Origin of the sequence: Methanobrevibacter wolinii SH, assembly GCF_000621965.1 — an archaeon.
In the GTDB taxonomy this organism is placed as follows: domain Archaea; phylum Methanobacteriota; class Methanobacteria; order Methanobacteriales; family Methanobacteriaceae; genus Methanarmilla; species Methanarmilla wolinii.
The window spans coordinates 57,672-115,342 of sequence record NZ_JHWX01000012.1 but is presented as its reverse complement, the minus strand read 5'-3'; the positions used below and the strand labels follow the sequence as shown (position 1 = coordinate 115,342).

Sequence of the window (57,671 nt, the reverse complement as noted above, 5' to 3'; positions counted from 1 at the left end):
ATTATTTGTGCATTTATATACATTTATTCTAAAATTACTAATCTTGGTATTAAACCGCATTATTCTTTTAATATTGATTTTTCTAAAAAAATTCTAAAAGCAGCATTACCTTTTGGTTTAATGAGTATCTTTTATTCAATATACTTTACAATTGATGTGACTATGTTACAATATTTATCTACAAATGCTGCTGTAGGATTATATAATGCTGCTTATAAGGTAATTTCTATTCTTACAACATTTTATGCAGTATATCCACAGGTTATATTTCCAGTTATGAGTAAATTATTTAAAGATTCTAATGAATTATTAAAATTTTCATATGAAAAATCAATTAAATATTTACTTTTAATTATATTACCAATATGTGCAGGTATAATAGTATATGCAGAACCTTTAATGGCTTTTATTTATGGTAAAGGTTATATAGGTACTGGTGAAATTGTTACAGTATTAATATTCTCAATACCATTTTTATTTGTAAATGGTGCTTCAACTGTAGCTTTAAACTCATCAAATAATGAGATTTTAGTTACTAAAACATATGCTTATGCTGCAGTAATTAATATTATCTTAAATTTAATATTAATACCAAAATATTCTTACTTTGGTGCAGCTTTTGCAACAGTAATTAGTGAAATTATTATTACATTTATAATGTTTAGAGCAACTTCAAAATCAGATTATGCTTTAGGTTGGGTTCTTGTTAAGGACTTAATTAAGTTACTTATTGCAACAGTTTTAATGTTTGTTATACTAGATTATCTTAAACTTAATATTATATTTGGAGTTATTATTGGTGCTATTGTATACTTTGGAGTTTTATTTGTTACAAGAGTTTTAGATTCTGATGATAAAAAAATAATTAGAATTATTTTAAATAAAGAATAATTTTTATTTTTTACCCATTTTTTTAAAGATTAATTCCTTAGTTTTTAGTTATTTTTCATTGTTTAAGTTATATTTTTTCTTGTTTATCCGTTTTTTTTTTAGTTTATTTTAATATTTTATTTTTATATTTTCAAAAATTATTTATTAATTTATTTACAAATTTATCTTTAGATTAAATTTAGATTTATCTACAAATTTATTTTTAGTTTATATCTTTGATTTTAAATTTATTTTTTGTTTAAGGAGTTTGAATATGGATACATTAGAATTTTATGGTGGAGTAAATGAAATTGGCGGAAATAAGATTAAATTAAATCTTAATAATACTTCATTACTCTTAGATTTTGGTATGAGTTTTAAACAGTATGGTAAATATTTTGGAGATTTTATTAATCCAAGAAAAGCAAATGGTATTGGAGACTTTTTTGAGCTTGATTTAATTCCTAAAATTAAAGGTATTTATCGTGAAGATTACTTAAAACATATGGGGCTTCCTTTTGAAGATGAACCTGCAGTTAAAGGTTTGTTATTGTCTCATGCTCATGCAGATCATGCAAATTATATTACACATCTAAGAAATGATATTCCATTGTATATGAGTCTTAATTCTAAAATTATTCTTGAAGTTATTGATGAAACAGGTGCAAGTAATAGTTTTACTGATGTTTGTTCATATAAAAAACAATTTGAATATTATCTAAATAAAAAAGGTAGTTATTCTCAACTAAAAAGTCCAAATAATTTATCAAAAAGAGAAATCAATGTATTAAAACCATATGAAAATACAGTTATTGGAGATTTAAATATTCGACTTGCTCCAGTAGATCATTCTCTACCTGGTGCTAGTGCATTTCTTATTGAAAGTGATGATAAAAAAGTAGTATATACTGGAGATTTACGTTTTCATGGTAGAAATAGAGAATCTACTAAACGTTTTGTAAAAGAAGCTAAAAAATTTTCACCAGATATTTTAATATGTGAAGGTACACGTATTAATAGTGAATATTATAATAGTGAAAATTCTCATAAAAAAGTTCTTAATGTGGAAGAAGATATTGAAAAAAAAGCATATGATGATATTAATGAGTTTAATGGTCTTGTTATTGTAAATTTTCCTTTAAGAGATTTAGATAGGTTAATAACATTTCATAATATTGCAAAATCTACTAATAGAACTCTACTTATTAATATGAAACAAGCATATATGTTAAAACGTATTGAAGAAGAAAATCCTGAGAAAACTATTTATCCAAGTCTTAATGATAATAATTTAGGTATTTATATTCCACGTAAAGGTTCAGGTCTATTCCCAAATACATCATATATTTCTTATGAAGGAGAATGGAAGTATCCAAGTAAAGATGAATATTTAAAAGATTATTCTAAATGGGAAAGGGAATTTCTTGAGGATGATAAATATAATATTTGTACTTATGAGGATATTCAAGAAAATGAAAATCAATATATTATAAGACTTGATAATTTTTCATTTTTAGAATTAATTGATATTAAACCTAAAAGTGCAGTATACTTACATTCTACAACAGAACCATTTAATGAAGAAATGGAAATGGATTTTGAAATTACTCAAAATTGGTTGAATCATTTTAATATTCCTATTTTAAAACATTATCATTTATCTGGACATGCTGCTGGTCCTGAACTTATAGATATGGTTTGTGAGATTAATCCAGATGTTTTATATCCAATTCATACAGAACATGCTGAATTATATGATGTTTTAAATCATTTTGGAATTGAAGTTGTTCATCCTAAGAATTTAATTAATTCTTTTTAATCATTTTTAGTTATTGTTAAAATTCTCTAATTTTAATATAAAATTTAATTTTATTTTAATTATAAATGATTTTTAAAGACTTAAATCTTTAAATAAAATTATTTTTTACTTAATAATTAAAAATTTATTTATTATAATAAAATAATTTTTAAGTTTTTTTTAATACTTTAAATTATATTGATGTTTTATTAAATCTTAATTAAATTTATATAAATTATTAGTAATATATTACTAATATAAATCATAAAGTGATTTTACTATGTCTAATAAGAAAATTGAAGTTTATGTAATTGCTCATAGTCCTAAAGAAATTAAAAGTATTAAAGGAAATGATATTTATAAACCATTATTTGTTGGTAGAAATGGTAAAGATAATTTAGGATTTTTAAGTGATGATACTGGGGATAATATATCAAGTAAAAATTCCGCTTACTGTGAACTTACTGGGCTTTATTGGATGTGGAAAAATTCTTCTGCAGATATTATTGGTTTAGTACATTATAGACGTTACTTTGCTAAGAGAAAATATGGTGGACGTTTAGAAAAAGAAGATTTAGATGAAATTTTTAAAGACTATGATATAATTTTACCTAAAAGAACAAAATCTCTTTTTGATAATGTATATCAAGATTATGCACATTGGAACTATGCTAAAGATCTTGATTTATCTAGAAAAATAATTAAAGAAACAACTCCGGAATATTTAGATAGTTTTGATAAAGTAATGAAGGGTAATTCATTATATTATTATAACATGTTTATTGCTCCAAAAGATCTTATTTCAGGTTATTGTAAATGGATATTTCCTATTTTATTTGAAATAGAAAAAAGAGTAAACCTTGAAGGATATGATTCTTATCAACAAAGAATTTATGGTTTTTTAACTGAAAGATTATTTGATGTATGGATGGATAAACAAAATTTTAGAGTTAAAGAGTGTGAATTAAAGGTTATTGGAAGAAGATTAAACATTCATATGTGGATTGCTAAACGTTGGATAACTAGAAAAATATATAAGAATATTTATGTTGGACTTCTTCATAAAAGTAAAAAAAGATAGGTGTATATATTGTCAAAATCTGTTCAAATATATGTAATAAGTCATAAAGAAGTTGAAGGTATTTCTTCTGATAATTTATATACTCCTTTATTTGTTGGTTCTCAAGGTAAGGAAGATTTTTTTGATAATAATGGAAGAAAATATCAAAGAGATGATACTGGAGATAATATATCTATAAGAAATCCTGATTATGCAGAACTTACTGGGCTTTATTGGATGTGGAAAAATTCTTCTGCAGATATTATTGGTTTAGTACATTATAGACGTTACTTTAAAAATAATAATCATAAAATAAATGAAAATGAAATTATTAGCTATTTACATGATTATGATATTATAGTTCCTAAAAAAATAGAACTTCTTAAAAAATCATATAAAGAAACATATAAAGATTCTTATCTAATTCAGGTTTTAGATATCACTCGTGATGTAATAAGTAAGAAATATCCTGATTATTTAGATACTTATGATGAAATTTTATTAGAAGATTCTTTTTTTAATTTTAATATGTTTATAATGAATAAAGACTTATTAAATGATTATTGTACATGGTTATTTACAATCTTAAAAGAAGTAGAAAATAATATTGATTTAACTATTATAAAACGTGTTTTAGGTCTTGTTTCTGAATTAATATTTAATGTTTGGATTAGAAAAAATAATTTAAAAACAAAAGAACTAGATATTAAATATATTGGAGTAAAATTAAATTTCAGAATGTTTTTAGCAAAAAATCATTTTTTACGTAATTTATATCGTAGATTTTACTTTAATCATGTAAAAAATGTAGAAGATAGTAAATTAGAAAATTTTATTCAGAATTTATTTTTTAAGTAAGTGTTTAATTATGTATAAAATATCAGTTATTGTTCCACTTTATAATAATGAAAAATATTTAAATCGATGTATTGGTTCTGTTATTAATCAAACCATTGGGTTTGAAAATATTGAACTTCTTTTACTTGATGATTGTTCTACAGATAATACTAAAAATATTATAAAAGAATATGAGCATAAATATGATAATATTAAATGTTTTTATCTAGAAAAAAATAAAGGTGCTGGTTTAGTTAGGAATATTGGATTAAATAATGCTACTGGTAAATATATAATGTTTTTAGATAGTGATGATTATTATAAATCTAATTTTTGTGAAGTAATGTTTAATGCAATCAATGGAACAGAATTTAATATAGTGGGATCTAAATTTAATTTAAATCTTTTTAATAAACCTGATGATTTTACAAGTATTGTGGTTAATCCTTTAAATGATAAAAGTATTTTATTAGATATTTGGATGTGGAATAAAATTTATAGAAAATCTTTTATTGATAAATATGATATTAAATGTTCTAATAAAATGTTTGAGGATGTTTATTTTATTTTAGAATCTTGGTTTAATAATAAAGGGAATATTGGATTTTTACCAAAATATTGTGGATATTATCATATTATACGTGAAAATTCTAATGAAAAATCTTTATCATATGATTTTGATGAGTCTAATTTGATTAAAGTTATTAATGGTTTAAAATTTAATGTTGATTATATTAAAAAGTCTAATCATAACTTCATATTATCTGATGTTGTATCTAACAGCCTTATTTATATTTTTATTTTAGCTATACAATATAAATTTAATCCTAAGATAATATCAGATTATATTTTGGATATTAAAGATTATGTAGGTGTAAATCTAAGCTTTGATGAAAAATGGGCAGAAATATTTTACAATGTATGTATTAATAAGAATTATTTCTTAATTAAGTTATTTTATAATATTTTTGCTTTATATTTTAATTCAAGTTTTTTAAAGAGATTACATAGAAATAATCTTTGATTTTATATTTTTATAATTTTTATATTTTTATTATTTTTTTTAAGTTTTTCATATACTTTTTTCATTTCATAATCTGTAATGTCTGAGAAATTTTCTAATTTTTTATTTAATAATTTATATTTGTCTTCACCTAAATTGTGTGTTTTAAATATTTCAATATTGTAATTTGGATATTCTGAAATGATTTTAGCTATTCTATTTATATTATCTTCATTTAATGTATATTCCTTATTTAAAGGAATTCTAAATGTAATATCTTTAATTTCTGAATTGGATATAATTTTTAAATTTTTATAGTATAATTTTAGATTTCCATTTATTAATTCTTCTGCTTCTTTTGTTAATATTTTTATATCAATAAATATTTCATCAATATATTTTATAGCTATTTTAAGAAGATTTGTAGGTATTTGAAGTGCTGTTTCAAAACAAATATTAATGTGGTCTTCTTTTAGTTTTTTAAGTAATGGTTCTAATTCTTTTATTTGGAGAAGTGGTTCTCCACCTGAAAAAGTTACTCCACCATTATTTTTAGAGTAATATATTTTATCTTTTAATATTTCTTTTTCTAATTTTTCATTACTAATGTCATATCCAAATTCTTTTTTTAAACCATTTTCATTATATTCTTCAATATTATAATTAATAGTTTCAGGATTACAACACCATGGACAATTTAAATTACATCCTTTTAAAAAAATAGTAGTTCTAATTCCTGGACCATCTTGTAAGGAAAAATGTTGTATATTTGTAATTCTTATTGTCATTTTATCCCTAGACATTTAGTTTTCCTTCATTTTTAAGTGCTCTTTTAATTAGTAAATTTTTATAATTTAATGGTAAATCATTAAAGTATGCACTAAAACCCCAAACTCTCACTATTAAGTTTGGATATAAATCAGGGTTTGCTTTTGCATTTATTAATGTTTTGCTGTCAGTAACATTCATTTGCATTTGGAAAAATCCTAATTTTATACTTAAATCTAAGAAGTCTGTAAATTTTTCAAAATTATCTTTAATAAAACTAGGTGTAGCCATTAAATCAACTACATTTCCATTAAATCTATTATCATTATAATCAAGTTGTGAAGCAAATCGCATTATACTTGTATAATCATTATTTGAATCAGATGAGATATGTGTTGTAAATGGTTCATAATTTAATCTTCCATCGAAAGATGCATTTATTTCTTCACCTGCACTAATATATGATGGTGCACTTAATCCAAATTTAATTTTTCCACCTAATTTATTTGTTTTATTAAGTAATTTACTTAAATAATTAATAATTAAATTTGTTAAATTAATTACTTCTTTATTGTCTTCTCCAAAATGAGGATTAAGATTCTTTAATTCAGTGATTAATTTATTTTTATTTTCAAAATTATTTTTACGAATATTATTTAATTGAACTAAATCATATTTTTTATTTTCAAAAACTAATTTTTTAAGATTAATTAAACTATTAATAGTATTTGCAAGTGAAACAGTTGTAATACCATAATGATTGTATTTTGCTCCACCTTTTGATATATCTATTTGTTTTTTATTACAATTATCAATAAATAAAGATAAAAGCGGATCTTCATCCCAAATAATATTATCTAAAAATTCAATTATTTCTTCCACATCTTCTTTTAAATATTCCTTATATAAACTAATTAAATCATTGAAATTTTTAATATTATTTAATTCATCATTGGATAATGTATCAAATATTCTATTTAATGGTTTTAAAAATGAAATGAAATTAATATTGTTTTGTTCAAGGCCTTTTCCCAAAGCTGCAGGCTCCCAACATGCAGATACTACATAGTTATATGCATCTGCCTTATCATATCCAAAATTAACCATTTTTCTTATTACTTCTTTATCATTTGATATTAATGGACTACCTACTCCTGTATTCATTGTTTTTAAGGATTCTTTAAGTAAATCTCGAGGAGTATCTTCGTTAACTCTTAATAATATTTTAGGATCAGGTATTTGAAGTTCACATATTGCTTTAATAAATAGGTAAGTTAAATCATTATAAAAATAATATTCATTTCCATTTTCATCTAAGTCAGTTCCACCTAAAATAATGATTTGACCAGTGTCACCCATTAATGCAGAACTTTTAAACCAATAATATTTATGTATTGTTTTTATAAAACTTTTAATCATTTTATATGCATCATTTTTACTTATGATATTTTTTTCTAAATCAGAATAATATAAATTATTTAATATTTTATCAAGTCTTCCAAGACCATTTAATCCATGTCCAGTTTGCCATAATATTTGGTTAATAAATAAAATTCTTTGAAGTCCTTCTTCAAAAGTATTTGCTTTATTTGTTTTAATGTTCTCTAAATATTTAATATATTTCTTTTTATCTGTTCTATTGGATTTTTCAAGTTCAATTACTTCTCTATTAATTAAAATTTCAATACCGTTAAGTAATTCTACTTCATTATTAATATATTCTGAATTAATAATATTTGTATTCTTAAAGTATTTTTTATAATCTTTCATACTGTAATTTAGTATATAACTGTAATCAATAGTAATATTATCAATGGTAGAACCAGTTTTGCTTAAGTTTTTTAATTCATCAATAGAATATATAAATCCTTTATTGGGTATTATAATTTTAATGTTTTTCATTAAGTTTTTTATTTGTTTTCCTTTAGGTTCTTTGGGATTAGTATAATATAAATTTTTAATGTTTTTTATTAAGTAAGTTCCTGCTATTTTTGGACTTTTATACTTTCTATTTAATGTTCTAAAGAGAAATATTAAATTAATAATTTTTTTTCCAGTATATATATTATTCATTTTATGATAAACAATTTTGATAATATTTTTTACATATCTGTTCATAATTTCTCTCGTTATATTTTTTTAAATCTTATAATATTTTATTATTAATTTATAATTAATATAATATTATTAAATATTTTATTATTGATTTTTTAATATATTAAAATTTTATTGATAAAAATTCAATATAATTATATATTCTTATTTTTATAATATTAACTATGGATTTTAAAAAGGAATTATTAAAAAAAGATGATGGTTATAGTAATCTTCAAAGATATTTAGTTTATTTATCTTCATTTATACTATTTGTTTGTATGTTTTTACAGTTTTGGATTGATGTAAAACCTTCTAATTTTGATTTTGCTATAGCTTTAGGTATTTTTATTATATTTTATTTATATATTGTATCTAAGGATAATGTTAGGTTTTCTCCTAAATCAAATAGGGCTGATGCAATTTTTGCAAGTATTATGACTTTTGTCTTATTACTTGTTAGTATTTTGGTTTTTTTAAATAGTAATTTACTTAACTTAATCTTAGTTCTTATTTCTTCAATAATTAATTTCATAGTATTTATTCCACATACCTTGAAATAATTAATAAATCGTTAGGTCTAATTTATTTCAGATAAGATGTATATATTCCACAATATTTAATTATTAAATAATGGTTTTTTCTCAAAAAACATTAATTTATTAATTAAATAGTAAATATTTTTAAATAAATTTATTAAATTGCTTTAAAATCATTAAATTTAGCATAATTTTATTTATAAATAAGTAGTTTTTAGAAGATTTATTTTTAGGATTTGTTGAAGTCCTCAAAATTTTTAGAATAAGCTTTCTTAAAATTGATTTTCAAGTATTAACTAAGTTTAAATTTTTATAAAAAATAGTTTTCAACAGACTTTATTTTTAAATAAATAGCTTTTAATAATTCTAATTTTTTATATTTTTAATGATGTTATTTTATTAATATCAATTTCTTTTTAATAATTATCATATATATTTTATATCATCTTGATTTAATTATTGTCTTTGATTGATTTTTATGAATATTGTTTAATTATTTTTATCTTTTTTAAATAATTTTATACAGTTAAATAATATTTTTTTAATTCTTATTTGTCTGATTAACTTTATATATTATAAAAATATACATAATTATATTTAAATTATTTTGATTTTTGTGTTAGTGGTATAATGTCTTTTTTAAAGGTTTCAGATAAATATATTCCATCTATTCCCTTTTCAAATATTTCTAAAAGGATTCCAAAAAGAAGAATTGCATTCATTGATGAATTACGTGCTATAAGTATAATGTCTCTTGTTCTTATTAATACATCAACTTTATTAAATCATAAAGGTGTTTTTACTTATGAGGAATATGTTTTATTTTCAACTATGGCTTTTGGTGTACCTATATTTTTAATGCTTCTTGGAACATTAATGTTAGAAAGAGATTATTATGATGATATTCCAAAGTTTCTTAAAGGTAGATTTATGCGTATTGTAATTCCATTTTTAGTATGGAACACAGTTATTGCCCTTGTTTATACTTATTATCATGGAAATTTAACATTTAGTTTATCTGGATTAGGAGCATTTTCTAGAACTTTTGGTTTGCAACATTGGTATGCATGGATGTTAATTGGTATTTATTTGTCTTTACCAATTTTTAATTCTTATATTAAGGAAACCAAAGTTTATGGTGCTAAATACTTTTTAGTATTATCATTTCTTGCAGTAATTATTTATCAAGCTTTAGAAATTTTCAATACTCCTACTTACTTTAATTTAACTTTCTTTATTGGTCCAATAATATATTTGTTCTTAGGTTATTATTTAGATCATAAGGAATTTAATTTAAGTTCTAATAAGTTAATTTGGATTGGTTTATTATTATTTATTGCTACAACTACATTTATTATATATTTTGATATATTTCATAATGGATTTCAAAAAACAGTTTTCTTACATCATTATAATTTTTATACACGTTCTTATATGGATGTAAGTTTGGTTGTTATACTTCAAGCTACTGGAGTATTTTTATTCTGGAAATATATTAATTTTGATAGTACTAAAGGTTTATTTAAGAAATTTGCATTATTATTTAAAAAACCATTAATTAGTGTAGGTATTAAATCAATAAGTAGATCTTGTTATGGTATTTATTTAACTCATCAAACAATGTTACTTATAATATTCCTTCTTGTTGATGTTAATTATTTCAATGCTTATTATTGGAATTTTTTACTTGCATTTCTTACATTTGTTAGTAGTTGGGGTTTAATTACTGTTCTTAGAAAATTAGGTATTCCTGGTTACATTATTGGTTATGATTAATTTCATAACTTCTTTTTTATATTTTCTTTAAAATTTAAAATCTTCTCTTTTAATCTTTTTATTATTATTTAATATTAATCTAGAATAATTTAAATATATTAAAAAACAAAGATATTCTAAATTTTTAGTTTTTTTAAGTATTAAAAATTTATTTTAATAAAATCTTATTTTTATTTTAAAAATAGTATTTTATAATATATTTATTGGAGTTATATTTTATGAATTTTAATTTAAAAGAATTCTTAACAATATTTCTTAAAGGGATATTTATGGGTTCTGCAGATATTATTCCAGGGGTTTCTGGTGGAACAATAGCATTAATTACTGGAATTTATGAACGTTTGGTTCATGCTATTAGTAGTATTAATTTTACATTTGTAAAACCATTACTTAAAGGTAATATGTCTGAATTTAAATCAAAATTACTTTATGAAATTGATTTTGCTTTATTTATTCCTTTAATTTTGGGTATTGGGATTGCATTTTTAACTTTAGCAAAAGTTATAACTTATTTGCTTGTTAATCAAACTGCATATACATTTTCATTCTTTTTAGGTTTAATTTTAGCATCTGCTTATATATTGTACACTAAATTAGATGGTTTAAATATTAAATTGATTATTGCTACTATAATTGGAATTATTTTAGCATATGTTTTTGTTGGTTTAAATCCAATTGCTGCAAATCATAGTTTACCTGTATTATTTGTTTCTGGTTTAATTGCGATTTGTGCAATGATTCTTCCAGGAATTTCTGGTTCCTTTTTATTATTGCTTCTTGGTCAATATCAGTATATGTTAAATGCATTAAATAATTTAAATATTGTTGAAATTCTTGTATTTATTGTTGGGGCAGTTATAGGTATTTTAGGATTTTCTAAAATTTTAAATTATTTACTTGAAAATCATGAATCACTTACTATGGCATTTTTAATTGGTATTATGCTTGGATCATTAAGACTACCTGTTATTAAAGTTACAACAACTCTTAATGGATCTTGGATTTTATGTATTGTTCTTGCAATAATTGCTTTTGTTTTAATTGTTGTAATGGAGAGGAAATTCCATTATATTGAATATTAATATTATAAAATAATTATTAATCTTTAAATTTTCATTAAAGATTTTTGATTAAAAATTAATCTTTAATATACTCTTTTCATTTTTATTTTAAATTTAATGCATTTCGTATTTTTTATTTTAATTTTAAAGCATTTTTTATTTTTATCTTAAATTTAAAGCATTTTTTAATATTTTTTTTTAAAAACTTTCTTAAATCTAAATTTCAACTATAAAATTTTTTATAAAAATTAGTTTAATGTACAAAAATGCGCTATAAAGATTTATATATAACATTATACATAATATCTAATGTACTAAAAAGTTCATAATTACACATTATAGTACATTATATTTAATGCTAAAGTTTTGTTAAAAATAAATATTTTGGAAAGATAATATGGATTATAAAATTGATTTACCTAGTGATGAAGTAGCTAAAAATTGGTATAATATTAATGCTGATTTGCCTGTAGAATTACCAGAACCTAAAAATAGTGAAGGTAAGAATCAAATTAAGACTTTACCTGATATATTTGTAAAAGAATGTCTTAATCAAGAATTTTCAAAAGAAAGATTTATTAAAATACCAAAAGAAGTACGTGAATTATATCAAAGATTAGGAAGACCTACTCCATTAACTAGGGCTGTAGGACTTGAAGAAAAGCTGAATACTCCTGCAAAAATTTATTATAAAAGAGAAGATACTTCTCCAACAGGTAGTCATAAATTAAATAGTGCAATTGCACAAGCATATTTTGCTAAAAAAGAGGGAGTTGAAAAATTAACTACTGAAACTGGTGCAGGACAATGGGGAACTGCATTATCTCTTGCAGCTTCATTAATGGGTCTTGAAGCTAATGTATATATGGTAAGAGTATCTTACAATCAAAAACCATTTAGAAAAACAATAATGAGAATGTATGATGGAAATGTTTTTGCATCACCAAGTAATAGAACTGAAGTTGGAAGAAAAATTTTAGAGGAAACTCCAAATACTCCAGGTTCTCTTGGAATTGCTATTTCAGAAGCAGTTGAAGAAGCATTAAGTGATGAAAAAACAAAATATACTTTAGGTAGTGTCTTAAATCATGTAATTTTACATCAAACTGTAATTGGTCAAGAAATTGAAAAACAATTAGAAATTGCTGAAGAAGAACCAGATACAATGATTGCATGTGTTGGTGGAGGAAGTAATTTCGGTGGAAGTTTATTCCCATTTTTAAGAGAAAAAATTAAAGGAAATACTGACTGTGAATTTATAGCAGCGGAACCTTCTGCATGTCCTAGTATGAGTCAAGGAGAATATACATATGATTTTGGAGATAATATTGGTTTTACTCCACTTTTAAAAATGTATACTTTAGGACATGATTTTGTAGCACCTGCAGTACATGCTGGTGGACTTAGATATCATGGAATGAATTCACAAGTATCATTACTTACACATGAAGGATATATTACTCCAAGAACTGCTCATCAGAAAGATATATTTGCAGCAGGAAAATTCTTTGCTAATTGTGAAGGAGTAATTCCAGCACCAGAAACAAATCATGCAATTAAAATAGCAATTGATGAAGCTAAAAAATGTAAAGAAACAGGTGAAGAAAAAACTATTGTAGTTAATTTCTCAGGTCATGGTTTAATGGATTTCAAAGGTTATGAAAGCTTTTTAGATGGAACTATGGAAAATAGTTAATTTATATTAAAATTATATTTAAATCCTTTAATAGGGATATATAATTTTAATTTCTTTTTTTAATTTTTTAGTTTAATATTTAATTTTATTTATTTTAGTAATATCTTGATGATCTTCCTACTCTATATGCTAAATAATAACCTGCTAAGTTATGGTATCTATTATGTTTGTTATATGATGAGCTATAATAGTAATCATCATCATAATTTTCTTCTTTTTGACTATCTGCATAAGAAAGTTTAGCATGTGTTAATTTTGAATAAAATTTATCATCACTAATTGTCTGTTTAGCTGTGTTTTTTATCATTTCTTCAATTTCTGGTGTTAAATTCTTATTATCATAAGATATACAATAAATTTCATCTTTAATTGGGAAATAAATATATGTAGTATTATATCTTACTCCATCAATATTTTGTTTTTGATATATAATAGAAGAATTATGGCCTTTTATATTCTTATTTTTAATATAAATGGTATTTTCTGAATTTGCATCACCACCATAACTTGATTCTAAGAAGCTTGTGGAGTTTATATATCTTATTGAAAAAACAAACATATTTTTTACAGTATAATAATTTTTATTTACTAATTCTCCATTTTCATATTGTGGAGGTATTTTAAAATTAACATTTCCTACTTTTTCATTTTTCCAGTTTGAACTATTTTCTACTGCACTGATTGAATTTAATGTTAAAATACTAATTATAATTATTGTAAAAATAATTAAATACTTTCTTTTAATCATATTATTCACCCGATTATTTAGATTATAATTTTCTATAATTTTATTATATAAATAAATTTTATAAATATTTATTTAATTTTTTTATTAATCTATTTAAATACTAATGTAAAATATTTTTAGAATATTTTAGTTTTAAATTTTCTTTTATTATATTGTTTATACTTATTATTAAAATAAATTCTATTTTATATCTTCTAAAATAATTGTAGGTATCTTTAATTTATTTATAATATTCATTAATTTATATTTAAAATTAAATTTTAGTATTAAATTTTAGTATTATTTAGTTTAATTTATTTTTTAATTTTAATGTTTGAAATTAAATTTTAGTATAACTAGTTTTAATTTATTTTTTAAATTTAATATTTAAAATTAAATATTATATTATTTTAATTTTCTATTATTTTTAATTGAAAATCTTTAAAAATAAAGTTTACTATAATAATTAATATATTGAATAATTTATAGGTGGGAAAACATGAGAATTTGTTTATATGGTGCTGGAAGCCCAAATACAAAAAGTGAGTACACAGAAGTATCTTACGAATTAGGTAAAGAAATAGCAAAAAGAGGTTATGAATTAGTGTTTGGTGGTGGAGATACTGGAGTAATGGGTGCAGTATCAAAAGGTGTTATTGAAAATAATGGTAAAGTAATTGGAATTGCTCCAGAATGGATGAAAGAATTTGAAGGAATGTGTAAAAACTGTTTTAAATTTATACATACATCAACTATGGATGAAAGGAAATATTTATTTTTAAAACATTCTGATGCATTTATCGTAGCTCCTGGAGGAATTGGAACTCTTGATGAGTTTTTTGAAATTTTTACTCTTAAAAAATTAAAAAGACATAATAAGAAAATTGTTATATTTAATATTAATGGATATTATGATACAATGTTAAATATGATTAATTTTATGATTGATCAAGGTACTATACCTCGTGATAATAAGGATTTATTCCATGTGTCAACATCTATTAATGATATTTTTAATTATTTAGAAAATGATTAATTTTTTTATTTTTTTATTTATTGATTGTTCTTATTGGTTTTTTATTTTCTTTTATAGTGTTTTTGATTTTTTGTTTAATAATTTATTATTAAATATTAATTAGATTAATACTATTTTTTTATAAATATAATAAAAATAAATATAAAATAAGAAATATATAAATTAAAACATATTATTTTAAAAGTTTTTATAAACTTTCTAAAAATAGACTCTGTTGAATTATATTTATTTAAAAATTTAATTTTATTAAATCTATTTATTTTTTTATTTGAAAATAAATTATTTTAATTTTAAAAAATTTCAACAAGACTAAAATTATTTATTGTTTACTAATTATTATACTAATTATCGAATTAAGGAGAAATTAAATTGTTAGATATAAAATTATTTAGGGAAAATCCAGATTTAATTATAGACTCTGAAAAGAAAAGATTTAGAGATACTAATAATGTAGAAAAAGTTATTGAATATGATACTTTATGGAGAGAAGGAGAACAAAAATTAAATTCTTTACGTTCTGAGAAAAATAAATTATCTAAATCATTTAAACAAGCTAAAAAAGATGGAACTATTGATGAAGTTATTGCTAAATCTAAAAGTGTAGCTGCAGAAATTAAAGATTTAAATGTTAAAATTGAGGAATATAAAAAATTACGTGAAGATTATAGATATAAAGTTGGAAATATTATAGATGATGATGTACCTATATCTGATACTGAAGATGATAATGAGATTATTAGAACAGTAGGTGAAATTCCTGAATTTGATTTTAAACCTTTAAATCATGTAGATTTAATTAATAAAATTGATGGTGTAAATCTTGAAACTGCTGCAGAGATTGCAGGTGCAAGGTTTTACTACTTAAAAAAAGATATTTTACATCTTAATCTTGCATTAATTCAATTTGCATTGAGTGAATTAGAATCTAAAAATTATATTCCTTTACAAACACCTTTCTTTGTAAAAAGTGATGTTGCTGCAGAAACATCAGAACTCGGTGAATTTGAAGAAACTTTATATAAAGTAGCTGATGAGGATTTATATTTAATTGCAACAGCAGAACAAACTTTAGCTGCATTACATAGAAATGAAATTATTTCTCCTGATGATTTACCTATTAAATATTGTGGTTTATCAACTTGTTTTAGGAAGGAAGCAGGTTCTCATGGAAAAGATACTTTAGGTATTTTTAGAGTTCACCAATTTGAAAAAATAGAACAATTCGTTTATACAAGTCCTGAAAAATCTAAAGAAGCTCATAAAGAATTACTTGAAACTACTGAAGAAATTTATAAAAAATTAGGTTTACCATATCATATTGTTGCTATTGTTTCTTCAGCATTAAATGATAATGCTTCTATTAAATATGATCTTGAAGCATGGTTCCCTGGTTCTGAAACTTATAGGGAATTAGTATCTTGTACTAATTGTAAAGATTATCAAGCAAGAAAAACTAAAACACGTGTTGGTAGAGCAGGTTCTGGTGATGCTCAAATTTTACATACTTTAAATAGTACTGCTATTGCTACTGAAAGAACAATTTGTTGTATTTTAGAAAATTATCAACAAGCTGATGGAAGTGTTAAAGTTCCAGATGTTTTAGTACCTTATATGGGTGGTAAAACAGTTATTGAAGCTAAAAACTAGTTTCAATTTTTTATTATTTTTTTATACTCTTTTTATTTATTTATTTTTTAGTATTATTTGGAGTATTTTTTTTAGTTTTTGTGTGTTTTGTATTCTTTTTATTTATTTTTTAGTATTATTTGGAGTATTTTTTTCTTTTTAGTTTTTATTAAGTGTTTTTTATTATTTTTAGTAAAAAATTAAGTAATTTAAGATTTTATATTTTTTAAATATGAGTTTTATTGAAATTTTTCTAATTTTTAGAATTGTCTTTTAAATTCAATTTTATGTATTGATTATTATAAAAAAATAAGATTTTAAATTTTAGTAAAAAATAATTTTAAGTTTTATTTTAATTGTTTTAATATTTATAGAAATTTAAAAAAAGTAGAAATGTAAATATTTAATTTACATTTATATTTATAAAAACATGTATCCAGATTCGTTGTGTAGGTGAGTATCTAATCCACCAACTTCTGTTTTTTCATCAACTCTTAATCCAATTGTTTTATCAAGTAATTTAGCTAATATCCAACTAACTACAAATGCATATATTGCTGAAGCAACAATACTTATAATTTGGATTATAAGTTGATTTGGATTTCCATAGAATAATCCAGCAGCATTATTTATTGTAGGACATGCAAATAAACCAGTTGCAAATAATCCCCAAACACCAGATAATCCATGAACTCCGAATACATCTAAAGCATCATCATAACCAAATGTTGGTTTAATATAATTAATTGCATAATATGAGATAAATGCAGCTCCAATACCTATTATTAGGCTTCCTGAAATTTTAACAAATCCTGCTGCAGGAGTGATAGCAACTAATCCAGAAACAGCACCAGTAATTGCACCTAATACTGTTGGTTTTCCAACTTTAACTACGTCTAATATAATCCAAGTAATCATTGCTATTGCTGCTGCAGTATTAGAAACAAGAACAGCAGAACCTGCAAGTCCATTTGATAATAATGCAGATCCTCCATTAAATCCCATCCAACCAAACCATAAGAATCCAGCTCCAAGGACAGAATATCCTAAATTATGTGGTAGTAATGCACTATCTTTTCTTCTACCTAAAACAAGAGCTAATGCAATTGCTGAAAAACCAGAGTTAATTTCTACTGCAACTCCTCCAGCAAAATCTATTGCTCCCATATTCATTAACCATCCTCCACCCCAAATCCAGTGAGTTAGAGGTATGTAAACTAAACTTACCCATAAGATTACAAATAAAATCCAAGGATTTGTTTTCATTCTTCCAACAACAGATCCTGAAACAATAGCAGCTGTTAATCCTGCAAAGGTTAGTTCAAATGCTGCAAAAACATAGGTCGGTATTGTTCCAGTTAAACTATTAACACCTATTCCTTCCATAAATAGATTTTTTGGTATTCCAATAAATCCATTTAGAATACTTGTAGGAGTAAATGCTGTTTGGTAACCATAGACTATCCAAATTATACTTGTTATTCCAAATGCAATTAATGATAAAAACATTGTGTTTAAAACATTCTTTTGCTTAGATAATCCTCCATAAAAAAATATAATACCTGGAATTGTCATTAATAATACCATTATTGTTGAAACAAGTACCCAGGCTGTATTTCCTGTATCTAAAATCATATAATCACAAAATTCGATTGTATTTTAAAATTTAATTTAAATTAATAATTTATAAATTATTTAAATTATTTTTTTAAAATATTATTTAATTAGTTATTTTTTAATATTTAATTTTTAATATTTAGTAAAATATATTTTAATTATTTTAACATTGTATTTTATTAATTAGTGAGTTTTATACTTTTTAAATTAAAATATATTTAATTTTTACTATTTTTAAAAATTGTTTGAGTAGGAATTTCCTTTCCATATTAACTATGTTTTTATAATATATAAATTTTAGTTTAATTCATTATTATTCTATTTAGCTTTAATTCTTATGCTTAAAACATTTCTAAAATTAAGTTTAATGTCTTATTTTTTATTTTATTTAAGAATTAAACATTTTAATTATTCTGTTTAATTTTTTTATATTAAAAAAATTCAGTTTTATTATAATTTTTCATCTTTTTAATTTTCAAAATAAAGATTTTTTAATTTAAAATAAATAGATTTAATAAATTTAATTTAAAAATAATATGTATTTTCAACTATTTTTTAAATTTTATTCTTTAAAAATATTTATTTTAAAATATGATAAAAATTAGTATGAACTTTTTATTAATTAAGTTATATTTAATTCTAATTTTAAAATAATTTTAATAATAAGGAGTTTTATTTATTTTAAAAGTTTACTATAATATGCTTTAGTTTGATATAATGCTGCTACTGGATTATGACCTAATACTCTATCTTTTGTTATTAATGTTGTTGTAAGTGCTTTTGAATATTTGTTAAATAATGTATCATGTCCTACACATAATCCAATTACAACATTTAAATCTGTTTTTTCCCTATTTAATATTTCTGCTTGTAAAATAGGATTACACATTATATTTCCAGTTATTTTTGTTTTTTCTTTTTTAAGTCCTACTGTTTCTGTTTTTTTCATACTTCCAATTTTACATGAGGCACTACATACTTCAAAACCATTTTTACGAAGAATTTTACCAAATATTCTACTTTCTCTTATTAATCTTACACATGTTGCAATTCCTATTTTTTTAAATCCCATTCTTTTTGCAAATTCAACTGTTTCTTCAACCCTTGTATATTTACAATAGAAATCTGCTTCAACTTCTGCTGCTATTCTAGATACTTTTCTGTTTTCTTCATCTTGGTAAATTTTATATATTTTATTTCTTTCCTCTTCACTTAATTTTATACTTGGACAATATTCGGGGTATTTACTATTTCTAAATTGACAATTTAAACTACAACAATCTATACATGTTTTCTTATTTTCTTTCATTTTATCACAAATTTAAATTATATTACTATTGTTATATTTTTATTGTTTTTCTTATAAGTTCTTATTTTCATGATTTTTTTAATAATTTTTTTCTTGTTTTTTTAAGTTTTGTTGTTTTTTATGGTTCTTTTTAATAATATTTTTATATGTTTAAAGTATATTTTTTATTATAATTTGGTCTTTTTTTAGAATATGTCCAAATTATTCCTATTTTTATTCTTAAAATTTAAATATTAGTTTTTTATTAATTTAATTATATTATAAATTTATACCTATAATTTCTTATAGATATTTTTAAAATTATTTTATTAAACTTTTTATTTTTAATAATTATAATTTTTATAAGGTATTTTAAAATCTTTAATTTAATATATGAATTTACTTTTAGATGATATTATGATAGAAACAGATGTACTTGTAGTTGGTGCAGGTCCTGCAGGATCAACTGCTGCTAAACATGCTGCATTAAATGGAGCAAATGTAATTTTAATTGATAAAAAATCTGAAATTGGAACTCCAAAAAGATGTGCTGGTGGAGTTTATGAAAGTGGTCTTAAATGGTTAGGAATAGAGCCTGATCCAAGATGGATTGCTCAAGTTATTGTTGGTGGATCTATTTTTGCTCCTGATGGAACTACTCTTTCTGTTGATGATGAAGTTCTTCCTGAAAAAGGTTATGTTCTTGAACGTAAAGTTTTTGATAAGTTCATGGCAATGGATGCAGCAAGAGCTGGTGCTAAAATAATGATTAAAACATTAGCTACTGATCTTAGAAAAGAAGAAACTGATGATGGTAATTATTATATTTTAACTTGTGAAAGATTTGGAAAAGAATTTGAGATTAAAACAAGAATTATAATTGCTGCTGATGGTCCAGAATCACATATTGCAAGATGGGCTGGAATGACTAAAAGTATTAAATCTAAAGATTTAATGTCTGGTGCTCAATATGAAATGTGTAATGTTAAATGTGATAGAAATGATTTAATAGAACTTCATATGGGTAAATTTGCTAAAGGAGGATATGCTTGGATTTTCCCTAAAGGGGGGGATATTGCAAATGTAGGTATTGGTATTTCTTCTGCACATAAAGATAAATCTGCTATAGAATATTTAAATGATTTTATTAAATCTTATCCTCCTCTTAAGGATGCTAAAGCAGTTGAATTAAATGTTGGTGGAATACCTATTGGTGGTCTTATAGATAATATATTTGGTGATAATTTCTTAGCTTGTGGTGATGCAGCAGGACAAGTAGATTCTGTTACTGGTGGAGGACTTATATTAGGTATGCTTGGTGGTATGTGTGCAGGTAAAGTAGCAGGTGAAGCTATTTCTGAGAAAGATTATTCAGCTAATAAACTTAAAGATTATGATAAACTTTTTGATGAAAAATCTTTTGGTGCTATGCATAAATTAGATGTTGGTCGTGAATTACTTGATTCATTTACTGATGAAGATTTTAATAATCTTATTCAAGCATTATGTGAACTTGATTTTACTGATGTAGGTGTTAAAGACTTCATCAAAGTTTTATTTAAATTATCTCCAAAATTAGCATTAAAATTTACAAAATTATTTAAAATAGTTTTATAAATTCTATTTTTCTTTTTTTAAATTAGTTTTTTTATTGGTTTTTTTAGTTTTTTTTAGCTTTAGAATTAGTTTTTTTATGTATTAATTTGTTTATATTATTTTAATTTAAGAATAAGCTATTTTTTAAAATTAATTTTTTAATATAATATTTTTTTAATTAAAATAAATATATAGTTGAATCTCTAATTATAATGGTTTAAATTTAAAATTTTAAAAAAAAGTAATAGGAATTAATTTAATTCCTTATTATAATATAAGTCATGTATATAATAAGTAATATTACGAATATTATTCCTTCTTTTCTATTTATTTCATCATTACTTCTAGCAAATAAATAAGCTAAAATTGTAACACCTGTCATTACTATAATATCAGTAATCATTTTAGGATCTATTGGCATTGGTATAATAGCACTACTAATACCTAAAATAAATAAAATATTAAATATACATGAACCTACTACATTTCCAATAACAATTCCATGGTCATTTTTCATAAGTGCTGTAATTGATGTTACTAATTCTGGTAAAGATGTACCTATTGCAACAATAGTTAATCCAATTAATGCTTCACTTAATCCAAATAAACTTGCAATATAACTTGCACTGTTTACAACAAAGTTTGATCCAATAATTACTCCAAATAAACCAATTATAATATAAATTATTGATTTAGGAATACTTAATTTTGCAATAATTGTTTCATCTTTAATTGATCTTACATTATTTTTTGCTTGTCTTACAAGAATATAAACATATATAATGATTCCAATAAAAAATATTATTCCTATTATTCTATTTATTGTTCCAATGAAGTATGCTACAAGAAGAAGTATAATACTTGATATTATTATAATTGGAAAATCTCTTTTTTCTAGTACTTCATCTACTTTTAAATTACCAATTAATGCTGAAATACCAAGTACTCCAAGAATATTGAATATATTACTTCCTACAATATTTCCAAGTGAGATTGCATTACTTCCTTTAAGTGATGCAGTTATGGAAACTGCAGCTTCTGGTGCACTAGTACCAAATGCAACAATTGTTAATCCTACTATAATTGTTGGTATTTTATAATTGTATGCAACATTACTTGCTCCATCTACAAAAACATCTGCTCCTTTGATTAAAAGAACAAAACCTATAATAAGCATTATTATTTCAATTATTAATTCCATTATCATCCCTTTTATCTTTGGATATTTTTTATATATTAAATAATTAATTTTAATTTAAAAACTTATTATTTAATAATATATTATATTATTATTCTAGTATTTAATAGTAAAATATTAAACTTTTTTAGTTAATTTTAGAAAAGCTTTAAGGTAATATCTAATTATATATAAATTATATATTTGTATAAAAGCTTTAGGATAATATATAAATTATATATAAATATAAGTATATTATATAAAATATTGGGAGTATAGAAATGTTATCTGAATGGTTTAAAAATAATCCTGTTAGTAAAAATAAGATGTTAGATGTTATAAAAGAATGGGAAGAAATTGAACCTTTTGAAACAGATGATATTTGTAGTCTTGAGGCTGCAGTAGCAAAACATGGTAGAAGATATGTAGCTTATCAAAAAGGAGTTTCAGAAGATACTATAAAAGAACATAAATGGAAATTTAAACGTTTTGATGTAAATGGAAAAAGAAGAAAAGAAACACCTATTCATAAAACTGATGAACAGGAACCAATAGTAGATATTTTTGCTGATTCTTAATTTTTTAAATTTTAATTAAATTTCTTTCCACATTCACTACATTCTTTAGTTTGTATTGCTATTATTCCATTACATTTATTACAAGTACATTTTTCCATATCTTTATTCATCATTTTATTTATACCTGTATTTTTAATTCTTTTAGCACTTTCAAGTGATGAGTAATTATAACGTTTTCTATTGTTTTTATCTTGTTTTTTAATTAGTTTACATGGAAATTCACTACATCTTCCACAATATTTAAATGTTTTTTTATTAAGACATTCTCTTATTTTACATTTTAAAACACTTTTAGTTTTATTTGAACTTTTAATTAAACATCCAGGACAAGGATTTGTTTTATTTAAGTGTTTTTCACATAGTTGACAGTTCATACCACATGGTGCAAACATTATGGTTTCAATTTTTGTAGGCATTTTCATAATTACACCTTTAAAGTCTAAAAATTTAAAGTATTTATATTCTGTTGAAAACTATTTTTTATAAAAATTTAAATTTAGTTAATACTTGAAAATCAATTTTTGAGAAAGTTTATTCTAGAAATTTCAACAAAGTTATATTTTTTTAAATTTAAATTTGTTTAATCTTTAATTTTTATTTTAAAAATAATTGCAATTTAACTATTTAATGTGATAATTTCTAGTAAGAAAATTAGATTAAAATTAAATCTTAAATATGATAATTTCTAGTAAAAAAATTAAGTTTGTAAAATTAACTTTTTAATAAAAATTAAATTAATAAAATTTAATTTTTTATTTTTTTATTGGCTTTTGATTTTAGTTCTTTTAATACATTGTCAATATCTTTTTGTGTTTTAAAATTACTTGTATCAAGTCCAAAATTTTTAAATTTATTATATAAAAGTTCTACATCAAAATCCAATAGTTCATCTAATCTTTTTTCAATATTCTTTGGTTTTAATTTCTTGTTTTTTAATTCATGCTGTAATACTTTTTTATAGTAAGTATTTGCAGTGTAAGGATTTAATCCATGTTTTTCAAGTTTTTCTTTAAATGCATCATTACTTGTAAATCCACCGAGTAATTCTTTAAGAATTTCATCATTCTTTTTTTCTTCTTCAGTTTTCCTAGAAAATATTCCCATTTTAATCCCACATCGTAATTTAATTTATTTATAAATTATATCTATTTTTTTATCTCTATTTATTTCTATTTATTCTTTCTTATTTCTTTTTATTCTTTTTATTTAAGTTATTTCTACTCTCTTTTTATTTTTTTATAATTTTTTTATAAAATTTCAGTTTATTTCTACTCTCTTTTTATTTTTTATAAAATCTTTAATACCTATTAAATTTCATTTTTTTCATTAATACCTATAAGTGAGATTATAACTGCAATAAAACATAATATTGTAGATATTATACATGCTATTTGTGAGCTTTCTGTTAATAAATTAAAGTATTTTGGAATTATTGGTACATCACCCATTATTATTGCAAATATTATAGTTAACATAGCAAGACTCATAGTTTGACCTATTACTCTCATTACTGTAATAGATACTGATGCACTTGGTGTTTCTTCTGGTGGAACTGAGCTCATTATCATATTTGTATTTGGGGATGAGAATATTCCATAACCTAAACCTTGTAATATCATTGCAATAAATATTATCCATAATGGGGTAGATTTATTTAAAAATATTAATATAAACAGTGCAATAGTTACAAAACTCATTCCAATTGCAGCTAATTTTTGTGAATCTATTTTATCTGAGAATTTTCCTGAAAATGGTGATATAATTGCCATTATTACTGGTGTTATCACAAGTAATATTCCAGTTGTTTGTGAATTTAAGTTTAAAATATATTGAAAATGGTAATTAAGTATATAAGTTACTACAAATGTTGCAATGTAACTTATTAATGATGCAATGTTTGATGATGAAAATCTTTTATTTTTAAATAATTTAAGATTAAATATTGGGTCTTTTACTTTTAAATCTGTTATAACAAATATAAATAAGAATATAATACCAATTATTGTAAATAATATTCCTTTTATTTGATTTAAGATTGTAAATCCGTAAATAAAAAAGAATATCCCAATTATATATAGTATAGATCCAATTTTGTCATAAGTTTCATTTTCATACATATTCCATTCATCTTTGACTTTAGATAATGATAAAAACAATGCAATTAATGTAAATGGAATTGTAAAGTAAAAAATAGTTCTCCAACCAAAATTATATGTTAATATTCCACTAATGAATGGTGCAATTGCAAGTCCAATGTATACTCCAGATATTATGATTCCTAATGCTTTTCCTCGATTTTTTTCTTCTACAGCTAATACAACAATACTTGTTTGTGTGTTATAAATCATTGCTGTACCAATGGCTTGTATTGCTCTAAATATTAATAATGTTATGTATGAATTTGCAAAAGTAGTAATTATTGTTCCAATTAAAAATATAATTAATCCTAAATTTAATGTTTTCTTGATTCCATTTTTCCCTGAGAATTTTCCAAGAGGTACAGCAGTTATTGCAACAGTAAATAAAAATATATTTATTACCCAATTCTGCATAATATTATTTAAATTAAATTCTTCTGCTAATTGGGGAAGTGCAACTGCAGGTGCTGCTGATATGAATGCTGCAATAAAAGAAGCTATAAATGATATTATAATAATATAATCCGATTTTTTCAGTTTCATTTTTATCCACTCTTAATAATTTAATAATTTTTTGAATTTAAGCATGGTAAAATTTTAATTTATTTTTTATTAAATTAAGTTAAATTTAGTTTATATCTATGTTATTTATATGTTTAAATTTTTCATTTATTTAATTAAAATTGATTCTATTAGTATTAATACAAATTATAAATTTAATTTATTAAATTCCTTTTAAGATTTATTATTATTTCTTTAACTATTTTGAAATTTTCTTAATTTATAAAATAAACTTTCTTAAATTTAATTTCCATATATTAAAATACTCTTTATATTTATATAAAAAATAGATATTTTTTTAAGTTTTTATATTTTCTTAATTTATTAATACATTAAATTTATATATTTGAATATATTAATTAATTATATAGTTTTTATAGTCGGTGATTAATGTGAAAGATATATTTGATAAATGTAAATTCGGAGACTTTGAACTTAAAAGTCATATAATCCGTTCAGGAATGTGGGAATCTCAAAGAAATAATGAAGGTTTCCTAAACCAGGCGGTTTTTGATAGATATGAACAAATCGCAAAAAGCGGAGTTGGGTTAATTAATTCAGAATTATTCTGTTTAGATCCAAGGGATAGATTTGCAGATTATTCAACCGATATGAATTATAAAGGATTTTTTAAAGATTATCAAGAAATTACTAGTTTAGTCCATCAATATGATGTTCCTATTTTTGGACAATTGGCATTCTTCTGGTACAATGATGGTCTTAATCAAAAAGTTGAACCTAATAATATAAGTATTGAAGGTATTAGACACTTACAAACTGATGTTATTATGGCTGCTAAAAAATTTGAATTTGCTGGATTTGATGGTATTCAAATTAATATGGGTAATAATTTTTATCTTAGTAATTTTATTAATCCTTATTTTAATCAAAGAGAAGATAATTATGGTGGAGATACTTTTAACCGTATGAGGATTATTCTTGAGATTCTTAAAGTTATTAAAAGTAATTATAATATCCATATTAATTGTAAATTAAATCCAAGTGATGGAAGAAAAGGTGGAATTAGTTTTGAAGAAAGTATGGAAATGTGTAAATTACTTGAAAAATATGGTGCAGATAGTATACAATTAACTGCTCGTACTAATACATTTTCAACAAATGACGGTAAACACCCATTTCTTACATATGCAGATAAATTAAGTGGAGAACTTAATATTCCAGTTATTTTAGGTGGAAGACTTAATGATATGGATACTATAAACAATATTTTAAATACTACAAATATTGAATTTTTCTCAATGTCTAAACCATTTGTTGCTCAACCTGATTTCTTAAAAGAATGGAAAATAAATGGCACTGGAAAAACTAAATGTAAAGGTTGCAGTAATTGTTATAGTAAAAAAGTAAGTACTTGCTTTGTTTATGGAAATGGCGATTAAATTCAATAGTTAATTTAGATTATTTACTTATTATTAAGTGAATAATTTTTTTAAATATTTATCTAAAAATTTAGAGATAAATCATTGTTTAAGTATATAAAAAATTGTTTGTATAGTATAAAACTATATATATTAAAAAGGTTAATAATTAATTGTTGGTGATAATTATGTTTATGGCAACCTTATATCAAATTTTTAAATATAAAGAAATTCCAGAAGATTTTGCACCTTATGTAAAATTTAAAGCAGCAGTAGATAAAAGAGAAACTATTAATCCTAATGATGAGATTGCTATTTTAGATGTTTCTGGAACAACTAGTCATCATATTTTATTCTTAGATGCTTATGATAATATTGATCAAATTAAAGAAGAATTAAAAGGTGCTGACTTAAAAGCAAATGTAAACACTTTAAAAATATTAGAAAGTCATTTATAGATTTTTCTAATATATTTTTAGCTATTTTTTGTTTTTTTAAATTTTTTAGTTTTTTTATTATAAATTAAGTTTTCAATGCTTTTTTTGTTTATATTTTTATTAATAATATGTTTTTTAATAAATTAATTTTATATTTTTGTATATCATTTTAATTATTAAAGTAACATGATTTTTAGAACTTTAATTACTTAATAATATTTAAAATTAGTTTTTAATATTTTTTATATTATTTAAATAAGTTTTTTATAAAAAGAGTAGTTTTTTTAAAATAATTGAAATTTATAAAAGAGAAGTTAAGCTTCATCTTTTTTAAATTTGGAGCGAATTTTATTTTTTTGTGTTTTTGAAATTTTAAATAATTCAATGAATCCACCTATTGTTACTAAGACTGGAACAATTTCAAGTTTACCCATTAACATATCTAAAATCATAGTAACCTTAATACTTGGAGCCATTGTTACACTAGTAATTCCTGTACTTAATCCATTATTTGTTGCTGCAGATACTACTTCAAATAAACTATATAATCCATTGTATCCATGTAAAATTAATACAATCCAACTAATGAATATTAAGATAAAGAACATAAAAATAAATGTTCCTGCTTCTTTAACTGCTTCTATTGAGATTTCAGTACCTTCAATTTTTAATTTAATTATACTTCCTTCAGGAGCTAATATTTCTTTAATATTTTTTTGAACTCCTTTTAATACTGTAATAATACGAATTACTTTTAAACCTCCTACTGTAGAACCAGAAGAACCTCCTATTAACATTAATGCCATAATAAATATTAATGAAGTGTCTCCCCAATTTAATAAATTATTAGTTGTTATAATTGTTGCACCAGTAGAGGTTATTGCAGATATTACAGTAAATATAATATGCATAGGTACTGTTTTTGTAAGGAAGTAAATTATAATACTTATTGTTACAATAGTTACTATAAGTGTTTTAAATTGTACATCTTCAAGTATTGCTTTTCCTTTTGTTTTATATACTTTATAATGTACTTGAAAACTTATAGCACCTAATATCATTATTATGATAGTTATAATGTTTATAATATTGTTATGGTAGTATCCAACATTAGCATTTTTAATACTCATACCACCAGTACAAATTGTAGCAAAACAAAGATTTATTGAATCAAATAAAGGCATTCCTGCAAGAAGATACATTCCTATTCCAATGAGAGTATAAATTACATATATTTCAATTGTTTTCTGCATTGTATTTACTAAACTAGGTTTAATCCTTTCTTCTCTTGCTTCAGATTTATATAATTTAGCAGCAGCTGTTCCTGGCTGTATAAGAACACCTATACTTAAAATTACTATTCCTAAACCACCTAACCATCCTTCATAACTTTTTAAAAATAGTAATGATTTTGGATATATTTCAATATTACTAAATAAACATAATCCAGTACCTGTCCATGAGGACATATTTTCAAACATTCCATCTAATATAGGCATTTGTAAGGTTAATTTCATTATAATTGCACCTAAAAAACTAGCCCAAATCCATGCTAATGTAGAAACAATCATTGCATGTTTTAATCGAATATTTGAGGATTTAACTGAAATTTTAGAAAGTGCAGTCCCTATTATTATTGAAATAATACAAACTGTAAAAAACACTAAAATTTCAGGTGTTTCTTTATAAATAATTGCAATTATTATAGGAACAAGTAATGCTATTCCTACTAATTGCATCATTTTCCCAAAGTAGTGGGTTATGATTTTTAAATCCATTTTGTTAATATATCTCATTAAGTTAAATTTTGGTAATGTCAATTTAAATAATTTTTTATTTTATTATATTGTAAATTCTTTAATAAAATTCTTTATTTTTAATTTTAAAGATTTATTTTTTTATTTTAAGTATTTTATCTATTTATTTTTTTTAGTTTATTTTTTTTAAATGTTTAAAATATTATACAATATATTTTAAGATAATTTACATAAATTTTTTAAATGATTATTATCAAATATTAAATTGTTATTTTTATTTATTTTTTAATAAATTTTTTAATTTATATAAAAAAGAAAACTAATTAAATTAAAGAATTAGTATGTATTATTATAATACTTTATATTGTAAATTTTAAAAATTTAAAAGGTATGAAAAGATGATATATTCAACTGAAGTAGAGAATATGTGTCCTGTTGCTAAAGCAGCTAATCATGGACCAGCACCGATACCTGAAGAAGGTAAATGGGTGCAATCTAAAGAAATTAAAGATATTTCTGGTTTAACTCATGGTATTGGTTGGTGTGCACCTCAACAAGGTACTTGTAAATTAACCTTAAATGTTAAAAATGGAATTATTGAAGAAGCATTAATTGAAACTATTGGTTGTTCTGGAATGACTCATTCTGCAGCTATGGCAGGGGAAATATTAGTAGGTAAAACAGTTTTAGAAGCATTAAATACTGATTTAGTTTGTGATGCTATTAACACTGCTATGAGAGAATTATTCCTACAAATTGCTTATGGTAGAACACAATCTGCTTTTTCTGAAGGAGGTCTCCCTATTGGGGCAGGTCTTGAAGATTTAGGTAAAGGTCATAGGAGCCAAGTAGGTACTATTTACAGTACTAAAAGTAAAGGTCCTAGATATCTTGAACTTACAGAAGGTTATATTACTGAATTAGGTTTAGATGAAAATAATGAAATTATTGGATATAAATATATTAATATAGGACAAATGATTGACAATATTAAATCTGGTATTGATCCAAAAGAAGCTATTGAGAAAGCAAGTGGTCAGTATGGAAGATTTGATGAAGCTGTTAAAACAATAGATCCTAGAAATGAGTAAGGGAAGAGGTTATTATGAGTTTATTCGAAGGTTATGAAAGAAGGATAGATCAAATTATCCCTGTACTTAATAAATATGGTATTAAAGATTTAGAAGAAGCTAAATCTATCTGTGAAGAAAAAGGATTTAATCCATATGAAATTGTTAAAGATGTTCAACCTATATGTTTTGAAAATGCATGTTGGGCTTATACTGTTGGTGCAGCAATTGCAATTAAAAAAGGATGTACTAAAGCATCTGATGCTGCAAAAGCAATAGGTGAAGGATTGCAATCATTTTGTATTCCTGGAAGTGTTGCAGATAATAGAAAAGTAGGTCTTGGTCATGGAAATCTTGCATCAATGCTTTTAAGTGAAGAAACTAAATGTTTTGCATTCCTTGCAGGGCATGAAAGTTTTGCTGCTGCTGAAGGAGCTATTGGTATTGCAAATTCTGCAAATAAAGTTAGAAAAGAACCTTTAAGGGTTATATTAAATGGTTTAGGAAAAGATGCAGCTTTAATTATTTCAAGAATCAATGGATTTACTTATGTAAAAACTGATTTTGATTATTTCACTGATGAACTTAATATTATTGAAGAAAAAGCATATTCTAATGGTGAAAGAGCAAAAGTTAAATGTTATGGTGCAAATGATGTTAGAGAAGGTGTAGCTATCATGCATCTTGAAGATGTTGATGTTTCTATTACTGGTAACTCAACAAATCCTACTAGATTCCAACATCCTGTAGCAGGAACCTATAAAAAAGAATGTATGGAAAAAGGTAAAAAATATTTCTCAGTTGCTTCTGGAGGAGGAACTGGAAGAACACTTCACCCAGATAATATGGCAGCAGGACCTGCTTCTTATGGTATGACTGATACTATGGGAAGAATGCATTGTGATGCACAATTTGCAGGTTCTTCATCTGTACCAGCTCATGTTGAAATGATGGGATTAATTGGTATGGGTAATAATCCAATGGTAGGTGCTACTGTTGCTGTAGCAGTTGCTGTAGAAGAAGCTATGAAATAATTTCATAGTTTTTTATTTTTTATTTTTAGTTTTTTAGATAAGCTAATTTTTTATTTTGGGTTTTTGATGGTTTTTTTATAGTTTAAGTATTTTAGTTTTTTTTATTCTTTAAGGTTAATTTTTAGATAATTTAATGTTAAATAGATTTTTTTTAAATTTAATTTATTCAAATTTAATATTATCTATAGTTTTTACTAATTTATCTGCTAAATCATATGTTTTACTCATAGGTTCATATGAAAAGGTTTCATATACTACTGTTGGAATTCCACTTTCAAGAATTGGTAAAGTCATATATGGTGGACTAGTACGATACTCTGGAGCATAATAAACTATTTCTTCTATTTTTTCAAGTAATATATTCATATATTTTTCAGATTCATCATCAAAACCAGGTGCAAATACAAAGTTACTTTCTTCATATTTTCCAGGACCTACTTTACCTTTATTTCCATGAATATCTACTGCAAAATTATATTTTTTACTTGTAACGTGAGGAACAACAAATTCTCTTGCTAATTTTTGACCATCCATACGTCCTTCTGTTTCTTTATCAAGTTCTTTTTTAACATTAATATTATAAATATAATATTTATAATTAAGACTTGTATCTTCACTTAAAATAGTATCAAATAATGCTCTATGTGATTTACTTTCTAATGGATGCATACCAATTAAATAAGCTATTTTTACTTTAGAGTTTTTATTACCATATGGTCCATGTATGTGTACTGATCCTCTTTCATTTTCTCCAATTAACTTACCATTATATTCTTCTGAATTTATTTTAGCAATATCTGTAGGTTCTTCTGGATAATTTTCAAACATTTAATCACTATTTTATTTATTTTTCTTAAACTTATTTCTTTATTGAAATTTTGTAGAATAAATTTTCTTTAAAATATTAATTATTTTTTAAATTTTTATAAAAAATAGAAATATTTTATTTTTATTAAAAAATTATTCTTTTATTTAAATTAATAATATTTTTCTTTGTTTAATAATTTTTTAGTTTCCTTCCAATTTGGATAAAATTTATTCATAAGATTTTTAAACTCTTTTCCATGATTTGGGATATATAAATGTGTTAATTCATGAATAATTACATATTTTAAACATTCTGGAGATTTTTTACATAACTGTAAGTTTATCCAAATTCTTTTCTTTTGTATATTACATGTTCCCCAACGAGTTTTCATATTTTTTACTCTCCACTCATTAGGATGTTTTCCTACAATTTTTATACATTCTTCTAAAATATTAGGTATTTTTATTTTAATCTCTTTTCTATACCATTCAATCATTGTTCTTTTTCGATTCTCAAAATTAGAATTTTCTTTAACAGGTAAATAAATAGTATTATTTTTTATAAAAATATTTTTATAATCATTATTCTGATTAATAATTTGAAGAGTGTATGGTTTTCCCCATAAATAATGTGTTTCTCCAGTGATATATTTAATTTCTCTTTTTTTAGCTTTTTCTGACTCTTTTATTACAATTTTTTGTTTATTTTTTATCCATTTTGTTTTTGAATCTGCAAATTTTATAATATTTTTTTGAGAAATAGATAATGGTGCAGATATTTTAACTTCACCATTAGGTGGTAAAACACGTAAATACATATTTTTTATCTTTTTTCTTTCAATAATTATAGGTATACCATTTATTTCTATTTTGTTTTTCATTTAATCACTAGAATTTAAAAAAATTTTAAAAGAAATAAAATCTTTTAATTTTAAAATATTCCTGATTTAAGAATGTTTTCGTTTACCTTTACTTATTGTATAATTTGGTATAAATGTGGATGTTTTTTTAATATCATTTGAATTTATCTTTCTACATCTTGATTCTTGGAGTAATAATATTTTATGGTCATAATATTTAGGTAGAAAATCATCTTTAGCATCTATTAATCCTCTATATTTCACATCAATTTCTCCAGTTCCCCCAATATCAAATGTTAATATTTCTGTAGGATTAAAATCTTCAAAAAACATTTCTAATTCAATAGTTTTATACATCGGTGCTTTATAATGGATTATCATTACATTATCTGATCTTTTTTGTAGTTTAATGTCATTCTCCTCTATTTTTAATGTTTCTCCAGAAAATTCTTTTTTAATGGTTAAATATGAACCTATTTCTCTTGATGTCATAATTTCACCTTCTACTTAATAATATTTTATAAGTTTTATCTTTTTATAAATTTTTATAATTTATTTATATTAAATAGATTTAAGACTTCTTAAAAATCTTTTAAATTTAATTTATTTTTGATTTAAAAGTAATATGGTTTAAAAGCTTAAAATTTAAAATGGGTTTAATTTTACTTATAAATCTAAAATTTCTATAGGTGTTTCTATAATTTTTATTGGATATGTATTTTCATAATCTTTTATATTTCCTTGACCATATTTTACAAGAACCATATCTATCCCTGCATTTTTTGCTGCATTTATATCTGCATCTTTATCTCCAAAGTATAATACTTCTTCTTTTTTAATATTTTCTTTTTTAATAATTTCATTTAATCTATATGGGTTTGGTTTATCTGGGATATTTTTTTTATAACCTGAAATATATTTAAAATTTATGTCTTTGAATAATTTTTTTGTAAAATATTTTAGGAACTTTTCTTCTCTATTAGAACATATAGCTAAAGTAATGTTTTTATTTTGTAATTCCTTTAAAACGGTTTTTATATTATTATAAGGGAATGTATTTGGTTTTTCATATTCTTGATATATTTTATTATATATTGTATATACTTCTGTTTCTTTTCCAGCATCATTATCTTTTAGAAAATCTCTAAAATCTTGATAGTATAATGTTTTTAAATCTTTTTTATATGTAGGTTTACCACATAATTTTAAAGCTTTATTTACACAATATATTGAATCGTAGATTGAGTTAACTAAGGTTCCATCAAAGTCAAATATATATAGTTTTTTCATAAGTTTAATTTTGTTTATTTTATTTAAAATTTTTACTTTTTTTAAAGTTTATTATTTTTTTAGTTTATATTATTTTTGTGAGTTTTTTCTAGTTAATGTTTTTTTTACGTGTTTTAAGTTTTTTATTATTTAATTAGTATATTTGTAGCTTTTTGTCTTTATTATTAAAATTAGAATTTAATATTCATTAATTATATTAAATATTATTTTTAAATATAATTATTAATTATTAATTTTAAAGTGGTTTTATGAAGAAAGCTTATATTTTTGATTTTGATGGAACAATTGCAAATACATTTGCAGACTCATTAATTGCATTTAATAAAGCATTAATTGAATATAATTATCCAACATTAGCTCTTAGTAATCTTGATAATATTAATTATTTAGATTTTAGAAATTTTATAAAATCATTAAAAAATATAGTTAATGTAGAGGATATTCCAAAATTACAACTTGCTTATAAAAATAATTTTTTAAAAGGAGCAAATAGGCATACTGAATTGTATCCAGGAATTAAAGAAGTTTTAAAAACTTTAAAAAATAGGGGAATTAGCCTTTCAATATGTTCTAATCGTGATCAAGAATTACTTGAATTTCTTGTAGATTCTCTTTTATCAGATATTCAATTTTCACAGGTTATTGGTTATGTTAAAGATGAACCATCTAAACCTAATCCATATAAACTATTTAAGATAGCTGAAAGTGAAAATATTAGTATGGATGAAGTTTTATATTTTGGTGATAGAAGTGCAGATATTTTAACTGCTCAAAATGCATCTATTGATATGGTTTTAGTATCTTGGGGTCAAACAGATGATATTGCACCTCATTGTAATTATCCTGTAAGGATTATTAATAATCCATTAGAAATTTTAGATTTATAATATCTAATTTTTTTAGAACTTTTCTGTTTTTAAACTTTAATTTATTTAATAATCTATTTTTTTCGGTGATTATATGAAAAAATTATTTATATTTGATTTTGATGGAACATTAGTTAATACATTTGAAGATTCTGTTATTGCATACAATAAAGCTTTAGAAATACATAATTTACCAATATTTCAATATGAAAATATTGAAGATCTTAATTTTAATGATTTTATAAGTCAAATGGGATCTGATGAGAAAATACTTGAAACTTATGAAAAAATCTATGAAAATAGTTCTAATGTTCATACTAAACCTTATCCAGGAATATATGAATTATTAAATAAATTAACTAATTCAAATTGTGAAATTGCAATTTGTTCAAATCGTATACAATATTTACTAGATTTATTAACTAAAAAACTATTTCCAAGTATTGATTTTAAATTTATTATTGGTCATATTCTTGGTGAACCATTTAAACCAGATCCTAGTGTTTTAGGAAAAATATTAAATAATGTTTCTTATGATAAAAAGGATATAATTTATATTGGTGATAGGAAAACTGATATTATAACTGCTAAAAACTCTGGAATTGATGTTGCTATTGTAACATGGGGTCAGGGTGAAGATGAAGATTATAATGATGATTATGTTTTAAAAGTAGTTAACTCTCCTTGTGAGCTTTTAGATTTATAATTTTTTTATTTATTAAGTTTTTTTATTTATTTTATTTTGTTTTTTTATTTATTGGGTTTTTTTTATTTTGTTTTTGTTTTTTGTGTTTTTTTATTTATTGGGTTTTTTTAAGGATTTTTTTAATTTTTATATTATCTTATTTTATTAATAATAAAATTAAAATATATTTAGAATAATTTTTATATTATTATATATTATTAACTTTCAGGTTGTGTAAGTAATGGTAGAGGATATGCACATTATAGAAGCTTTAGGTAAAACTGAAGTTATTATTAAAAATGGTAAAGTGGTCTCTATTGGTGAACCTAATATTGATTATTGTCCAATATTTAAAAAAATAGAAAATGTTGATCAATTTGATAAGGAATTTATTAAAAGAAATATAGAACGTAGAATAAGAGAATTTGGTATGTGTACTCCAGAAAGACTCCTTGATTTACCAGATATGATGTCTTTTGGAATTAGTGAAATTCTTAAAACAAATTTTGAATTAGGTAAAATTGATTGTGTTGTTGGTGTATGTGAAGGTGTAGGTACTCTTATTATGACTAATCCTAATTTAATTCAAGCAGTAGGTGGAAGAGTTTCTGCTCTTATAAGTACAACTCCAATTCCTGAAGTTATTGAAGGTGTGGGATATGAAAATGTTATAAATCCTAAAACTGCTGAGCTTAATCCTATAAAAGGTTTAAAATTAGCTATTAAAAGAGGATATAAAAATATTGCAATTACAACTTTACCATCACCTGTAATTAATGAAATTAGAAATTATCCACTTCCTAATGATGTTAATGTTTATGTCTTTGTTGCGCATACAACAGGAATTAGTATGGATGATGTAGAAAAAATATTTCATGATGCAGATGTTGTAACTGCTTGTGCTTCTAAGAATATTAGAGATTATGCAAATAAATTTAAACCTTATTATTCTGGTTCAAAAGTTCCTATCTTTGCAGCAAGTGATATTGGAAGAGAATTTCTTGATAATAGATTAAAATTTATTAATAAACCTCCCTCTAATAATGAAAATTATCCTTTAAATAATGATAATATTCCTAATCCTTTAATTTAATTCTTATTTTTTTTAATTTAAGTGGCTGTTTAAAACTATTTTTTATAAAAATTTAAACTTAGTTAATACTTGAAAATTAATTTTTAAGAAATTTATTATAAAAATTTTTAAGGATTTCAACAAAACCTTGATTTATTTGAAGATAAGGTCTTTTTTATGTCAAAGACATCATAAAAATAAGATTTCAACAAAGTCTTGATTTATTTAAAGAAATCTAATGTATAATTATTATTAAGTTCTTGGTATTCTTTTTTAAGAAATGATTTTTGATTTGCTTTTGTTATTTCATATGTTTTTTTCACATGCCCAAGTAATAATGGAGAATTAGTATCATGGAATCTATAATTAAAAACGGCTTTTTTTGGTGTTTTATTAGCATAACAATATTTACATCCATTTAAACAACTATCATATTCTCCAATGTCCCGAGTTTCTATACAATGACAACCTGGCCTTGTTCCTTTATGTTTTAGATTTCTAAATTTAATATTATTTGCTTTTCCAAGTATATTTAAATCTCTACATGCTGATTGTTTTATACCATACTTTTCATAATTATAATCTGTTGCACATGTTTGGATTATGAAATCATATTTTTTAGCAATATATCCTAAATTTTTAGCTATTATATTCTTATCTTCTTGAGTTAAAGGTATTATTTCATGCATATTCTTTTCTAATTTTTTATACATATCTACAAAACTAAAAATACATCTATCAATATATGGTGATAATTTACTTCCAAGATATTCAAAACATTTTTTATGTTTTTCAATTGTATATTTTTCAGTTATTAATATAGGATCGTATCTCCAGGTTATTCTTTCTTTTCCTACTTTTTTTGATAATTTAATAAGTGTATCAATACTTTCATCTATTTTAGGTACTTTAGGTTCAATTTCTTTATCATATGCAGTTATTGTATAGAAAAAATAAGTATTGAACTTATTTGTAATTTTATCAATATCTTTTAAAAGAGGTTTATAATTTTTTGAACAGAATACAACACAATCTATTAATTTATTATCAAGTTCTAATTTAGATATTTTATTTGGATACATGGGGTGTTTAACATAAACATATCCTTCTTTAAATCTTTTTAATAGCCATTTTGAATAAAATGAAGGTATATCTGTTCTTGAACTTACATCTAATATCATTATTTTTATCCTTTAATTTTATCTGTTTTTATAATAAAAATATTAATATTCTTTTATTCTAAATATTATATTAGATTTATTAAGAAAATTTATTTTATTTTATTATTTTCTTAAATTTTAGGAATGATTTATTGTTTTCTTTAGATACTGTTGTATGTTTTAGGAATGATTTATTGTTTTCTTAAATATTATTATAGATTTATTTGAATACATTCCTTAATTTATTTAATAGCTTAAATAATATTAATTTTATAATATTATTTATTTAAAAAGTGATTCTTATGGATTATGGTAAAGTTTATAAAGATTCTATTATTAATTTAATTAATATTAATGAAAAATTAATTAATTCTGTTGATAAAAAAGCAGTTTTTGTTATATGTGATGATGATACACGTAAATCAATTGATGAAAATTTTTCATATATTAATAGTTTCTTATTAACTGAGTATGTTATTCAAACAGAATATGATAATTTTAAAGAACTTTATTCTTATGTTTCTGGTGTATTTAAGAATGAATACATTTATAAATATTTACTTCAAGTTTTTGGAGAGTTACTTGAGGAATATTTAAGAGTTGCAGAGTTTAAATTTGAATTAATGAAAAAAACAAATAATAATTCATTTACTAATTTTGATTCTGATGCATTAAATAAATTTTTTACAGAATATCAATTATTAATTGATGAATATGATTTATTTAAATTAGAATATTCAAATGTTGAACATTACTCTTTATTAGGTGATTATGCTAATCAAATTAATAATGGTTTTAAAAAGAATATTAATTAATATTTTATTCTTTTAATTTTTAAAATTTTAATCATTATTTTAATAAAAAATTTTAAATATTTAATTATTTAAACTATTTTTTATGAATTCAAAAACATTTTTTAGAACTGAACCTGGGTATAACACATTTCAAAAGGTTCTTGTTTATGTTTCATCTTTATTATTGATGATTATGTTATTGTTAGATGTTTATGTTTACAAGTCTTTAAATGATTTTAAAATTTATACTATTGTAATATTTATAGTATTGTCTTTTTTATATATTATATCAAGAAAAGTTTCTGATTTTGTAAGATCTGATGCAATATTATGTGTTTTTCTTAGTGTCGGTTTAATAATCAGTGGAATTTTATCTTTATTAGTTTATAAGATAAATATTCTTTATGTATTGATTATTTTAGTTTCTGGAATTTTAAGTTTTATCTCATTTATTCCACATGCTCTTAAGAAATAATAATTATTTTTAATTTTAATATTAATTCTTTTTCTTTTATTTTTCTTTTTACTTAATCTAATTTTTTTATTTTGGAATATTATTTTTTAATTTATTTTTAATTTTTTAAAATTCTTATTTTTAAGTTTAATATTAACTATTAATTTTTAGTTTAATTTATTTATTAAATTTATTTTTATTATTAAAACTTTTATTTTAATTATTTACTTATATTACATATTTTTAAATATTTATATTATATTTAAATATAGAATATAAAATATTATTTAGTTTTATTAATTTTTTATAATTATTTTTTATTTTAAATATTTATAAATTGTTTATTTTATAAAATTATTAATATTTTTATTTATTTTTATTATTTATAAATAATTTATTATTATGATATTATATAAATTATTATTTAATGTTTGTATTATTTTTAACTTTAATATTTATTTTATTTTTTAAAAATAATTATTTTAAATATTTTAATTTTTTAATTTTTTTTATTTTGTCATATTTTTTTAGAAATTTTTAGAAATATTTATATATTATTATGACAAATTATTATTTAGTTCTACTTGGAGGTAGAAATTGTGGTAGATGGAAAGTTAAATAAAGAAATGGGAAAAAGGATTAAAAAATTAAGACTATCTCAGAATCTTAATCAATCAACTATCGCTGATTATTTGGGGGTAAATCAGAGTACAGTTGCAAAGGTTGAATCTGGGAATAGATCTTTAAATTTAAATTCATTAATTAAATTAGCTACTCTATTTGGTTGTTCTAGAGAGTATCTTCTTGGAATGACTGATGAGTATGTCCCATTAAATTTTGCATTCCGTTCTAAAAATGTTGATGTAAAAAATTTAGAAGCTATTGCAGCTATTAATAAAATTGTCTTAAATATTGATTTTTTAAATGATTTAAAAGATAATGAGGAGAATCAAAATGAAAAGTCTAATTGAATTAAATGCACTTGCAGTAGAATTAAGAGATGAATTAAATATTAGTCCTTATTCTTCTATTGATTTATTTAACATTATACCATCTTGCTTTACTTCAGCTACTTTAATATTTTACCCAATGTCTGATTATACTAGTGGTATGTGTATTCGTAATGGTGATGAAAGTATTGTTGGTATAAATTCTTCTACATCTTTAGGTAGACAAAGATTTACACTTGGTCATGAGATGTATCATTTATTATATGATGAAAACTTTTCTGATGAGTTAAGAGTTTGTAATTTTGATGATGAAACTGATTCAGAACTTGAAGCTGAGAATTTTGCATCATTTTTAATAATGCCTTATGAAGGTCTTAAAAAACATATGAAAATTCATAATATTAAGAAATGGACTTTAGATGATGCTATTGTTTGTGAACAATATTTTCAGATTTCACATCAAGCTTTACTCTATAGATTGCTTCAACATAAATTTGTTAATCAAGAAGAGTATGATAAATTATTAAATGTTAAAATTACTCATGAAGCAAAATTAAGAGGTTTTGATAAATCAATTTATGAAAAAACTAATTGTACACGTCATGTTGTTGGTAATTATGTTCGTCTAGTTGAAAAAGCATATCATTCTCATCTTATATCTAAAGATAAAAGAAATAGTATGTTATTAGATGGTTTTCAAGATGAAATTGTTTATAAATATGAAGGGTGACCTTTATGGAAAATAGACCAGCTTATTTACTTAATGATGTATTGTTTTTATTTATTAAATTAGATATTGAGGATGTTTTAATAGATCAATTTTCTAATATGATTATTACTCCTTTAATATATGAAGAGTTATCATTAGAACCATATGTTAAAGAAAAATTAGATAATTTAATTAAAAATAAAGTAATTAGTGTTAAGGATATTAAAGTTTTTTCTAATGAATTTGAGATTTTCATGGAATTAAGTTGTAATGATTATTTAGGTGATAATTCAGCATCTTTACTTGCAAAAGCATATGTTAATAATGGAATTTTTGTATGTTGTTATATTGAAGATTTTAAAGATTACCTTAATAAATATAATATTGACAGTTTAAGTTTTGAAGAGATATTAGATAATGGAATTAAAAAAGATATAATTAATCATGAGGATATTATTGATATTTTAGATAAAATGGAACATCTTAAAGTATCTTTTAAAGAAGAATATCTCTTAGAGTTAAGAAATAAATATCATATTAATTAATTTTTAACTTCTCATTTAAAATTTAAAAAGGTTTTGTTTAAATAATTTTTGATGGTGTTTATTGGTGAATATGTATGATTTTTTATAGTTTAAATCTATAAAATTATTATTTAAAATTAGTATTTTATCTTATACAAAAATCTTTATTGTATATTTTAATTATTTGGGTGAATATGTATGATTTTTTATAATTTATCATAATTATGTGTTTAATGTTTGCATTTGAATTTTTTTTAAGTTCTTCAATTTCTCACATTATTGTTTTGTATTTTTCACTTTTTATAAATTTTTTAAATTCAAAATGTAAATTTTAGACATTTAATAAGTTAACTATTATTTTTCAATTATTATATCTTTATTATATCTGTTTTTTTAATTGTATAATAGTTAACTTTATTCTTTTAACTTATAAAATAAAATTAATTAAAAAGGGGGTTTAATTTTATTTTATTTAACTAATTGAATCTTATTTAATTTAAGAATTCAATAAGTTATCTTTTTTCTCCTTTTTTTTTATTTAAAATTAAATTTTGAGGAATTAAAATGGAAATGAATAAAGAAGATAAGTTAAAATTATTACCTTTAATTTTAGGTATTTTAGGAATAATTATTGGTATTATTGAAGGTTTAAGTTGTCCTATGATTTATGGATGGGAAAGTATTATTTCAGAAATTTTTATTGCAATTATTGGTGGTTTAGCTGGAATATTCCTTTATTGGAAAACTGAAGAAACATTTTTATCTGGTATAGAATTTATTATAACTGGAATTTTGATGTTTGCATTATTAACAAATATGGCAACTATTGGAGCAATATTATTTGTTTTAACTGGTATTATCACTTTCTTTGTAAGTGGAGATTTCTCTATTAAAAATAAAAAATTAATTTCTATTCCTATTTGTACAGTTGTTATATTATTTGTTATTTTTATTATTGTAGGATTCTCTGGAGCAATGTTTGAAAGTAATCTTGCAAATGAAGTTAGTTTATCTAATGTAAATGTTGCAGGTGGTAACTCATTTGGATATTATGAAGAGAATATAACTGCAGATCTTACTCTTAATACAAGTTTAAATTATGTTGAAGCTGATGTAAAATATTTTGATAAAGATGGTAAAGTTTTACGTAATGATATAATGTGGAATCAAAATAATGTAAATCCTGGAGTATATAAAATAAAAAGTACTTATTTTGATACAGATCAACCTGCAAGAGCAGAAATTTCTTTAAAAAATGATGCTACAGATAATGATACTTTTTATACTAAAAATATAACATTTTAACAATCTTAATTATTATTGTGAATTGATTATTTATTTGTAGTATAAAAATTAATTTTCTTACTAGTTTGATTCATTTAATTAAATTATTCTTTATTGTTTAAGTGGAAAATTAGTTTTAATTATTTTTTTCTTTTTTTTCATTTTTTAGGTTATATTGGGTTTTTTATTGTTTTTTCTTTTTTAGTTTATATTTAGTTTTTTTTAATTATTTTTTTATTATTTTAAATTTCTTTTTAAAATAATTTTAAATCTTTATTTGACTTAAATTCTTATTTACTAGGTTAATTTTTAATTATTTCTATTATCTTCTTTATTAGCTTTTTTAATTATTTTTTATTTATATTTTAATGGAACCCATTCTATTTCTACATTATTTTGATTATTTAAAACCCAATTATAAACTCTCATTTTTAAATTATTTTTTAGAATTTTATTAATTTCTCCAGATTCTTGTAATTTTATAGCTTTAGATTTTAAGTCATCTAGTTCTATATATAATTCTTTTTCATCTTTATTTTCATTAATGATTTTATTTAATATATCAATAGTAATTTCATAACTTAGTTTATAATATTTGTCTTTAGTTGTCTTTACTTTTAATTTCTTTAATCTTTCTTTAGATATTTCATTCCTTTTCTTAATTTCAATTCTACTTTTCATATTTACATTTTTATATTAAAACATTAATAGATATATGTATGAATATATGATTTTTTAGAGGAATTATTTTTTCTTTAGGATAAGTTAATATGAAAAAATTGTATATATTTGATTTTGATGGAACTTTAATTAATAGTATTGAAGATTCTATGGTGTGTTTTAATGAAGTTTTAAAATCATTTAATTTACCTCAATATGAAGTTGAGGATTATGATAATTTAGTATATAGTGATTTTAGAAATTTTTTAAACTCTTTGATAGATAATTATGATGATAATAATACTCTTTGGAATAAGTTAATAAGAAACTTTGTAGAAGTATATCATAATAATAAAAAACCAAATACTTGTGTCTATAATGGAATATATGACTTACTTAATAAACTAGTTAAAAAAGGTATTGATTTAGCTATATGCTCTAATAAAGAATCTTTTATTTTAAATGATTTAATTAATAAATACTTTTCTAGTTATAATTTTAGTATGATTTCTGGTTCTGTTGAAGGTATTCCAGATAAACCTAATCCATATAGATTAAATAAGATTGTTGAAAAATTAGATTATAATAAAGAAGATATTTTATATATTGGAGATAAAGATACAGATATTGAAGTAGCAAAAAATGCAGGTTTAGATATTGCATTTGTAACTTGGGGACAATCTACTAGTAAAGATCTTGAAAGTGATTATCCATTAAAATATGTAAGTAATCCTTATGAATTATTAGATTTTTAATATTTTTCTAATAATTTAATTTTAAATCTTTTTTGATTCTATTAAATTTGGATAATATTTAACATTAATTAATAATTTTAATATAAATATAGAAATTTTTAAAATATTTTTTTAATATTTATATATCAACATTTAATATAAATATAGAAATTTTTAAAATTATATATAACCTCTAAAATTCATTTTATTATATTTTTAATACTTTAAAATTTCTTAAATTTCTTAAATTTAATTTTGATTTAAAAGTCTTTTTGATTAATTGAATTTAAATTTTTAAATAAAATAAGTTTTTATGAGTTTTAAGAACTTAAGTTTTTAAATAATAATTTTTTTATTTTAAATTAGCTATTTAATAATAAGTTTAGGATGGTATCATGTTAAGTGATGATAATGAAAAATTAATTAATGAGCATATTAATGAAATAATTGAAAACTCTGATGATTCTGATAATGAAAGTTTTATTACAGAATTAAAACTAAGAATATGGTCTTATGTAAATAATGTTTTTAGTAATAATGTTAAATTAAGTGATGAATCAATTAATAAGTTATTATCTAATATTGTTGATGAAAAAGATTTTAATAAAAATATGGAATATAAATGGGCTTTAAATCAAATAGTTGATAGTAAATTATGTGCTAAATGTGGAACTTGTAGTGTTGTATGTCCTAATAGTATAATTGGCTTTGATGAAACACCATATCTCAAAGAAGAATGTTTAAGGAGAGGTAATGGAATGTGTCAAGAGGTATGTCCACGTATGACTACTGGCCAATATGAAATTAGATCTAGATTAAATCTTAATGAAGAATATTATTTTGGAAAATCTCCACATATTAAAGGTCAATCTGGAGGATATGTTACTAATTTTCTTAAATTTTTAATTAGAGATAAAAAAATTGATGGTGTGGTTGTTGTTGGTGATGATAACTGGAAACCAGTAAGTTTAATTATAACTGATGAAGAAGGTTTAAATGATACAACAAGAAGTAAATATTCTATATCTTCATTACAAGCTGTTCGTACTGCAGGAGAAATGGGACTTGAAAAGATTGCAGTAGTTGGACTTCCATGTCAAGTAGCAGGTTTAAGAAACATTCAGTATCATCCATATCTTGCTAAACATGATTATGAAAGAGGTAGAAATGGAAAACCTGCTAAGTTACCTAAAATTGAATATGTAATAGGATTATTCTGTACAGAAAAATTTGAACATGAAGAATTACTTAGAGTTCTTAAAGAAAAGAATATTAATATTAAAGATGTAGTTAAATTTGATGTTAAAGGACCAAATTTTGTTGTAAAAACTGATAAAAAAGAATTTAAAATTAAACTTAGTGAAATTAAACCATCATCAGGATGTATGATGTGTAAAGATTTTGATGCAGAATTAGCAGATATTAGTTTTGGTGATAAAGGATCTCCTGAAGGATATACAACAGTAATTACAAGAACTAAAAAAGGTGAAGAAATACATAAATATTTTAAACTTGAAAAAGGTGTTGAAGTTAAAGATATTGACTTTTTAAGAAAATTTAAACTAAAAAGATTTAATAAAGAAGTTCAAAGAAGAGAAGACAATAATGAATTTAACTCCTTTTATTATCTTTGGAAATATCCAGGAGTAGGTTGTGGGCAAAAAGGTTTAGCATATATTAGGTTCAGAGCAAATATTGGGGGATATTATAATCCTGATACTGTATTAAAACTTGCAGAACTTACTAAAAAATATGATGCAATATTTAAAATTACAACAAGAGAAGAATTTGAAATTGAAGGTATAAAATTTAAAGATCTTGAACCATTAATTGAAGAATTAAAAGAACTTGATATTGCTAATGGTAGTGAAGGTCCTAATGTAAGAAGTATTATTGCATGTCCTGGTAAAGAAAGATGTTTATTAGGTTTAATTAATACTGTAGATTTAGGTCAAAAATTAGAAGATATTTATAAGGAGAAACCAGCTAATTATAAATTTAAAATAGCAGTATCAGGTTGTCCTAATAAATGTGTAAGAACTGATGTTACAGAATTTGGTGTAAATGGTGTAAAATTCCCTATAACTAATGATAAATGTAATGGTTGTGGAAGATGTGCAGATGTATGTAAAGTAGATGCTATTGAAGTTAGGGGAGATACTGCAATAACAAATTATAATCTTTGTTATGGTTGTGGAAAATGTATTCATGCATGTCCAAATGACTCAAAAGATATTAAATTTAAAGGGTATTCTGTATATATTGGCGGAAAAAGTGGTAGAAAATCTGTTATTGGAAATAAAATATTTGTTAAAAATGAAGATGAACTTTTAAAAACTTTAAATGCAGTATTTTATATGTATAATAAATATGCAGAAAAACCACAAAAAGAAAGATTAGCAGATACAATGAAACGTATTGGTGAAATTAAATTCTTAAATGAAGTAGAAAATTATAAAAACTCTTTATAATTTTTATTTATTATAATTACTCTTCATTTTTTAGTATTTTTTGTTTATTTTTATTATTTTTTTAGTATTTTTTTATTTTCTGTATTTATGCTATTTTTTATTTAGTTTTTCATTTTTTTAGTATTTTTTGTGTATTTATATTTTTTTTAATTTATTTGAAGCTTATATTTTTAACTTGTTTAACTATTTATTTAATAAATATTTTTAAATATTTTTTTAAATAATATATTATTATAATTAATTTTTTTAATATATACTTGGAAATATTTAGTTTATATTTTCTTAATATATAATTAAAAATTTTCAAGATAATTAATAATTTATGTTGATATAATGACTTACCAAGATGATGCTGTAGTAATTGATAATGATGTTTTTAATTTGATTAAAGAAACATTTAATAAAGAATTAGAAACTAATAATCCAAAATATAGGAATAATTTATTTGAAAAATCTAAAGATTATTTTGTTAAAACAGAAGATGGCTCTTATTCTATTAAATCAAGAAAAATTAATGACAAAGTAGAAACATTACATACTAAATCTGGAGCTATATCTGAAAGTTTTAAAAAATTTATAGACCCATTAAAGCTTGATTATTCTAAGGATATTGCAGTTCTTGATATTTGTGCAGGTTTAGGTTATAATTCTTCTGCAGCTATTTTTGATTTTTTACAAAATACTGATAATTCTACTAATCTTAAAGTTGATATGGTTGAAATATCTCCAGAAACACTTGCTGCAGGATTAATTGTTCCTTCACCAATTGCTGAACATGATATTGTTAAAAAAGCAATTGAAAATGAACTTGTAAGTGAAGGATTTGCATCATTACATTTAGAAAATACTAAAATTCCAAATAATATTGATATTAATGTATATATTGAAGATGCAAGAGTTTCAGTTCAAAAATTAGAAGATAATACTTATGATGCAATATTTTTAGATCCATTTTCACAAACTATGGCTCCTGAACTTTTTACTTGTGATTTATTTGAAGAGTTTTTGCGTCTTATTAAAGATGATGGTATTGTTGCAACATATACATCATCTGCACCTGTAAGAGGAGGATTTTTTGAAGCAGGTTTTCATGTAGGTGAAGGACCAATATTTGGTCGTTTCCAAGGTGGTACTATAGCTAGTCCAAATCCAAATTCTCTTGAAAAATCATTAAATATTAATGATGAAAGACGTATTGCTTTATCTGATGTTGGTGTTCCATTTAGAGATAGTACTCTTAGTAAATCTAGTGATGAAATCAATAAAATAAGAACTGATGAAAGACATAATAAACGTCATGTAAATAAAATTTCATCAGCAGTAAAAACTCCTATATTTTTAGGTGAGAATATTGATGATGAACCTTTAAAAAGAAGAGTTGAAAGAAATCTTGCAAAAGTTAATATTCCTGGGATTCAATCTGATGAAGCATTTTATATAATAGAACCTCAAAAAAATTATACAGTAGAATCTAATGATAATCATAATTCAAGATTAAGAGTTTATGAGATGGATAAACGTTTACAAGAAGTTATTAATGGTAAATTTAATAATAATTAGTGATTTATATAATTTTTTATATGGTAATATTTTGAAGTTTTTAAGGGTTTTCTTAATATTGTTATTAATATTATGATGGAGAAATGACTAGTTTGAGTTAGAAGATACATGTTTTGTTATATTGGTATTATAAGGTATTTTTGAAGTTTTTAAGGGTTTTATAATATTAATATTAATTATATAATATTTTAGAAGTGAAAATATGGCTAAAGATGATATTTGTATGTTAGGAGTATTTAGTGATGAATTCATGAAAAAATACACTAAATTTTCTAGTTTTGATGAAATGAAAAAGAAATCTCCATTTGGTAATCAAGCAACTGCTGATTTATTTAATAATCCTAAATGGGATACTTTTGTTAAAAAAACTACAAAATTTAAAGATTGGCAAGAGATGTTAATAACCTCTGCAAATCAAATGTTAAAAAAAGATAAAATTTAAATTTAATTCTATCTAAATTTTATTTAAAAATTTAACTTAATTTATTACTTAAAATTTAAATTAAATAATTTTTAAATGTTTTTAATGGAGTTTAAATAATTTAACTTTATTAAATCTATTTATAAATATAATAAATTTTATATTTAAGTTTATTTTTTTAATAAAGTTTTAAATTCATATTTTTAAGGTGATTATTTGATTTTCTATTTTTCTGCAACTGGTAATTCTAAATATGTTTCAAAATGTATTGCTGAAGCTACAGATAATGATATGGTTGATATTCTTAAAGTTGATGATTATAATTTTAATTTAAAAGATAATGAGAGTATTGGATTTATATCTCCAACTTATGCTTGGGGATTACCTCCAGTTATGCTTGATTTTATAGATAAATTAAACTTTTCTAATTATCATAATAATTATGTTTATTTTATAGCTACTTATGGTACAAGTCCTGGAGCTACAGGTAACTTTATAGGTAAACATTTATCTAAACGTGGTATTAATGTGAATGCCTATTTCAGTGTTATAATGCCCGATACTTGGACTCCTACTTTTGATTTAAGTGATTTTAATAAAAATAATAAAACACTTGAAAAATCTAAAGAAGAAATTAAATCAATTATTCCAAAAATTCAAAATAGGGAAAATGGAGATTTTATGGATAATAAGAAGTCTCCTATGATTTCTAAAATCTTTTATACCTTTGCTTATAATAGGGGAATGAGAAAAACTAAAAATTTTGGAGTAAGTAATGAATGTATCTCTTGTGGAAAATGTGAAAAATTATGTCCTGTTAATGTTATTAAATTAATTGATAATAAACCTACTTGGGTTAAGAAAAAATGTCTTGTATGTCTTAGATGTTTACATAATTGTCCTAATTTTGCAATTCAATATGGAACTAATACTATAAAACATGGTCAATATATAAACCCATATGTTAAAATTAAATAGGTATATTATTAGGTAACTTATATATATTATTAATATTATTTTAAGAATTTTTAAAATGTGATAATATGGAAATTAAAGCTGTTAAAACATATGAAAATGGATTTATGACACAAGGTTTTGCATTTGGTGGTGAAGAAGGTATTGAAAAATTTGATTCTAATATTAAATATCGTTCAAGTCTTCAAAATTATTTAATAGACACTGGAAATGAAGTGATTCTTGTAGATACTGGAATGCCTAAAGAATTTCCTAAACAAGAAGTTGATGATGATACACCTATTTTTATGGGTAATAAAATAACTGATTATATTTCTGCTTTAAATGATTTAGGTTATGAAAAAGAGGATGTAAGTAAAATTCTTGTAACTCATAAACATCCAGATCATACTGGAGAATTAAGAGAATTTCCAAATGCTAAAATTTATATGTCTAGAACAGAATCTGAAGAATTAGAATTAGATTCTAATAATATTATTCCTGTAGATTTTAATGATGGAAACTATTATAATTTTAAAAAATCTCAAAAAATAGAGGATAATATATATTTAATAGAAGCTAAAGGTCATACTTTAGGTAATAGTATTGTAATTGTAGAAGATGATGATTTATTTTATATGATTCATGGTGATATTACATATACTGATGAAGCATTATATGAAAATAAATTATCTATTGTATTTGAAGATTTAAAATTAGCTAGAGAATCTTTAGATAATGTTCGTGAATTTATTAAAAATCATAATACTGTTTATTTATCTACTCATACTCCATTAGGATATGAAAATCTTGAAAATAAAAAGATTATTGATTTAGAAAATCCTCCTGAGGTTATTTATCCTAATTAGGTTTTTTAGATAAATTTTTAATAAAATTTTACTCTTATAATTTTTACTTATTTTTTTATATTTTTTTTGTTTTAATACTCTTTTTTTTAGATTGTATTTTTCATTGAATATTTTCTGTATTTTGTTTAATATTTTTTTGAAAAAATTTATATATTAAGTATCTATAAATTAATTTATTAAAAAATTATTTATTAGTGAGGTTTTGTTAATATGGAATTTTGTCCAGAATGTGGTGCAATGTTGATTCCTAATAAAGACCATAAATTGAAATGTAAATGTGGTTATGAAAAGGACCTTAGTAAAAAAGAAGTAAAAGATCAATATCAATTTGAAGGAGATATGAATCCTAAACAAGATATTCCTATTATTGATCAAAAAGATAATATGTTACCAACAACTAAAATTAAATGTTATAGATGCGGAGGTACTGTTGGTTATTGGTGGACTCTTCAAACAAGATCTGCTGATGAAGCTCCAACTTACTTTGTTAAATGTGCTAAATGTGGTAATACATGGCGTCAAAGTAATTAATTAACATTTTTTTAAACTTTTATTATCAATTATTATGGGCTTTGTTGAAATACTTAAATTTAATGATTATTTTAAAATCATCTTTTAAATAAATCATTTTTCAATAGAGTCATTATTTTTTTATTTTTACAAATTTTATTTTTAATATTGAATTTTTTATTTTTTATTGGTTTTTTATAGTGTTTGTTGGTTTGATGTTTTTTATTTTTTATTGGTTTTTTATAGTGTTTGTTGGTTTGATGTTTTTTATTTTTATCATGTTTTTTTATTGTATTTTGTAAATTTCTATTTTTTATATCTTTATTAAATTTAATTTATCTAAAAATTTTTATATTAAGATTTAAAGAAATAATATATAAGTTATTACTATTTTTATATAGATTTTAAATAATTTTATTTAATTAATTATTAATAATTAATGATTCTATTTATTTTAATTTCAGGAGAAATTTAATGTTTGAAATAAAAGCTAAAGATAATAAGGGAAGAGTTGGTGTTCTTAAAACTAAGCATGGTAATGTTAAAACTCCTGCTCTTATGCCTGTTATTCATCCAGGTAAACAGACTATTGATGTTAAAAAATATGGAGCAGATATTGTTATTACTAATTCTTACATAATTTTTAAAGATGAGGAATTAAAAAAAATTGCTCTTGAAGAAGGGGTTCATAAACTTATAAACTTTGATGGACCTATTATGACTGATTCTGGTTCATTCCAATTATCTGTTTATGGTGATATTGATATTGGAAATAAAGAAGTTATTGATTTTCAAGAAAAAATTGGAACTGATATTGGTACCTCTTTAGATATTCCTACTGGACCTTTTGTTAAAAGAGAAGAAGCAGAAAGAGATTTAAAAATTACTATTGAACGTGCTAAAGAAGCAGTTAAATATAAAAACGAAAATAATATTTCAATGCTTTTAAATTCAGTAGTTCAAGGTTCAACATTTCTTGATTTAAGAGAAAAATGTGCTGATGAACTTACTAAACTTGATGCAGATTTATATCCTATTGGTGCTGTTGTACCTTTAATGGAAATGTATAAATATTCTGATTTAGTTGATGTTGTAATGCATAGTGTAAATCATTTACCTGATAATGTCCCAAGACATTTAATGGGTGCAGGACATCCTATGATTTTTGCTCTTTGTGCTGCTATGGGTTGTGATTTATTTGATTCTGCTGCATATATATTATATGCTGAAGATGATAGACTTTTATCTACAAGAGGAACTTATAGGCTTGAAGATTTAAATGAAATGCCTTGTTCTTGTGAGGTATGTAGTAAATATACTCCAGAGGAATTAAGAGCATTACCTAAAGAAGAAAGAGTACAACTTATTGCTCAACATAATCTTAATGTTTCTTTTGCAGAACTTAGAACAGTTAGACAAGCTATTTATGATGGAACTTTAATGGAACTTGTAGAAGAAAGATGTAGGGCTCATCCTGCATTACTTAATGCTGTAAGAGAACTTGGTAATTATAGTGAGGATCTTGAAGTTTATGATCCAAGAAGTAAAAAATCTGCATTCTTTTATACTGGTCCAGAATCACTTAAAAGACCTGAAGTTAGACGTCATTTAGAAAAAATTAGAAAAATGCCTAAAAAATCAAATTTAATTCTTTTACCACCTACTAGAAAACCATATTCTAAAAATATTTCTGGTAAATTAGGTAGATTCTATGTTTATGGTAATGAAGGAGATATTGATTTAGATGATAGTGACTTTATGGTACTTGATGTTCCATTTGGTTTTATACCTCTTGATATAGATGAAGTTTATCCTTTAAGTCAAAATGAATCACCGAAAATTAAAGATGCAGATGCAATTAATTTTATTAATAATTGTATTAAAGAATCTTCTAAATATTATAATCAAATTTTAATTCATCAAAGTCTTGCAAATCATTATGATTTAAAATTTGATAAAATACATCCACAATCTAATGATATTAGATATCATAAAGATGATGTAAGAAAAATTAAAGCAATTGCAGATTATCAATTTGGTGAAGGTGCTGGTGAAGCTTTATTTGATGGTAAAGTTAAATTTGAAAAATCTAAGAAAACAGGTAAAATCAGGCATGTTTCTGTAAATGGAAAAATGGTAGCAAATATGCGTGCTTCAGATGCATTTCTAATACTTACTAAAGAGGGAGCTATAAGATTACATAATGCTATGGATTATCCAAAAAATAGAGTAGTTGTAAATGAAGATTCTGAACCATTTACTCGTGATGGTAAAAGTGTTTTCTGTCAATTTGTAGTTCAATGTGATGAAAATATTCGTGCAAATGATGAAGTTTTACTAGTAAATAAAAATGATGATTTATTAGGAATTGGAAAAGCTTTACTTAACCCACGTGAAATTAAAAGTTTTAATAAAGGTCAAGCAATTAAAACAAGGAAAGGTTTTAAAAAATAATTAAATTAAGATAAATATTTATATTTTATTGTGGTTTTTATTTTTATAATATCTAATTACAATAAATAATTTTTAAATATTTATTTATATTGTTTAAATCAATATATTTACTTTTAATTTAAAAATTAATAATTTTAATATTTAGATTTTCATGATTCAAGTTTTTATTATGAGTATTAATTATTGCTTTAATATAAAAAATTTATATGATTTTTAAAATCCTGGTTTTTATAATGATTTAAACAGTATTTAATATTTGAAAATTAATTTTATAAAAGTTTATTTTAAAAATTAGAATAATTTAAACAAAGACAAAAAAATATTAAATAATAAAATCAATAATATATTAATAATATATTTTTATTCAAAAATTAATAGAAGGTTTATATAATGATTCCTGGAATGAATCCAAAACAAATGAAACAAATGCAAAGACAAATGAAAAAAATGGGAATGAAAATGGAAGATATTGATGGTGTAGAAGAAGTTATCATCAAATGTGCTGATAAAGATATTGTTATTTCTCCAGCTGAAGTTAATGCTATGAATATTATGGGAACTGAAACTTATCAAGTTACTGGTGAAGCAAAAGAAATAGAAAAAGAAATTGAACTTGATATTACTGATGAAGATATTGAAATAGTTGCAAATCAGACTAATGTATCTAAAGAAGAAGCTGAAAATGCATTAAAAGAAGTTAAAGGAGATTTAGCTGAAGCTATTCTTAAATTAAGTCAATAAATGATATTATGGTACTTATAGCACATATATCTGATTTACATGTGAGTAATAATGATTTTAATGAAGCAGCTTATTTAAAAGCTGTTGATGAAATCAATGCTCTTGGAGCAGATATGATTATATTAACTGGTGATTTAACTAATAATGGTTATTATACTCAGTTTTTAAAGGCTAAAGAATATTTACAAATGTTTGAAGCTCCTCTTTTTGCTATTCCTGGAAACCATGATGCAAAAAATTTAGGTTATCAAACTTTTGAAGAACTCATTGGTGAAAGTAGTTGGAAACTTACTAAAGATGATGAGAATCTTGTTGTTTTAGGTTTAGATAGTACTTCTCCTGATTTATCTGAAGGACATATTGGTAAGTTACAACAAATTTGGATGGAAAATGAGTTAAATAAATGTATGGTGGAAAATAAATTTTCTATTGTTGCAATGCACCATCATATAATTTCTATTCCTAGAACTGGTAGAGAAAGAAATATTCTTTCTGATGCAGGGGATATTCTTGAATCTGTAATTAATCATGATGTTGATATTGTTATTGGTGGTCACAAACATGTACCTCATTTATGGAGAATGGATGATACATTATTTGTAAATGCAGGTAGTCTTTCTTCTTATAAATTAAGAGGTAAAGATGTTAATTCATATAATACAATTAAAATTACTAATAAAAATATTGAAATTTATTTAAATAAATTAGATGGTAATAAAGTTCTTTTAGGTAATTTTAAACGTAGAGATTATGTGGATTTATAATTTTTTTTCTTGAAAAATTTAACTTCATTAGATTTTTAAATTAAAAAGGAATCTTTCTTAAATTTAAATATTTTTAAGAAAATCTATTTTTTTTATTTTTTATAGTTTTTTATAATTTTTTTATTATTTTTTTAAAATTTTATGATTTTTTAATGATTTTATAAGTGTTTTAGTTTCTTATTTTTAACTTTATTTAGTGAAAATTTAGTTTATTCTATGTTTTTTAACAAAGTTTAAATATAGAATTAAAGAAATATAAATTTATATTATACAACTAGTTTTAAAATTATATTTTTTCTATTCTTGGTTTCAGTAATTTTAAAACTAAAGTATATCGGCAAATTAAATTTATAAAGAGGTATTTCTATGAAAGTTATTGTTGATGCGTCTAATGTAGCACATTTCAAAAAAGATGAAAATTCTAAACCTATGTTAAATAATATTTTAGCAGCAGTTGAAGCTTTAGAAGCTAAAGGTGATGAATTTGTAGTTATTGCAGATGCTTCTCTTGCACATGATATTGATAATCCTGATGAATATAATAAATTAGTTGCCGATGAACTTATTGAAGAAGTACCTTCTGGTAATAATGCAGATCATTTTATACTAAAATTAGCAGAAGAAGAAAATGCTAAAGTATTATCCAATGATAAATTTAGAGATTTTAAAGATGAATTTTTTAACATTGATACTATTAGAATACCTTTTTCTTTTGATGGTAGCCATTTAGTTATGGGTCATTCTAAAATGCCTAAAAAAGATAAAAATATTTTACAACATATTTGTGATAATATTTTAGATCAATTCGAAGCTAAACGTTGGGATACTTATAGAGAAAAAGAAGGTATTGAACTTACTCCTTTAAATATTGCTAAAGAATCTATTATTAGATTAGATGATTCAGAAAATCATAGTTTAGATAATAAAATTGAAGGTGTTTTATCTAAAATTCCTATGTTTAAAGAAATTGTTAGTATGGTTGATGGTGTTGAATCACAAGCACCACATATTATTTTTGTACTTGTACATCCTAGAGATTATAAAGTTACTGTTAGGAATGCAGGACCTATTTCTAATGCAATTGCAGAAAGGTTAAGATTACCTAAAAAACCTTTAATTGCAGTACGTAATGATTTATTTACAAAACCTGGAACTTTTAATTTAAATGCATTATATAATGAAGAAGTTATGGATTATTCACCATTTAATGTTGAGATTCATATTGATAACTTTGATGAAATTTTTATTAAAAAGAACTCTAGAAATATTGCAAGTACTGTTGCATCAAGAATTGGATCTTGGAAGTTTCCATTTGTTACAGTTAAACCAGATATTATGTTAGAAAAACCAGGAGATTTTGAAATATTTTTAGAAAAAGGAGGAAATGCTGATGATGACTCCTTATTTTAAACATTATAATTTATTAGTTAAAGGAGGGAAATTATATGGCAGATCATGAATTATTACGTAGTCTTATTTCTCTTTTAACTCATTATAAAACAATAAGTATAGGTACTAAATTTTTCCCAACAAATGAAACTGAAACAGAATATGTTGATTTATTTAACTATACTGAAACTATTTTAATGGAAATTGAACCTGCGGAAATTACAACTGACAGTATTTTCTATAATTTAGTACGTGATATTGGTGAAGAAAATATACCTGAAAACCATAGTTTCTATGAATTCGTTCCTGCAGAACAAAGAGTAGAAGAATATGCTCTTGTAAGTGATATTATAATGGGTAATGATAGGTATTTATATGTAGAAATTCCTAAAACTCATCCTGTTATTCGTGAGTTCTCTAAAATGATTGTAGATTCTGGTGGAGAAATTGTAGAACAATCTGAATCTGAAATCATTGCTAAAATGTTAAGTAAAAATCAAGCTATTCAAGTTGCATTACATATGATTAGTTTAGGTTATAAATATGATGTTTTAGTAGCTGCTGCTGTAGGTATGACTGGTGCTGCTGCACTTGAAAGATCTATTAATTACACTCATGAAGTTGGAGGATTTTCTGGCGTTGCATTCACTAAACTTGGTGGAGAATATGCTATAGTAATTGATTCTCCATTTGAAATTGGAACCTCTAGAAAACACAACCTTGATAATTATTTATTTATTGATATTATTGATTCAACTGGATTTATTTCAGAAAATGGTAGAGATAAATTACTTGAATTAATGACTGGTGTTAAAAATTTTATTGAAACAGAATGTCAAGGTCAAATTGAAGGTTATCGTGAAGGTGGAGATGATTTTATTGCAAGATTCCCTAGTAAAGATTTAGCTATACGTGCAGGTTTAGATACTGCTTGGTTTATTTTAAACAATGGTGCTAAAGTTAGAGCAGGTATAGGTAAAAGTAGAAGAGAAGCAGGTGAAAGAGCTCAACTTGCTGATCATATTTTTGTCTTTGGTCAACCTTTATCTTTAGTTGTTTTTGAACTTGCTAATGGTATTTATGCATATAATATTCCATCTGAATTCCATAGAACTATTATTGATTTATTAATGAATCAAAAAGCTAAATTAATTGGAGTTTTCTTA

The 57,671-nt window shown here is 22.6% G+C and carries 54 protein-coding genes (2 of these 54 cut by a window edge); 38 read left to right on the top strand and 16 right to left on the bottom strand.

The features are described from left to right. The 5 genes from T523_RS01220 to T523_RS01200 all read left to right on the top strand — a co-directional run. Positions 1-891, top strand: partial view of a flippase gene (locus T523_RS01220; protein ID WP_042707059.1) — the 3' portion only. Its footprint begins 540 nt before the window's first position; 891 of the gene's 1,431 nt are visible here — the last part of the coding sequence; its start codon lies off the left edge, out of view; its stop codon occupies positions 889-891. A gap of 253 nt (positions 892-1,144) precedes the next feature. Next, the gene (locus T523_RS01215; protein WP_042707058.1) at positions 1,145-2,689 is read left to right on the top strand and encodes an MBL fold metallo-hydrolase; all 1,545 of its coding nucleotides are present in this window, start codon (positions 1,145-1,147) and stop codon (positions 2,687-2,689) included. Between the two features lie 259 nt (positions 2,690-2,948). Then, positions 2,949-3,749, top strand: coding sequence for a DUF4422 domain-containing protein (locus T523_RS01210; protein ID WP_042707057.1), 801 nt, complete (start codon positions 2,949-2,951; stop codon positions 3,747-3,749). Between the two features lie 9 nt (positions 3,750-3,758). Further along, the gene (locus T523_RS01205) at positions 3,759-4,586 is read left to right on the top strand and encodes a DUF4422 domain-containing protein (protein WP_052334589.1); all 828 of its coding nucleotides are present in this window, start codon (positions 3,759-3,761) and stop codon (positions 4,584-4,586) included. Positions 4,587-4,596: 10 nt separating this feature from the next. Beyond that, positions 4,597-5,589, top strand: a complete 993-nt coding sequence (locus T523_RS01200) for a glycosyltransferase family 2 protein (protein WP_042707056.1) — start codon at positions 4,597-4,599, stop codon at positions 5,587-5,589. A 2-nt stretch (positions 5,590-5,591) separates the two neighbouring features. Here T523_RS01200 and T523_RS01195 read toward each other — a convergent pair whose 3' ends face one another. Both T523_RS01195 and T523_RS01190 read right to left on the bottom strand, forming a co-directional pair. Next, the gene (locus tag T523_RS01195; protein ID WP_052334588.1) at positions 5,592-6,371 is read right to left on the bottom strand and encodes a radical SAM protein; all 780 of its coding nucleotides are present in this window, start codon (positions 6,369-6,371) and stop codon (positions 5,592-5,594) included. Continuing rightward, positions 6,364-8,454, bottom strand: coding sequence for a pyruvate formate lyase family protein (locus T523_RS01190; protein WP_042707055.1), 2,091 nt, complete (start codon positions 8,452-8,454; stop codon positions 6,364-6,366). The genes T523_RS01195 and T523_RS01190 overlap by 8 nt, the downstream gene beginning before the upstream one ends. Positions 8,455-8,615: 161 nt before the next feature. Between T523_RS01190 and T523_RS01185 the strand changes: the two genes are divergently transcribed. The 4 genes from T523_RS01185 (at position 8,616) to T523_RS01170 (ending at position 13,502) form a co-directional block, all read left to right on the top strand. Continuing rightward, positions 8,616-8,993: a hypothetical protein gene (locus tag T523_RS01185; protein WP_042707054.1), complete on the top strand. Its 378-nt coding sequence runs from the start codon at positions 8,616-8,618 to the stop codon at positions 8,991-8,993. A 606-nt stretch (positions 8,994-9,599) separates the two neighbouring features. Further along, positions 9,600-10,745: an acyltransferase gene (locus tag T523_RS01180; RefSeq protein ID WP_084486338.1), complete on the top strand. Its 1,146-nt coding sequence runs from the start codon at positions 9,600-9,602 to the stop codon at positions 10,743-10,745. A gap of 269 nt (positions 10,746-11,014) precedes the next feature. Next, positions 11,015-11,827, top strand: coding sequence for a DUF368 domain-containing protein (locus T523_RS01175; RefSeq protein ID WP_084486348.1), 813 nt, complete (start codon positions 11,015-11,017; stop codon positions 11,825-11,827). 376 nt (positions 11,828-12,203) lie between these two features. Continuing rightward, a complete protein-coding gene (locus T523_RS01170) occupies positions 12,204-13,502 on the top strand; it encodes a TrpB-like pyridoxal phosphate-dependent enzyme (protein ID WP_042707052.1) in 1,299 nt (432 codons plus the stop codon). 94 nt (positions 13,503-13,596) lie between these two features. On the opposite strand, the gene T523_RS08705 is transcribed toward T523_RS01170, so the two are convergent. Beyond that, positions 13,597-14,250: a hypothetical protein gene (locus T523_RS08705; protein ID WP_052334587.1), complete on the bottom strand. Its 654-nt coding sequence runs from the start codon at positions 14,248-14,250 to the stop codon at positions 13,597-13,599. Positions 14,251-14,728: 478 nt separating this feature from the next. Between T523_RS08705 and T523_RS01160 the strand changes: the two genes are divergently transcribed. Both T523_RS01160 and serS read left to right on the top strand, forming a co-directional pair. Further along, positions 14,729-15,265, top strand: a complete 537-nt coding sequence (locus T523_RS01160; protein ID WP_042707051.1) for an LOG family protein — start codon at positions 14,729-14,731, stop codon at positions 15,263-15,265. A gap of 369 nt (positions 15,266-15,634) precedes the next feature. Continuing rightward, positions 15,635-16,912 (top strand): serine--tRNA ligase, encoded by a 1,278-nt coding sequence (serS, locus tag T523_RS01155; protein WP_042707050.1) that lies wholly within the window; start codon positions 15,635-15,637, stop codon positions 16,910-16,912. A 399-nt stretch (positions 16,913-17,311) separates the two neighbouring features. Here serS and T523_RS01150 read toward each other — a convergent pair whose 3' ends face one another. Both T523_RS01150 and T523_RS01145 read right to left on the bottom strand, forming a co-directional pair. After that, complete coding sequence (locus tag T523_RS01150) at positions 17,312-18,526, bottom strand: ammonium transporter (protein WP_042707049.1); 1,215 nt, start codon at positions 18,524-18,526, stop codon at positions 17,312-17,314. Between the two features lie 658 nt (positions 18,527-19,184). Beyond that, positions 19,185-19,817 carry a DUF1847 domain-containing protein gene (locus tag T523_RS01145; RefSeq protein WP_042707048.1) on the bottom strand — a complete coding sequence of 211 codons (633 nt, stop codon included), beginning with the start codon at positions 19,815-19,817 and terminating at the stop codon, positions 19,185-19,187. 396 nt (positions 19,818-20,213) lie between these two features. On the opposite strand from T523_RS01145, the gene T523_RS01140 reads away from it, so the two are divergent. Further along, positions 20,214-21,413: a geranylgeranyl reductase family protein gene (locus T523_RS01140; protein ID WP_042707047.1), complete on the top strand. Its 1,200-nt coding sequence runs from the start codon at positions 20,214-20,216 to the stop codon at positions 21,411-21,413. Positions 21,414-21,648: 235 nt separating this feature from the next. On the opposite strand, the gene T523_RS01135 is transcribed toward T523_RS01140, so the two are convergent. Continuing rightward, the gene (locus T523_RS01135) at positions 21,649-22,593 is read right to left on the bottom strand and encodes a calcium/sodium antiporter (RefSeq protein ID WP_232229001.1); all 945 of its coding nucleotides are present in this window, start codon (positions 22,591-22,593) and stop codon (positions 21,649-21,651) included. A 257-nt stretch (positions 22,594-22,850) separates the two neighbouring features. Here T523_RS01135 and T523_RS01130 point away from each other — a divergent pair, with 257 nt between their 5' ends. After that, positions 22,851-23,147 (top strand): hypothetical protein, encoded by a 297-nt coding sequence (locus tag T523_RS01130; protein WP_042707046.1) that lies wholly within the window; start codon positions 22,851-22,853, stop codon positions 23,145-23,147. Between the two features lie 11 nt (positions 23,148-23,158). Here T523_RS01130 and T523_RS01125 read toward each other — a convergent pair whose 3' ends face one another. The 3 genes from T523_RS01125 to T523_RS01115 all read right to left on the bottom strand — a co-directional run bounded on the left by T523_RS01125 (position 23,159) and on the right by T523_RS01115 (position 25,828). Then, positions 23,159-23,569 (bottom strand): DUF3795 domain-containing protein, encoded by a 411-nt coding sequence (locus tag T523_RS01125; protein WP_042707045.1) that lies wholly within the window; start codon positions 23,567-23,569, stop codon positions 23,159-23,161. Between the two features lie 322 nt (positions 23,570-23,891). Next, positions 23,892-24,251, bottom strand: coding sequence for a hypothetical protein (locus tag T523_RS01120; protein WP_042707044.1), 360 nt, complete (start codon positions 24,249-24,251; stop codon positions 23,892-23,894). Positions 24,252-24,454: 203 nt separating this feature from the next. Further along, on the bottom strand, positions 24,455-25,828 hold the full coding sequence (locus tag T523_RS01115; RefSeq protein ID WP_042707043.1) for an MFS transporter: 1,374 nt from the start codon (positions 25,826-25,828) through the stop codon (positions 24,455-24,457). Between the two features lie 410 nt (positions 25,829-26,238). Between T523_RS01115 and T523_RS01110 the strand changes: the two genes are divergently transcribed. Both T523_RS01110 and T523_RS01105 read left to right on the top strand, forming a co-directional pair. Beyond that, the gene (locus T523_RS01110) at positions 26,239-27,246 is read left to right on the top strand and encodes an oxidoreductase (RefSeq protein WP_042707042.1); all 1,008 of its coding nucleotides are present in this window, start codon (positions 26,239-26,241) and stop codon (positions 27,244-27,246) included. Positions 27,247-27,413: 167 nt separating this feature from the next. Next, positions 27,414-27,683, top strand: coding sequence for a DUF749 domain-containing protein (locus T523_RS01105; RefSeq protein WP_042707041.1), 270 nt, complete (start codon positions 27,414-27,416; stop codon positions 27,681-27,683). A 293-nt stretch (positions 27,684-27,976) separates the two neighbouring features. Here T523_RS01105 and T523_RS01100 read toward each other — a convergent pair whose 3' ends face one another. After that, on the bottom strand, positions 27,977-29,404 hold the full coding sequence (locus tag T523_RS01100; protein ID WP_232228994.1) for a TrkH family potassium uptake protein: 1,428 nt from the start codon (positions 29,402-29,404) through the stop codon (positions 27,977-27,979). Positions 29,405-29,817: 413 nt separating this feature from the next. Here T523_RS01100 and T523_RS01095 point away from each other — a divergent pair, with 413 nt between their 5' ends. Both T523_RS01095 and T523_RS01090 read left to right on the top strand, forming a co-directional pair. Then, entirely contained in the window at positions 29,818-30,510 is a 693-nt protein-coding gene (locus T523_RS01095) for an iron-sulfur cluster assembly scaffold protein (RefSeq protein ID WP_042707040.1), read from the top strand. A gap of 14 nt (positions 30,511-30,524) precedes the next feature. Continuing rightward, positions 30,525-31,523: a GGGtGRT protein gene (locus tag T523_RS01090; protein WP_042707039.1), complete on the top strand. Its 999-nt coding sequence runs from the start codon at positions 30,525-30,527 to the stop codon at positions 31,521-31,523. A 162-nt stretch (positions 31,524-31,685) separates the two neighbouring features. On the opposite strand, the gene T523_RS01085 is transcribed toward T523_RS01090, so the two are convergent. From T523_RS01085 to T523_RS01070, 4 genes are all read right to left on the bottom strand, one after another. After that, complete coding sequence (locus T523_RS01085; RefSeq protein ID WP_052334585.1) at positions 31,686-32,351, bottom strand: hypothetical protein; 666 nt, start codon at positions 32,349-32,351, stop codon at positions 31,686-31,688. A 149-nt stretch (positions 32,352-32,500) separates the two neighbouring features. Then, positions 32,501-33,211, bottom strand: coding sequence for a M48 family metallopeptidase (locus T523_RS01080; RefSeq protein WP_042707038.1), 711 nt, complete (start codon positions 33,209-33,211; stop codon positions 32,501-32,503). 66 nt (positions 33,212-33,277) lie between these two features. Next, positions 33,278-33,682 (bottom strand): hypothetical protein, encoded by a 405-nt coding sequence (locus T523_RS01075; protein ID WP_042707037.1) that lies wholly within the window; start codon positions 33,680-33,682, stop codon positions 33,278-33,280. Positions 33,683-33,856: 174 nt separating this feature from the next. After that, positions 33,857-34,480 (bottom strand): HAD family hydrolase, encoded by a 624-nt coding sequence (locus tag T523_RS01070; protein ID WP_042707036.1) that lies wholly within the window; start codon positions 34,478-34,480, stop codon positions 33,857-33,859. A gap of 248 nt (positions 34,481-34,728) precedes the next feature. Here T523_RS01070 and T523_RS01065 point away from each other — a divergent pair, with 248 nt between their 5' ends. The 3 genes from T523_RS01065 (at position 34,729) to T523_RS01055 (ending at position 37,124) form a co-directional block, all read left to right on the top strand. Continuing rightward, entirely contained in the window at positions 34,729-35,367 is a 639-nt protein-coding gene (locus T523_RS01065; protein ID WP_042707035.1) for an HAD family hydrolase, read from the top strand. Between the two features lie 73 nt (positions 35,368-35,440). Further along, on the top strand, positions 35,441-36,052 hold the full coding sequence (locus T523_RS01060; protein ID WP_042707034.1) for an HAD family hydrolase: 612 nt from the start codon (positions 35,441-35,443) through the stop codon (positions 36,050-36,052). Positions 36,053-36,272: 220 nt separating this feature from the next. Further along, on the top strand, positions 36,273-37,124 hold the full coding sequence (locus tag T523_RS01055) for a methanogenesis marker 8 protein (protein WP_042707033.1): 852 nt from the start codon (positions 36,273-36,275) through the stop codon (positions 37,122-37,124). A gap of 200 nt (positions 37,125-37,324) precedes the next feature. On the opposite strand, the gene T523_RS01050 is transcribed toward T523_RS01055, so the two are convergent. Continuing rightward, positions 37,325-38,284, bottom strand: coding sequence for a DUF1848 domain-containing protein (locus tag T523_RS01050; RefSeq protein WP_042707032.1), 960 nt, complete (start codon positions 38,282-38,284; stop codon positions 37,325-37,327). A 281-nt stretch (positions 38,285-38,565) separates the two neighbouring features. Here T523_RS01050 and T523_RS01045 point away from each other — a divergent pair, with 281 nt between their 5' ends. From T523_RS01045 to T523_RS01020, 6 genes are all read left to right on the top strand, one after another. Then, a complete protein-coding gene (locus T523_RS01045; protein WP_042707031.1) occupies positions 38,566-39,078 on the top strand; it encodes a hypothetical protein in 513 nt (170 codons plus the stop codon). Positions 39,079-39,160: 82 nt separating this feature from the next. Then, positions 39,161-39,532, top strand: coding sequence for a hypothetical protein (locus tag T523_RS01040; RefSeq protein WP_156929573.1), 372 nt, complete (start codon positions 39,161-39,163; stop codon positions 39,530-39,532). 578 nt (positions 39,533-40,110) lie between these two features. Further along, on the top strand, positions 40,111-40,482 hold the full coding sequence (locus T523_RS01035) for a helix-turn-helix domain-containing protein (RefSeq protein WP_232228990.1): 372 nt from the start codon (positions 40,111-40,113) through the stop codon (positions 40,480-40,482). Continuing rightward, positions 40,466-41,191, top strand: a complete 726-nt coding sequence (locus T523_RS01030; RefSeq protein ID WP_042707029.1) for an ImmA/IrrE family metallo-endopeptidase — start codon at positions 40,466-40,468, stop codon at positions 41,189-41,191. Before T523_RS01035 ends, T523_RS01030 begins: the two co-directional genes overlap by 17 nt. Positions 41,192-41,196: 5 nt before the next feature. Next, positions 41,197-41,715, top strand: a complete 519-nt coding sequence (locus T523_RS01025) for a hypothetical protein (RefSeq protein WP_042707028.1) — start codon at positions 41,197-41,199, stop codon at positions 41,713-41,715. Positions 41,716-42,258: 543 nt separating this feature from the next. Then, positions 42,259-42,999, top strand: coding sequence for a hypothetical protein (locus tag T523_RS01020; RefSeq protein ID WP_042707027.1), 741 nt, complete (start codon positions 42,259-42,261; stop codon positions 42,997-42,999). Positions 43,000-43,332: 333 nt separating this feature from the next. On the opposite strand, the gene T523_RS01015 is transcribed toward T523_RS01020, so the two are convergent. Further along, positions 43,333-43,659: a hypothetical protein gene (locus T523_RS01015; protein ID WP_042707026.1), complete on the bottom strand. Its 327-nt coding sequence runs from the start codon at positions 43,657-43,659 to the stop codon at positions 43,333-43,335. Between the two features lie 89 nt (positions 43,660-43,748). On the opposite strand from T523_RS01015, the gene T523_RS01010 reads away from it, so the two are divergent. The 12 genes from T523_RS01010 to T523_RS00955 all read left to right on the top strand — a co-directional run. Next, positions 43,749-44,393 carry an HAD family hydrolase gene (locus T523_RS01010; protein ID WP_052334584.1) on the top strand — a complete coding sequence of 215 codons (645 nt, stop codon included), beginning with the start codon at positions 43,749-43,751 and terminating at the stop codon, positions 44,391-44,393. Between the two features lie 374 nt (positions 44,394-44,767). After that, positions 44,768-46,843 (top strand): Coenzyme F420 hydrogenase/dehydrogenase, beta subunit C-terminal domain, encoded by a 2,076-nt coding sequence (locus T523_RS01005; RefSeq protein WP_084486332.1) that lies wholly within the window; start codon positions 44,768-44,770, stop codon positions 46,841-46,843. A 333-nt stretch (positions 46,844-47,176) separates the two neighbouring features. Then, entirely contained in the window at positions 47,177-48,403 is a 1,227-nt protein-coding gene (locus T523_RS01000) for an MnmC family methyltransferase (RefSeq protein WP_042707025.1), read from the top strand. A 202-nt stretch (positions 48,404-48,605) separates the two neighbouring features. Next, positions 48,606-48,845 (top strand): hypothetical protein, encoded by a 240-nt coding sequence (locus T523_RS00995; protein ID WP_042707024.1) that lies wholly within the window; start codon positions 48,606-48,608, stop codon positions 48,843-48,845. Between the two features lie 195 nt (positions 48,846-49,040). After that, on the top strand, positions 49,041-49,802 hold the full coding sequence (locus T523_RS00990; RefSeq protein WP_042707023.1) for an EFR1 family ferrodoxin: 762 nt from the start codon (positions 49,041-49,043) through the stop codon (positions 49,800-49,802). Positions 49,803-49,867: 65 nt separating this feature from the next. Further along, the gene (locus T523_RS00985; RefSeq protein WP_042707022.1) at positions 49,868-50,647 is read left to right on the top strand and encodes an MBL fold metallo-hydrolase; all 780 of its coding nucleotides are present in this window, start codon (positions 49,868-49,870) and stop codon (positions 50,645-50,647) included. Positions 50,648-50,857: 210 nt separating this feature from the next. After that, positions 50,858-51,178: a transcription factor S gene (locus tag T523_RS00980; protein ID WP_042707020.1), complete on the top strand. Its 321-nt coding sequence runs from the start codon at positions 50,858-50,860 to the stop codon at positions 51,176-51,178. A gap of 453 nt (positions 51,179-51,631) precedes the next feature. Further along, entirely contained in the window at positions 51,632-53,611 is a 1,980-nt protein-coding gene (gene tgtA / locus T523_RS00975; RefSeq protein WP_042707018.1) for a tRNA guanosine(15) transglycosylase TgtA, read from the top strand. Between the two features lie 390 nt (positions 53,612-54,001). Beyond that, positions 54,002-54,352, top strand: a complete 351-nt coding sequence (locus T523_RS00970) for a nascent polypeptide-associated complex protein (RefSeq protein WP_042707017.1) — start codon at positions 54,002-54,004, stop codon at positions 54,350-54,352. Between the two features lie 8 nt (positions 54,353-54,360). Beyond that, positions 54,361-55,116, top strand: coding sequence for a metallophosphoesterase family protein (locus T523_RS00965; RefSeq protein ID WP_042707016.1), 756 nt, complete (start codon positions 54,361-54,363; stop codon positions 55,114-55,116). 366 nt (positions 55,117-55,482) lie between these two features. Then, positions 55,483-56,526 carry an NYN domain-containing protein gene (locus T523_RS00960; protein ID WP_042707014.1) on the top strand — a complete coding sequence of 348 codons (1,044 nt, stop codon included), beginning with the start codon at positions 55,483-55,485 and terminating at the stop codon, positions 56,524-56,526. Between the two features lie 35 nt (positions 56,527-56,561). Continuing rightward, positions 56,562-57,671: the 5' portion of a hypothetical protein gene (locus tag T523_RS00955; RefSeq protein ID WP_042707013.1), read on the top strand. The gene runs 99 nt beyond the window's last position; 1,110 of the gene's 1,209 nt are visible here — the first part of the coding sequence; it begins with the start codon at positions 56,562-56,564; the stop codon falls past the right edge of the window.

What these genes read in the sequence shown, in the direction of transcription:
- T523_RS01215 (WP_042707058.1), top strand. Translation starts at nt 1,145, where the DNA reads ATGGATACATTAGAATTTTATGGTGGAGTAAATGAAATTGGCGGAAAT.
- T523_RS01210 (WP_042707057.1), top strand. Translation starts at nt 2,949, where the DNA reads ATGTCTAATAAGAAAATTGAAGTTTATGTAATTGCTCATAGTCCTAAA.
- T523_RS01200 (WP_042707056.1), top strand. Translation starts at nt 4,597, where the DNA reads ATGTATAAAATATCAGTTATTGTTCCACTTTATAATAATGAAAAATAT.
- T523_RS01195 (WP_052334588.1), bottom strand. Translation starts at nt 6,371, where the DNA reads ATGTCTAGGGATAAAATGACAATAAGAATTACAAATATACAACATTTT.
- T523_RS01190 (WP_042707055.1), bottom strand. Translation starts at nt 8,454, where the DNA reads ATGAACAGATATGTAAAAAATATTATCAAAATTGTTTATCATAAAATG.
- T523_RS01185 (WP_042707054.1), top strand. Translation starts at nt 8,616, where the DNA reads ATGGATTTTAAAAAGGAATTATTAAAAAAAGATGATGGTTATAGTAAT.
- T523_RS01180 (WP_084486338.1), top strand. Translation starts at nt 9,600, where the DNA reads ATGTCTTTTTTAAAGGTTTCAGATAAATATATTCCATCTATTCCCTTT.
- T523_RS01175 (WP_084486348.1), top strand. Translation starts at nt 11,015, where the DNA reads ATGGGTTCTGCAGATATTATTCCAGGGGTTTCTGGTGGAACAATAGCA.
- T523_RS01170 (WP_042707052.1), top strand. Translation starts at nt 12,204, where the DNA reads ATGGATTATAAAATTGATTTACCTAGTGATGAAGTAGCTAAAAATTGG.
- T523_RS08705 (WP_052334587.1), bottom strand. Translation starts at nt 14,250, where the DNA reads ATGATTAAAAGAAAGTATTTAATTATTTTTACAATAATTATAATTAGT.
- T523_RS01160 (WP_042707051.1), top strand. Translation starts at nt 14,729, where the DNA reads ATGAGAATTTGTTTATATGGTGCTGGAAGCCCAAATACAAAAAGTGAG.
- T523_RS01150 (WP_042707049.1), bottom strand. Translation starts at nt 18,526, where the DNA reads ATGATTTTAGATACAGGAAATACAGCCTGGGTACTTGTTTCAACAATA.
- T523_RS01145 (WP_042707048.1), bottom strand. Translation starts at nt 19,817, where the DNA reads ATGAAAGAAAATAAGAAAACATGTATAGATTGTTGTAGTTTAAATTGT.
- T523_RS01140 (WP_042707047.1), top strand. Translation starts at nt 20,214, where the DNA reads ATGATAGAAACAGATGTACTTGTAGTTGGTGCAGGTCCTGCAGGATCA.
- T523_RS01135 (WP_232229001.1), bottom strand. Translation starts at nt 22,593, where the DNA reads ATGGAATTAATAATTGAAATAATAATGCTTATTATAGGTTTTGTTCTT.
- T523_RS01130 (WP_042707046.1), top strand. Translation starts at nt 22,851, where the DNA reads ATGTTATCTGAATGGTTTAAAAATAATCCTGTTAGTAAAAATAAGATG.
- T523_RS01125 (WP_042707045.1), bottom strand. Translation starts at nt 23,569, where the DNA reads ATGAAAATGCCTACAAAAATTGAAACCATAATGTTTGCACCATGTGGT.
- T523_RS01120 (WP_042707044.1), bottom strand. Translation starts at nt 24,251, where the DNA reads ATGGGAATATTTTCTAGGAAAACTGAAGAAGAAAAAAAGAATGATGAA.
- T523_RS01115 (WP_042707043.1), bottom strand. Translation starts at nt 25,828, where the DNA reads ATGAAACTGAAAAAATCGGATTATATTATTATAATATCATTTATAGCT.
- T523_RS01105 (WP_042707041.1), top strand. Translation starts at nt 27,414, where the DNA reads ATGTTTATGGCAACCTTATATCAAATTTTTAAATATAAAGAAATTCCA.
- T523_RS01100 (WP_232228994.1), bottom strand. Translation starts at nt 29,404, where the DNA reads ATGATGCAATTAGTAGGAATAGCATTACTTGTTCCTATAATAATTGCA.
- T523_RS01095 (WP_042707040.1), top strand. Translation starts at nt 29,818, where the DNA reads ATGATATATTCAACTGAAGTAGAGAATATGTGTCCTGTTGCTAAAGCA.
- T523_RS01090 (WP_042707039.1), top strand. Translation starts at nt 30,525, where the DNA reads ATGAGTTTATTCGAAGGTTATGAAAGAAGGATAGATCAAATTATCCCT.
- T523_RS01085 (WP_052334585.1), bottom strand. Translation starts at nt 32,351, where the DNA reads ATGTTTGAAAATTATCCAGAAGAACCTACAGATATTGCTAAAATAAAT.
- T523_RS01080 (WP_042707038.1), bottom strand. Translation starts at nt 33,211, where the DNA reads ATGAAAAACAAAATAGAAATAAATGGTATACCTATAATTATTGAAAGA.
- T523_RS01075 (WP_042707037.1), bottom strand. Translation starts at nt 33,682, where the DNA reads ATGACATCAAGAGAAATAGGTTCATATTTAACCATTAAAAAAGAATTT.
- T523_RS01070 (WP_042707036.1), bottom strand. Translation starts at nt 34,480, where the DNA reads ATGAAAAAACTATATATATTTGACTTTGATGGAACCTTAGTTAACTCA.
- T523_RS01065 (WP_042707035.1), top strand. Translation starts at nt 34,729, where the DNA reads ATGAAGAAAGCTTATATTTTTGATTTTGATGGAACAATTGCAAATACA.
- T523_RS01060 (WP_042707034.1), top strand. Translation starts at nt 35,441, where the DNA reads ATGAAAAAATTATTTATATTTGATTTTGATGGAACATTAGTTAATACA.
- T523_RS01055 (WP_042707033.1), top strand. Translation starts at nt 36,273, where the DNA reads ATGGTAGAGGATATGCACATTATAGAAGCTTTAGGTAAAACTGAAGTT.
- T523_RS01050 (WP_042707032.1), bottom strand. Translation starts at nt 38,284, where the DNA reads ATGATATTAGATGTAAGTTCAAGAACAGATATACCTTCATTTTATTCA.
- T523_RS01045 (WP_042707031.1), top strand. Translation starts at nt 38,566, where the DNA reads ATGGATTATGGTAAAGTTTATAAAGATTCTATTATTAATTTAATTAAT.
- T523_RS01040 (WP_156929573.1), top strand. Translation starts at nt 39,161, where the DNA reads ATGAATTCAAAAACATTTTTTAGAACTGAACCTGGGTATAACACATTT.
- T523_RS01030 (WP_042707029.1), top strand. Translation starts at nt 40,466, where the DNA reads ATGAAAAGTCTAATTGAATTAAATGCACTTGCAGTAGAATTAAGAGAT.
- T523_RS01025 (WP_042707028.1), top strand. Translation starts at nt 41,197, where the DNA reads ATGGAAAATAGACCAGCTTATTTACTTAATGATGTATTGTTTTTATTT.
- T523_RS01020 (WP_042707027.1), top strand. Translation starts at nt 42,259, where the DNA reads ATGGAAATGAATAAAGAAGATAAGTTAAAATTATTACCTTTAATTTTA.
- T523_RS01015 (WP_042707026.1), bottom strand. Translation starts at nt 43,659, where the DNA reads ATGAAAAGTAGAATTGAAATTAAGAAAAGGAATGAAATATCTAAAGAA.
- T523_RS01010 (WP_052334584.1), top strand. Translation starts at nt 43,749, where the DNA reads ATGAAAAAATTGTATATATTTGATTTTGATGGAACTTTAATTAATAGT.
- T523_RS01005 (WP_084486332.1), top strand. Translation starts at nt 44,768, where the DNA reads ATGTTAAGTGATGATAATGAAAAATTAATTAATGAGCATATTAATGAA.
- T523_RS01000 (WP_042707025.1), top strand. Translation starts at nt 47,177, where the DNA reads ATGACTTACCAAGATGATGCTGTAGTAATTGATAATGATGTTTTTAAT.
- T523_RS00995 (WP_042707024.1), top strand. Translation starts at nt 48,606, where the DNA reads ATGGCTAAAGATGATATTTGTATGTTAGGAGTATTTAGTGATGAATTC.
- T523_RS00985 (WP_042707022.1), top strand. Translation starts at nt 49,868, where the DNA reads ATGGAAATTAAAGCTGTTAAAACATATGAAAATGGATTTATGACACAA.
- T523_RS00980 (WP_042707020.1), top strand. Translation starts at nt 50,858, where the DNA reads ATGGAATTTTGTCCAGAATGTGGTGCAATGTTGATTCCTAATAAAGAC.
- tgtA (WP_042707018.1), top strand. Translation starts at nt 51,632, where the DNA reads ATGTTTGAAATAAAAGCTAAAGATAATAAGGGAAGAGTTGGTGTTCTT.
- T523_RS00970 (WP_042707017.1), top strand. Translation starts at nt 54,002, where the DNA reads ATGATTCCTGGAATGAATCCAAAACAAATGAAACAAATGCAAAGACAA.
- T523_RS00965 (WP_042707016.1), top strand. Translation starts at nt 54,361, where the DNA reads ATGGTACTTATAGCACATATATCTGATTTACATGTGAGTAATAATGAT.
- T523_RS00960 (WP_042707014.1), top strand. Translation starts at nt 55,483, where the DNA reads ATGAAAGTTATTGTTGATGCGTCTAATGTAGCACATTTCAAAAAAGAT.